Annotated in this window: 51 protein-coding genes, 2 tRNA genes and 1 pseudogene (2 of these 54 running past the window's edge); 30 read left to right on the top strand and 24 right to left on the bottom strand. The window is 61.3% G+C overall.

Features of this window, described 5'->3' with window-relative positions; genetic code table 11:
* The 4 genes from QZ650_RS09680 to QZ650_RS09665 all read right to left on the bottom strand — a co-directional run.
* Window positions 1–905 carry the 5' portion of a methyl-coenzyme M reductase glutamine C-methyltransferase gene (locus QZ650_RS09680; RefSeq protein ID WP_292518825.1) on the bottom strand. 406 nt of this gene lie to the left of the window's left edge, so the window shows 905 of its 1311 coding nt (coding positions 1–905); its start codon is at window positions 903–905; its stop codon lies beyond the left edge, outside the window.
* A gap of 47 nt (window positions 906–952) precedes the next feature.
* Complete coding sequence (locus QZ650_RS09675) at window positions 953–1648, bottom strand: hypothetical protein (protein ID WP_292522498.1); 696 nt, start codon at window positions 1646–1648, stop codon at window positions 953–955.
* 91 nt (window positions 1649–1739) lie between these two features.
* The gene (locus QZ650_RS09670; protein ID WP_292518821.1) at window positions 1740–2822 is read right to left on the bottom strand and encodes an ABC transporter permease; all 1083 of its coding nucleotides are present in this window, start codon (window positions 2820–2822) and stop codon (window positions 1740–1742) included.
* On the bottom strand, window positions 2819–4624 hold the full coding sequence (locus QZ650_RS09665) for an ABC transporter permease (protein ID WP_292518819.1): 1806 nt from the start codon (window positions 4622–4624) through the stop codon (window positions 2819–2821). Before QZ650_RS09665 ends, QZ650_RS09670 begins: the two co-directional genes overlap by 4 nt.
* An 82-nt stretch (window positions 4625–4706) precedes the next feature.
* On the opposite strand from QZ650_RS09665, the gene QZ650_RS09660 reads away from it, so the two are divergent.
* Both QZ650_RS09660 and QZ650_RS09655 read left to right on the top strand, forming a co-directional pair.
* Window positions 4707–5594 (top strand): ABC transporter ATP-binding protein, encoded by an 888-nt coding sequence (locus QZ650_RS09660; RefSeq protein WP_292518817.1) that lies wholly within the window; start codon window positions 4707–4709, stop codon window positions 5592–5594.
* A 403-nt stretch (window positions 5595–5997) separates the two neighbouring features.
* Window positions 5998–6297, top strand: coding sequence for a PAS domain-containing protein (locus QZ650_RS09655; RefSeq protein WP_292522497.1), 300 nt, complete (start codon window positions 5998–6000; stop codon window positions 6295–6297).
* A gap of 189 nt (window positions 6298–6486) precedes the next feature.
* Here QZ650_RS09655 and QZ650_RS09650 read toward each other — a convergent pair whose 3' ends face one another.
* Complete coding sequence (locus tag QZ650_RS09650) at window positions 6487–9525, bottom strand: PAS domain-containing protein (RefSeq protein WP_292518813.1); 3039 nt, start codon at window positions 9523–9525, stop codon at window positions 6487–6489.
* 345 nt (window positions 9526–9870) lie between these two features.
* On the opposite strand from QZ650_RS09650, the gene QZ650_RS09645 reads away from it, so the two are divergent.
* The 3 genes from QZ650_RS09645 (at window position 9871) to QZ650_RS09635 (ending at window position 12607) form a co-directional block, all read left to right on the top strand.
* Complete coding sequence (locus QZ650_RS09645; protein WP_292518811.1) at window positions 9871–11724, top strand: PAS domain-containing methyl-accepting chemotaxis protein; 1854 nt, start codon at window positions 9871–9873, stop codon at window positions 11722–11724.
* Window positions 11725–11732: 8 nt separating this feature from the next.
* Window positions 11733–12224 (top strand): chemotaxis protein CheW, encoded by a 492-nt coding sequence (locus QZ650_RS09640; protein ID WP_292518809.1) that lies wholly within the window; start codon window positions 11733–11735, stop codon window positions 12222–12224.
* A 257-nt stretch (window positions 12225–12481) separates the two neighbouring features.
* On the top strand, window positions 12482–12607 hold the full coding sequence (locus tag QZ650_RS09635; protein ID WP_292518808.1) for a hypothetical protein: 126 nt from the start codon (window positions 12482–12484) through the stop codon (window positions 12605–12607).
* Here the strand turns inward: QZ650_RS09635 and QZ650_RS09630 are convergent.
* A tRNA-Lys gene (locus tag QZ650_RS09630) sits at window positions 12599–12672 on the bottom strand. The two genes, QZ650_RS09635 and QZ650_RS09630, sit on opposite strands and share 9 nt — an antisense overlap.
* A gap of 113 nt (window positions 12673–12785) precedes the next feature.
* On the opposite strand from QZ650_RS09630, the gene QZ650_RS09625 reads away from it, so the two are divergent.
* The 3 genes from QZ650_RS09625 to QZ650_RS09615 are packed head-to-tail and all read left to right on the top strand — an operon-like array spanning window position 12786 to window position 16496.
* Window positions 12786–14246 (top strand): DHH family phosphoesterase, encoded by a 1461-nt coding sequence (locus tag QZ650_RS09625; protein ID WP_292518806.1) that lies wholly within the window; start codon window positions 12786–12788, stop codon window positions 14244–14246.
* Window positions 14243–14863 carry a 6-hydroxymethylpterin diphosphokinase MptE-like protein gene (locus QZ650_RS09620; protein WP_292518804.1) on the top strand — a complete coding sequence of 207 codons (621 nt, stop codon included), beginning with the start codon at window positions 14243–14245 and terminating at the stop codon, window positions 14861–14863. The genes QZ650_RS09625 and QZ650_RS09620 overlap by 4 nt, the downstream gene beginning before the upstream one ends.
* Entirely contained in the window at window positions 14853–16496 is a 1644-nt protein-coding gene (locus QZ650_RS09615) for a radical SAM protein (RefSeq protein WP_292518802.1), read from the top strand. The genes QZ650_RS09620 and QZ650_RS09615 overlap by 11 nt, the downstream gene beginning before the upstream one ends.
* A 412-nt stretch (window positions 16497–16908) precedes the next feature.
* Here the strand turns inward: QZ650_RS09615 and QZ650_RS09610 are convergent, their stop codons facing one another.
* Window positions 16909–18045, bottom strand: coding sequence for a CBS domain-containing protein (locus QZ650_RS09610; RefSeq protein ID WP_292518800.1), 1137 nt, complete (start codon window positions 18043–18045; stop codon window positions 16909–16911).
* A 52-nt stretch (window positions 18046–18097) separates the two neighbouring features.
* On the opposite strand from QZ650_RS09610, the gene QZ650_RS09605 reads away from it, so the two are divergent.
* Window positions 18098–18361 carry a PRC-barrel domain-containing protein gene (locus tag QZ650_RS09605; RefSeq protein ID WP_292518798.1) on the top strand — a complete coding sequence of 88 codons (264 nt, stop codon included), beginning with the start codon at window positions 18098–18100 and terminating at the stop codon, window positions 18359–18361.
* Window positions 18362–18403: 42 nt separating this feature from the next.
* Window positions 18404–19138: a tRNA(His) guanylyltransferase Thg1 family protein gene (locus QZ650_RS09600; RefSeq protein ID WP_292518795.1), complete on the top strand. Its 735-nt coding sequence runs from the start codon at window positions 18404–18406 to the stop codon at window positions 19136–19138.
* On the opposite strand, the gene ileS is transcribed toward QZ650_RS09600, so the two are convergent.
* The gene (gene ileS / locus QZ650_RS09595) at window positions 19121–22300 is read right to left on the bottom strand and encodes an isoleucine--tRNA ligase (protein ID WP_292518793.1); all 3180 of its coding nucleotides are present in this window, start codon (window positions 22298–22300) and stop codon (window positions 19121–19123) included. The genes QZ650_RS09600 and ileS overlap by 18 nt on opposite strands.
* A 241-nt stretch (window positions 22301–22541) precedes the next feature.
* Between ileS and QZ650_RS09590 the strand changes: the two are divergent.
* Window positions 22542–23175: pseudogene (locus tag QZ650_RS09590) on the top strand (TIGR00725 family protein).
* On the opposite strand, the gene QZ650_RS09585 reads toward QZ650_RS09590, so the two are convergent.
* Genes QZ650_RS09585 through QZ650_RS09575 form a run of 3 tightly spaced genes read right to left on the bottom strand, consistent with a single transcriptional unit; the run spans window position 23114 to window position 26399 of the window.
* Window positions 23114–25024 carry a molybdopterin biosynthesis protein gene (locus QZ650_RS09585; protein WP_292518791.1) on the bottom strand — a complete coding sequence of 637 codons (1911 nt, stop codon included), beginning with the start codon at window positions 25022–25024 and terminating at the stop codon, window positions 23114–23116. The pseudogene QZ650_RS09590 and the gene QZ650_RS09585 overlap by 62 nt on opposite strands.
* Window positions 25018–26220 carry a gephyrin-like molybdotransferase Glp gene (glp, locus tag QZ650_RS09580; protein ID WP_292518789.1) on the bottom strand — a complete coding sequence of 401 codons (1203 nt, stop codon included), beginning with the start codon at window positions 26218–26220 and terminating at the stop codon, window positions 25018–25020. The genes QZ650_RS09585 and glp overlap by 7 nt, the downstream gene beginning before the upstream one ends.
* The gene (locus tag QZ650_RS09575; protein WP_292518787.1) at window positions 26217–26399 is read right to left on the bottom strand and encodes a hypothetical protein; all 183 of its coding nucleotides are present in this window, start codon (window positions 26397–26399) and stop codon (window positions 26217–26219) included. The genes glp and QZ650_RS09575 overlap by 4 nt, the downstream gene beginning before the upstream one ends.
* Before the next feature lie 69 nt (window positions 26400–26468).
* On the opposite strand from QZ650_RS09575, the gene QZ650_RS09570 reads away from it, so the two are divergent.
* From QZ650_RS09570 to QZ650_RS09510, 13 genes are all read left to right on the top strand, one after another.
* Window positions 26469–27806, top strand: coding sequence for a D-aminoacyl-tRNA deacylase (locus QZ650_RS09570; RefSeq protein WP_292522496.1), 1338 nt, complete (start codon window positions 26469–26471; stop codon window positions 27804–27806).
* A complete protein-coding gene (ftsZ, locus tag QZ650_RS09565; RefSeq protein WP_292518783.1) occupies window positions 27803–28900 on the top strand; it encodes a cell division protein FtsZ in 1098 nt (365 codons plus the stop codon). The genes QZ650_RS09570 and ftsZ overlap by 4 nt, the downstream gene beginning before the upstream one ends.
* A gap of 6 nt (window positions 28901–28906) precedes the next feature.
* Entirely contained in the window at window positions 28907–29116 is a 210-nt protein-coding gene (locus QZ650_RS09560; protein ID WP_292518781.1) for a protein translocase SEC61 complex subunit gamma, read from the top strand.
* 5 nt (window positions 29117–29121) lie between these two features.
* A complete protein-coding gene (locus QZ650_RS09555; RefSeq protein ID WP_292519340.1) occupies window positions 29122–29595 on the top strand; it encodes a transcription elongation factor Spt5 in 474 nt (157 codons plus the stop codon).
* A gap of 201 nt (window positions 29596–29796) precedes the next feature.
* A complete protein-coding gene (locus QZ650_RS09550; protein WP_292518779.1) occupies window positions 29797–30273 on the top strand; it encodes a 50S ribosomal protein L11 in 477 nt (158 codons plus the stop codon).
* Between the two features lie 51 nt (window positions 30274–30324).
* The gene (locus QZ650_RS09545) at window positions 30325–30966 is read left to right on the top strand and encodes a 50S ribosomal protein L1 (protein ID WP_292518777.1); all 642 of its coding nucleotides are present in this window, start codon (window positions 30325–30327) and stop codon (window positions 30964–30966) included.
* Complete coding sequence (locus tag QZ650_RS09540) at window positions 30966–31994, top strand: 50S ribosomal protein L10 (RefSeq protein ID WP_292518775.1); 1029 nt, start codon at window positions 30966–30968, stop codon at window positions 31992–31994. Before QZ650_RS09545 ends, QZ650_RS09540 begins: the two co-directional genes overlap by 1 nt.
* A 30-nt stretch (window positions 31995–32024) precedes the next feature.
* Complete coding sequence (gene rpl12p / locus QZ650_RS09535; protein ID WP_011843258.1) at window positions 32025–32342, top strand: 50S ribosomal protein P1; 318 nt, start codon at window positions 32025–32027, stop codon at window positions 32340–32342.
* Between the two features lie 250 nt (window positions 32343–32592).
* Window positions 32593–33267 (top strand): carboxypeptidase regulatory-like domain-containing protein, encoded by a 675-nt coding sequence (locus QZ650_RS09530; protein WP_292518772.1) that lies wholly within the window; start codon window positions 32593–32595, stop codon window positions 33265–33267.
* Between the two features lie 125 nt (window positions 33268–33392).
* Window positions 33393–34550, top strand: a complete 1158-nt coding sequence (locus QZ650_RS09525; RefSeq protein WP_292518770.1) for a hypothetical protein — start codon at window positions 33393–33395, stop codon at window positions 34548–34550.
* Window positions 34551–35203: 653 nt separating this feature from the next.
* The gene (locus QZ650_RS09520) at window positions 35204–36556 is read left to right on the top strand and encodes a hypothetical protein (RefSeq protein ID WP_292518768.1); all 1353 of its coding nucleotides are present in this window, start codon (window positions 35204–35206) and stop codon (window positions 36554–36556) included.
* Window positions 36525–37097: a hypothetical protein gene (locus QZ650_RS09515; protein ID WP_292518766.1), complete on the top strand. Its 573-nt coding sequence runs from the start codon at window positions 36525–36527 to the stop codon at window positions 37095–37097. Before QZ650_RS09520 ends, QZ650_RS09515 begins: the two co-directional genes overlap by 32 nt.
* A 179-nt stretch (window positions 37098–37276) precedes the next feature.
* Window positions 37277–38287, top strand: a complete 1011-nt coding sequence (locus tag QZ650_RS09510) for a cytochrome c biogenesis protein CcdA (RefSeq protein WP_292518764.1) — start codon at window positions 37277–37279, stop codon at window positions 38285–38287.
* A gap of 704 nt (window positions 38288–38991) precedes the next feature.
* On the opposite strand, the gene QZ650_RS09505 is transcribed toward QZ650_RS09510, so the two are convergent.
* The 3 genes from QZ650_RS09505 to hypF form a co-directional block, all read right to left on the bottom strand.
* A complete protein-coding gene (locus tag QZ650_RS09505) occupies window positions 38992–39759 on the bottom strand; it encodes a DNA-binding protein (protein ID WP_292518762.1) in 768 nt (255 codons plus the stop codon).
* Window positions 39760–39857: 98 nt separating this feature from the next.
* Window positions 39858–40331: a PPC domain-containing protein gene (locus QZ650_RS09500; protein ID WP_292518760.1), complete on the bottom strand. Its 474-nt coding sequence runs from the start codon at window positions 40329–40331 to the stop codon at window positions 39858–39860.
* Between the two features lie 290 nt (window positions 40332–40621).
* The gene (gene hypF / locus QZ650_RS09495; protein WP_292518756.1) at window positions 40622–42829 is read right to left on the bottom strand and encodes a carbamoyltransferase HypF; all 2208 of its coding nucleotides are present in this window, start codon (window positions 42827–42829) and stop codon (window positions 40622–40624) included.
* 57 nt (window positions 42830–42886) lie between these two features.
* Here hypF and QZ650_RS09490 point away from each other — a divergent pair, with 57 nt between their 5' ends.
* From QZ650_RS09490 to QZ650_RS09480, 3 genes are read left to right on the top strand one after another with little or no spacing between them, the layout of a single operon-like run.
* Entirely contained in the window at window positions 42887–43399 is a 513-nt protein-coding gene (locus QZ650_RS09490; RefSeq protein WP_292518755.1) for an ArsR family transcriptional regulator, read from the top strand.
* The gene (locus QZ650_RS09485; protein WP_292518753.1) at window positions 43383–44192 is read left to right on the top strand and encodes a winged helix-turn-helix transcriptional regulator; all 810 of its coding nucleotides are present in this window, start codon (window positions 43383–43385) and stop codon (window positions 44190–44192) included. The genes QZ650_RS09490 and QZ650_RS09485 overlap by 17 nt, the downstream gene beginning before the upstream one ends.
* Window positions 44189–46201 carry a DEAD/DEAH box helicase gene (locus tag QZ650_RS09480; RefSeq protein ID WP_292518751.1) on the top strand — a complete coding sequence of 671 codons (2013 nt, stop codon included), beginning with the start codon at window positions 44189–44191 and terminating at the stop codon, window positions 46199–46201. Before QZ650_RS09485 ends, QZ650_RS09480 begins: the two co-directional genes overlap by 4 nt.
* A gap of 35 nt (window positions 46202–46236) precedes the next feature.
* On the opposite strand, the gene QZ650_RS09475 is transcribed toward QZ650_RS09480, so the two are convergent.
* The 9 genes from QZ650_RS09475 to QZ650_RS09435 form a co-directional block, all read right to left on the bottom strand.
* A complete protein-coding gene (locus QZ650_RS09475) occupies window positions 46237–47430 on the bottom strand; it encodes an MFS transporter (RefSeq protein ID WP_292518749.1) in 1194 nt (397 codons plus the stop codon).
* 118 nt (window positions 47431–47548) lie between these two features.
* Entirely contained in the window at window positions 47549–48385 is an 837-nt protein-coding gene (locus QZ650_RS09470) for a hypothetical protein (RefSeq protein WP_292518747.1), read from the bottom strand.
* The gene (locus QZ650_RS09465; RefSeq protein ID WP_292518745.1) at window positions 48382–49230 is read right to left on the bottom strand and encodes a polymer-forming cytoskeletal protein; all 849 of its coding nucleotides are present in this window, start codon (window positions 49228–49230) and stop codon (window positions 48382–48384) included. The genes QZ650_RS09470 and QZ650_RS09465 overlap by 4 nt, the downstream gene beginning before the upstream one ends.
* 16 nt (window positions 49231–49246) lie before the next feature.
* Window positions 49247–50482 (bottom strand): 2,3-bisphosphoglycerate-independent phosphoglycerate mutase, encoded by a 1236-nt coding sequence (locus QZ650_RS09460; RefSeq protein ID WP_292518743.1) that lies wholly within the window; start codon window positions 50480–50482, stop codon window positions 49247–49249.
* Window positions 50483–50541: 59 nt separating this feature from the next.
* A complete protein-coding gene (locus QZ650_RS09455; RefSeq protein WP_292518741.1) occupies window positions 50542–50994 on the bottom strand; it encodes a hypothetical protein in 453 nt (150 codons plus the stop codon).
* 114 nt (window positions 50995–51108) lie between these two features.
* The gene (locus QZ650_RS09450; protein ID WP_292518739.1) at window positions 51109–51702 is read right to left on the bottom strand and encodes a 30S ribosomal protein S3ae; all 594 of its coding nucleotides are present in this window, start codon (window positions 51700–51702) and stop codon (window positions 51109–51111) included.
* Between the two features lie 18 nt (window positions 51703–51720).
* Window positions 51721–51993 carry a KEOPS complex subunit Pcc1 gene (locus tag QZ650_RS09445; protein WP_292518736.1) on the bottom strand — a complete coding sequence of 91 codons (273 nt, stop codon included), beginning with the start codon at window positions 51991–51993 and terminating at the stop codon, window positions 51721–51723.
* The gene (locus tag QZ650_RS09440; protein WP_292518734.1) at window positions 51990–53207 is read right to left on the bottom strand and encodes a DHHA1 domain-containing protein; all 1218 of its coding nucleotides are present in this window, start codon (window positions 53205–53207) and stop codon (window positions 51990–51992) included. The genes QZ650_RS09445 and QZ650_RS09440 overlap by 4 nt, the downstream gene beginning before the upstream one ends.
* A gap of 6 nt (window positions 53208–53213) precedes the next feature.
* A complete protein-coding gene (locus tag QZ650_RS09435; RefSeq protein ID WP_292518732.1) occupies window positions 53214–53672 on the bottom strand; it encodes a 30S ribosomal protein S15 in 459 nt (152 codons plus the stop codon).
* Window positions 53673–53918: 246 nt separating this feature from the next.
* Here QZ650_RS09435 and QZ650_RS09430 point away from each other — a divergent pair, with 246 nt between their 5' ends.
* Both QZ650_RS09430 and QZ650_RS09425 read left to right on the top strand, forming a co-directional pair.
* Window positions 53919–56168, top strand: coding sequence for a PAS domain S-box protein (locus tag QZ650_RS09430; RefSeq protein ID WP_292518730.1), 2250 nt, complete (start codon window positions 53919–53921; stop codon window positions 56166–56168).
* Between the two features lie 45 nt (window positions 56169–56213).
* A tRNA-Gly gene (locus QZ650_RS09425) sits at window positions 56214–56284 on the top strand.
* A gap of 40 nt (window positions 56285–56324) precedes the next feature.
* On the opposite strand, the gene QZ650_RS09420 is transcribed toward QZ650_RS09425, so the two are convergent.
* Window positions 56325–57128, bottom strand: coding sequence for a V4R domain-containing protein (locus QZ650_RS09420; protein WP_292518729.1), 804 nt, complete (start codon window positions 57126–57128; stop codon window positions 56325–56327).
* 83 nt (window positions 57129–57211) lie between these two features.
* Between QZ650_RS09420 and QZ650_RS09415 the strand changes: the two genes are divergently transcribed.
* Window positions 57212–57671: the beginning of an FprA family A-type flavoprotein gene (locus tag QZ650_RS09415; protein WP_292518727.1), read on the top strand. 755 nt of this gene lie beyond the right edge of the window; the window shows 460 of its 1215 coding nt (coding positions 1–460); its start codon is at window positions 57212–57214; its stop codon lies beyond the right edge, outside the window.

Raw genomic sequence — 57671 nt, 5'->3', positions numbered from 1 at the left:
CGGCACCGTTCCACCGCCTCCTTGACCTGTCGGACGGTCGCGCCTTTGCCCATCTGCCGGAGCACCCGATCGCTCCCCGACTCGATTCCGAAAAAGACCCACCCGATGGTGTACTGCCGGATGGCGTCCAGGATCTCGTCGGTGATGCAGTCGACGCGGATGTCCGGGGAGGAGACGTTCTTTGGCCCCATCACCTCCGCCATTCCCCGGAGAAGGCCGATGAAGGCCTCTGGGTCCATCTTTCCGTCCTGTGAACCGTAGAGCGACCCGGTTCCGCCGGAGACCGAGAGCCTTGTGGCCCCGTGTGCCGAAAAAGCCTTCACCTCCTCGATGATGCTCGCAAGCGTCCTGCTCCGGACCTTCCTCCCGAAGAACCGGGGCACCTGGCAGAAGGTGCATCCCCCGATGCACCCCCGGTGGGTCTCGATGTAGGCGCTCGCACCCCGGACACTCTGGCTCCCGATATCCTCCGGGATCAGGGGAATCGGCCGATCGATCGGCGCCGGGGGAGCGGGTGGGGTCACGACCGATCGAGCGCCGTCGAGGTAGGCGATGCCGGGGAGGGTCTCCGAGACACCCTCCTCGACGAGACGGACCACCGTCTCCTCGCCCTCGCCGACGACCACCGCATCGGGGGCGAGCTCCCCGAGCACGATCTCCGGCGCGGCCGAGACCGGTCCCCCGACGTAGACCGTCCCGCCCCGCTCGCGGTGGGTCCTGACCAGATCCCTGATCGCAGGGTCGAGGAGATGCTGGGTCGAGAAGAGGCTCGCGAGCAGGATTGAACCGGGTGGGGCATCGGGCGTCCGGGTGAGGGTGACCTTATGTCCCGCATCACGGAGGACGCCGCCGATCAGCATGGCGCCGTAGGTGTAGATGCCCGGGGAGAAGATCGTGATATCCATGATACAGTATCTGCAACGCAGTATACAAATGGTGAGGCTCTGTCTGGTCAGAGCAGCGTCGGCTGCTTGAACCGCCGGGCTTCGGCGACCGTGTGGACGCCCCGGTCTCTCGCGGCGATCAGCCTGTCCTGGAGCCGCATGATGTCTGCGATGAGGGACTGCGGGTTCTGCTCCAGTCCCTCCACGACAACGGCGCGGGCCTCCCGGAGCCTGCCTGCCCTGCGGAGCAGGTCCACGAGGAGCGCCTCATCCCCCCCTGGCTGTGAGGTCAGGCGTTCACCCTGCTCCCACGCCCGCCGCAGGAGGTCGGCGGCACGCGTTCTGCAGATCCGGGCGGGCACGTCATCGCCTTCGTCGTCGCAGATCCAGGCAGCGTGGAGGGACGCCCACGCGGCCTGGGCGGGAATGCCGAGTTCCTCCTGGATGATCGACCAGCAGAGGAAGGTGTTCGCAATCCTGGGGAATTTGCGGGAGTCCAGCTGCCAGCGGTAACGGGGGAGTTTCACCACGTCGGCCGCCCCCCTCCGGGCTTTGCCCGGGTCGGGGGCGCAGTAGCCGCAGGACGGGCACCGTTTCACCCATGCGTAGATGGTGGATCGCAGGGGCTCGGCGGGACGGGTGTCGAGGTCCCGCGACCCAACACTGCTGGCGGCCTCGGGGATGGTGAACCGGCAGGACTCACCGCAGACTGCACAGGTGGTATTGAGGTAGCGGAGGTGGGTCATCGATGGGCAGAATTGCATAACTGGCGATATATAATTTATCCCGCATGGATCTCGGCACCACGATGGCTCTGCCCGAAGCCCTGCCGGTCCAGTCGGGGTTGTCTCCCGCTCACCGGGCTTGCGGGGCGGCTTCTCCGATCCGCCGTGCGTAGGCCGTCGTTATCCATCCGAGGAGTGCCGCCGCGCCCGCGACCAGCACGAGGATCAACCAGTGGGTGGGACCGGCGGTATCCACCGCGAGCCTTACCATGAGGTTTAAGGGGTTGTAGGGGACGGCCATGACAAAGAGGAAGACCACCACGAGGGCCGTCGAGAAGACGAACTGGGCGCTTGTCCGCTCGCGGTAATGGAGCGCGACGAGGGTTGCAAGAAGGATGAGGAAGAGCCCACCGGCCGAGATGTGGAGGAGGATTGCGGCAGGGTTCTCGACCGCGATGCCGTTGAACCCGAGGAGGAGGAGCCAGGCTCCGGCCTGGACCGGGACCAGGACCCCGCAGGTAGCGATCTTCCCCCAGATCATCTCGGTGTACGTGATCGGGGTCGAGATGAGCGTCTCAAGGGTCTGGCGCTGGTACTCCTCGGTGATGAGATCGATGATCAGGGCAGCCGAGACGATCGCCGGGAGGAGGACGAGCAGGGGGATGAGGAGACCGTAGACGAACTCAAAGAAGTTCTCGCCGCCGCCGGACTCGGGGAAGTTCAGCCCGACGGGGAAGGCAACCATTCGGTCGGCCCGGACCTCCCGGAGTTCCTTCTCGTAACTCTGGAAGACCTCTTTTAACTTCACGTTGATGACGCTCGACTGCAGGTCGTTCTGGATGAGGTAGAGCGTGACCGTGACCGGCCCTTCGGCGTCCGGCGGCGTATCCGGGACATGGACCACCGCCGCAATCTGCCGATCCTTAAGCGCCGCAAGCGCCGCGGGGAGGTCCATCCGGTGAAGGACGAGGTCGTCCCGTTTCGCGAACTCGTCGATGAGGGCTGATTCCGCCCCGGTGTAGCCGATGCCGTAGGTGACCGTGGAGTAACCCTCGATTGCCTCGGGATCGTACATGGCGGTGAGCCCCACCATCAAGAATGAGGAGAACATCGCGATGAAGACCTGCAGGAGAATGGCAAAGACGATCGTCTTCTCCGATGAGAGCCCCATGAACTCTTTCTTTGCGATGATGCCGACATGGCGGGCGTTCACAGCAGCCCCCCCGTGAGGAAGTAGAGGTTGTAGAGGCTATGCACCACACTCGCCGCGACGAGGCCGGGCACATAGGCGCGCCGTCCCCAGAAGAGGAGGAAGCCCCCGGTGATCAGCACTCCCGCAATGTGGAGGAGGAGCGGCATCCAGAGCACCTGGAGAGAGAGGAAGAGGACGCTCCCGAAGATCGACTCGGTGATCTGGGCGAGCGTGGCAAAGAGGAGGAGTTTCTCCCCCGCAAGGAACCCGAGGCCGATGGCGATCGCTCCAAGGATCAGGTTCTTTGGCGTCAGGAACCCCGGGCGCTCCCGCGCTACCGCGTAGATCCCGATTGACTTCGCAAACTCCTCGATGAACGCCGCCGAGACGGTCAGGAGGACGAGAGAGAGCGGCATCGGGATGTTGAAGAAGAGGACGAGTGTCATCATCTGCGCCATGAAGACGAAGGGTATCGTGAAGGCGGCAAGGAGGAAGAGTGAGATATGCGGGTGGTCGCGGGCGATCCCGCCGGAGATGAAGTCCGCGAACCTCGATGTGAGGGGTTTTTCTGAAAAAAGGCGTTCCTCGCGGAAGTTAATGGTGCCGACGTAGAAGAGGATGGCGCTTGTCGCAAAGAAGAGCGCCGTCGAGTAGATGTATTCCATGGCGGTGAACCCTTCGCCCTGGATATCGAGGACGACGAGTGTGAGGGGGGAGATGATGCTTATCACGTGCGTGTTTGCAAAGACCGTCGGGAAGAAGAGGTACGATGTGGCGAGGGTCGAGAAGAATATCGAGACGAACGAGAGTTCCTTGAAACTCCTGGCGGCCATGCCGATGATCAGGGCGTTTGCGAGGAAGAAGAGGATGACCGGGATGAGCGGGAGGAGGATGGTGAGCGGTGCCCCGACAAAGAGCGTGATCGCGGCAGAAATGAGGAGCATGATCCCGAGGTAGGGGAGGGCTTTACCGATGATGATCGCGCTCGGCCGGATGGGGGTGGAGAGGAGGGCCTCTCCCGCCCTTCCCACCCGCTCGTTCATCACGCTCATCATGAAGAACTGGGAGGTGAAGTAGAGGGGGAATATGAAGACGAAGACCAGGATGAGTGCGTCGTACGGGAGCGGCGGCGAGAGTTCCGCTGGTGTCCGGAGCCCGTCCGTTGCAGAGCCGGCCGAGAGGATACCGGTGTAGCGGTTGAGCGGGTGATCGCTCCCCGCCTCGCGGAGGTGCTCTCTGAGTTCGTCCTCGGAGACCGGCGTGGCGGATGACGGGGGGGTCGCGGCCTCGACCGGGCTGGAGGGGGCCGGGGGTTCCCGGGCATCTGCCGGGGCACCGACCTGCTGCCCGCTCTGGGTCGCGAGGAAGTCAATCTCGCTCTTTACATACTCCTGATCGATCCAGAGCGGGTAGCCTGCGAAGAGATCGGGCTCCCCGGCGGCCACGTAGGAGACGTAGGCGGCGTAGTCCCGCTCGAGCGCTTTTAAGGCGGCCCTTCCCTTATCCGTGTCTGCGGCGTAGACCTCGCCCTGCAGGATGATGACGTCATACGCGGCCCGGTTCTCCAGGAGAGCCGGACCATTGTCAAGGTAGATGGTAAAACGGCTGTCCGGGGCGACGACCCGGGCGACATCGGAGTCGTCGATACCGATGCGGTAGATGCCGTCCTGCATATGGACGCCGCTCTGGGCCGCAAATGCCGTAACCAGAACCAGGAGGATGAGCAGCCCTGCCGCGAGAGGGAGGACGTTTCTCCCCATCGTGGTCATCGACCTGTTCATCTCCCAGACGGCGATCGTCCGGATGGAGGAGGCAAGACTCATGTTTATCCCACAAGGCGTTAGAGAATCATATCTCTGTGCAGCAACATATTAGTAGGCATCGGATACATAAGGGGGATACGAAATGATCACGGCCCGCTCCCTTGTCAAACAGTACGGCGACTTCCCTGCCCTCGACGGGGTCACGTTCGATCTCGACGACGCGCGGATACTCGGGGTGATCGGGCACAACGGCGCCGGAAAAACGACGCTCTTAAAGATCATGGCCGGTCTTATCTCCCCGACGGCAGGAAGCCTCGTCATCGACGGGATCGATGTCGCCAGAAGGCCGCTCGACCTGAAGCAGAACCTGGGCTATCTCCCCGAAGAGTCGCGGCTCTACGAGACGATGACCACGGATACGTACCTGACGTTCTTCGGCGAGATCTATGGCCTCCCGAGAGCCGTCATCCGGACGCGGCGCGACGACCTCCTCGCGGAACTTGCGCTCGAGCCGGATGGGAAGAAGATCGGGGAACTCTCGAAGGGGATGAAGCGGAAGGTGGCGATTGCACGATCCCTGATGCACGATCCCGGGCTGCTCATATACGACGAACCCACCTCCGGCCTCGACCCCATGACGTCGCGGTCGGTGCTCGACTATGTCAAAGGTCTCCGCAACCGGGGGAAGACCGTGATCTTCTCGGCCCACAACCTCTTTCAGGTGGAGGAGGCCTGCGACCTCGTGCTGATCCTCCGCCGGGGCAGAGTGGTGGCGAAAGGCACCATGCCGGAACTCAGGGAGATCTTCGGCTCGATCACCTACCAGATCTTCTTCCGGGCGTCCGACCCGGCGGCGTTCGCGACATCGGTCGACTACGCCGCCTGCGAAGGCCGGTACCTCGCCGAGGCACGCTCCATCGAGGAGTTGAACCGGACGACCGCGGCGCTTGCGGCCGACGGCGCGACGATCGAGCGGATTGAGTCGCACTACCCGACGCTCGAAGAGATGCTTTTGAAGATCGGGCGGTGACCGGGGCTGGTTCGGGATACACATCTTTTATTCTCCGTATTTCCCGGACGGTCCGGATCGGTCCCTGAACCCGGCACTTCCGGGTGATCCTTTACCGGGCAAAGGTGCCCGGCAGATCGGAGACTTAAAACGTGTCCGGCCGAAGACTGATCCTTTGTGGCCCGGTTGGTGTCTTTCCGGCATATCGTTCGGGACCGGCCGACACGGGGTGCTAGGGTGGCAGTACGCACGATGAGGAGTCGGTGAGATCGGGCCTTCGTCTGCTCCCGTAACTTGATGGATGTGAGGTATGTTGGGTCAAGAACCATTTACCCCGGCGAAGGAGGGCTGCAACGCGATCTCCCCGCATACCCGGGGACCTGAATCGGATCGAGAGATGGAGAGGGCGCCCTGCCGGGGTTCCATGCTTGTTGTCGCCTGGAGCCCGGAGATGAGTATCCGGGCGGTGAATACGGCGTTTGCCCTGATGACGGGCCGCAGGAAGGATTGCACGGAGTCGATGAGTCTCCGTGACATTGAGTCCCTGGATCGGACCGCCGGGAAGATTGCGGATGTAGTCCGGTCAAGGCGGACCGTCGTTGAGAAAGTCACTCTCGACCTCCCGCAGGGAGCCCGCACCATGACCCGCCTCAGCGCCCCCATCATGGACGAAAACGGGAATGTCGTTGAGATATTGACTGTTTACCAGGATGTCATCCCGTAGGGGGCATCTGTGTGCAAGCCGTGCAGGGGAGGTCGGGGGCTGCACCACCCGTACGCCCTGCTCGCGAACATTCATGCAACTGCCGGCCATTCTCCCGGGAAGGGCCGGAACGCGAATCCGGTCACTTTCTTCCTCTTTGCACCAGCACCGGGCGTGTTAACAGTCGTTCGTATCGAGGTCGGCAGTATGTTAGAGTACCCCAGAGAGCGTGCTCGTGAAACTCCTCTCCCTCTTCAGGATCTCCTCGCCCCGTCTCTGCTCGGTGATATCCCGTATCGACTCGATGGCGCCGGCGATCTTCCCCTGGCCGTCATAGAGCGGGGCGGCCTTCACCCACCACAGCCGTGGCGGATTGAAGCTGTTGGGCGACAGCACGGTCTCTGCGGTGATATCGTTCTCTTCGGCATATGTGACGGAGCGATACCGGTTCCGGAGCGTCTCCTCGGGGTTTAATACCTTGTCCACAAGCATCGGTATCCTCTCCCCGTAGAACGGAAGCGCATACTCGTGCCCTCCTTTGCCGAGCATCTCCTCTGCGGGGATCCCGGTCAATGCCTCCATCGCCAGGTTCCATATCGTAACGGCTCCCTTCCGGTCGATCGCGAACATGGCGTCGGGCAGGTGCCGGGCGATCCCGGCCAGCATGTCGTGGGACTCCCGGAGCGCTCCCTCGGCCAGAACCCGGTCGGTAACATCGAGCATCTGGAGCAGGTAGCCCTCCGGCGACCCGCCTTCCGGCGGCCCGAGCGGGCTGATGACACCGCTGATGTGGATGGACCCGGTCCGGGCCGTCGGAAGAAGATCCCGCTTGCGAATCAGGTCGAAGTCGACGCGGCACTCGAACGAGGCCCCGGCCCCATCGGGTAACTGCGCGTCGCCGTTCTCGGTCTCCCGGTAGATCTGCAGGAGGTTGGTCCCCCGGAGATCGCCGGCACGGGCGATCCCGAAGAGTTCGAGACAGGCCCGGTTGGCGTGGAGCGGCAGCCCGGCGGGATCGCAGATCGCTATCCCTATGGGGGACTCCTCAAAGACGCTCCGGAACCGCTCTGCGTTCTTACGCGAGGTCTCCTCAGCCCGCATCCGTGCCGTGACGTCACGGGCGATACCCATGACGTACCGGCAGGTGCCGTCCTCTGCCCTGACCGGGATGAGCCGCGTATCGTACCAGACCTCGCCGCCGGGCAACTGCAGCCGGCTTATGTTGTCTTTGATCACACCGGTAGCGGCGACCGACGCGACGTTCCGGCGATATTCCGCGCCCGGGTCACCCGGGAAGAGATCGGAAACTTCTCTTCCGATGATCTCTTCCGAAGTGCGGTGCAGCATCCGCACTCCCAGCGAGTTGACGTAGAGCACGTGTCCCTCCTGGTCGAGCAGGAAGGTGACGTCAGGCAGCGATTCGGTCAGCGTCCTGTATCGCCTCTCGGTCTCGCTGTGCATCTTCTCCCTCTCCCTCTGCCCGGTGATGTCGGAAAAGACGACGACGGCCTGGAACGGTTCTTCCTCGCCGGGCCGGAACCGGGGGACGGCAAGGATGTCGAGCCAGCGGCGTCTCTTCTCCCGGGGGTTGAAGACGTTGAGGATACTCCTCTCGGGTATACCGGCTGTCAGGGCTCTGATGTGCGGGAACCGGTCTTCCGGGCACTCCGAGCCGTCCTTATCGATAACCCGCTCGCGGAATTCACTGCAGGTTCTCCCCCGCATCTCCGAAGATGCATGGCCGAGTATGCGTTCGGCGGCGGGGTTGGCGTCGATGACTCTGCCGTCAGCTCCGAGATAGACGACGCCCTCGGTCAGTATATCAAGAAGATCCCGGGTGCGCAACCGGGCCTCCCGCGTGGCAGCCGCTGCCTCTTCTCTTCCGGTCACGTCGCAGAGGTGCAGAACGAACCCGGAAGGAGCGCCGTCTTCTCCGGGTATCGGCGACGCCGCACCCTCCAGGTAGATCCTCTCCGTGCCCCCCGACGTACCCCTGTCGAAACACGGGTTCTGCTTCCACGAGGACGGGACAGTAAACCTGACAACTTCTCCCTTCTGCAGGCGCGATAAGGTCTCGGAGGGGATATCCAGGTTTGCAGAGAGGCTCCGTCCTTCGATGTCCTTCCTGTTCTGGATACCGAGGATGCCAAGGAACATCCTGTTCATGCGGACCAGAGTGCCGTTCATATCGCAGAACGCTATTCCCAGGGGGGACTCCTCGAAGATCGCCCTGAATCGCTCCTCGCTCTCCCTGAGCGCGGCGGTTCGCTTGTTCAACTGCTCTTCGAGACGCAGTTGATCTCGACGCAGGGAATCCTCGATCATCCTGCATTCGTGGATAGCAAAACAAAGGAACTGGTACTCGAAAACCCTGCCGTCGGCGTTGCAGAGAGCCCGCCCCTTCCACCGGTACCACCGAACGCCTTCAGCCGGCACAACCAGTTCGCAGTCGATCGTTGCGGTCGGGCTATTCGGCGTGAGGCTCCGGACAAACTCTCTCCATGCTGCACCGCCGCCTGCGGTATAGGGAGGGCGAAATGGACGCCCGGCATTCTCCTCCCGGGTCTTTCCCGAGATCCGGCAGTAGACTTCGTTGGTCCACCTGACGTACCCGTCCGGAGAGACACGGACGATGCCTTCGGTCTGGTCCTCCCTGAGGGCCTCCTCGCGGAGTGCCTCGAGTGGATGCGCTTCCTCCGGGCTTTTCTCCACCGGGAACTTCTCAATGACGAGTGAGACCGCCGGCCGTCCTGACTCGAGCACGGCGGGGATCAGGGAGATGCGGCAGGTCGCTCCTCCGGCAACCGGCAGGTGCCAGAGGAAGGTTCCCTCTTCCCCCCGGAGCGCTCTCCTGAGCAGGGAAATGAGCTCGTCGGAGGGGTCGCGGCCGGGAAACATGACATAGATTGGCTTACCGATGAGAGTCTCCGGTGTTGTCCCGATGAGGGCCGTGAGCGTACCGGAAACCTCCAGGATCTCCAGGTTGTGGTCGATGACGATAAGGTTCGATGAGCAGAACCGGCGGATGGCTGCGACCGGGATGCGCCGGGTCGGGAGATAGATCCTTGCCGCGCCGACCCGGCGTATGTCGACCGACCCCTGGCGTTGGAGGATTCCCAGGTACTTCGAGACGGTGTTCCTGTTCAGCGATGTCAGGGCCGCGAGGTCGGTAATACTCAGCCCTTCAGGGTGCTCCTTAAGGATGTAGAGAACCTCTGATGTGTTGCTATCTGTGAAATTGTTGACCATAGGGCAGATTCTCTGGTACCTTCTTGGATTTAGAAACCCTTACAAATAAATTTTTCCAGGCTGCCCGGCGAATTTGCATGGCATATGGTCAATTTTAAATAGATTTACTGGGCCAAATCAGCATTAACGGCGAAAACGAGGTGATGCGATCCCCTGTGGGGATCAGAACTCTGCTGACGGCGGAGAAGAGGGCCTGCCACGCACCGTGATGGAGATCCTCGACCGTGGTTTCCGTTCAATCCGGTCGGCTCATGTGACGCCTCTGGTTTGCGGCAAAATCAGTTCAGCGTCCCCGGCTCTGGTAGAGTTCACAGCATGCTTACGGAGTCATGCAGGAGGTAGACTATGATATCAGGCGAACAGGAATCGAGCAACGAGCTCTCCACCCCGGTGGAGGGGAGTCGACAGCAGACAGAGACCATCTTTCAGGAAAACCCGATGCCCACCGTTATCTGGGACCGGAACCTCCGTATCAGCGCGGTAAACAAGGCGTTCCTGAAATTTACCGGTTACGATAGAGCAAAAGTCGAGTCCATGACCCTCAGGGACTTCAACTATATCGGCAACCGGTCCGGCGAGGATGTGGCGGATGTCTTCAGGACAAAGCAGGCGACCTCGGGGGAGGTGACGGTTACCCTTCCGACCGGGACTCACTCCTTTGTCCGTTACAACGTCCCGATCCCGGATGAAGCCGGCAACGTCGAGGGCGTGATGGCCGTATACGAGGATATCACCGAGCAGAAAGAGCAGATGGAAGAGATGCGGGTGCTTCACCAGCAGTCCGACGCGATCGTCCAGGAGAACCCGATGCCGATCCTCATCTGGAACGCCGACCTGACCGTAAGCGCTGTCAACAAGGCGTTCCGGCAGTTGAGCGGCTATTCCGAGGAGCAGTGCGCCCGCCTCACCGTCCGGGATTTCAGGTACCTGCAGCAGTCGGGGAACAGCGTTGCGGACACGGTGCGGAGCCGCAAAGACAGCAAGGGCGAAGCCACCATCGAGTTTCCGGTCGGTGCGCGTATCCTCGAGCGCTATAACATCCCCCTGCTTGATAAGAGCGGGGACGTTGCGAGAGTACTCACGGTCTATAACGACATCACGGAGAAGCGGACCGCTGACGAGCGGCTCAAGAAGAGCATCGACGAACTCGCCGGAAGCCTCCACGCTCTCGCTGCCGGCGACCTGATGAAACCTGCGGTCACCTATCCGGACGATCCGCTCAGTGGGCTCAAGAAGAGCCTGAATGAGACGATCGCAGCCTTAACGGATTTTTTCCGGCATATCCTCGACCAGGCGGATGCCCTCGAGCACGCCATCGTCGATGTCGGGAAGGGGGCCGACGAGATCGCCCGGGCCTCCCAGCAGGTGGCGAACACCGCGCAGAACTCTTCGGACGGGGCGAAAGAGCAGATCAAGCGGCTCGACCAGGTCACCAAGAAGGTCGGCGACCTCTCGGCGAGCGTCGAGGAGATTGCAAGCACCGCGCAGGAGGTCCGGGATCGCGCCCTGAACGTCGCGAAGGCCGGTGAGGCCGCCACCGGGCTCGGCAACGAAGCAGGCGCGAAGATGCAGGCGGTGCAGCGGATCTCCGAGCAGGCCGTCGCGGAGATCACGGACCTGAACGCGAAGATGCAGGACATCAGCCACATCGTGAAGCTCATCACCGATATCGCGAACCAGACCAACCTCCTTGCCCTGAACGCCGCGATCGAGGCCGCCCGGGCCGGGGAGCACGGCCGCGGGTTTGCGGTCGTCGCGGGCGAGGTCCGGAACCTCGCCGGGGAGTCGAAGAGCGCGACCCGGCAGATCGAGGAGGTGATCGGCGGGGTGACTGCAAGCAGCGGGAAGACCGCCGAGGCGATGCGGGGTGCCCACATCGAGATCCTCAGCGGGATCGAGAGCGTGAACAAGACTCTCACGGCCCTCAACAAGATGGTTGCCGATGTCAACGCCTCCGTCAGCGGCATCGCCGACATCTCTCGTGCGACCGAGAGCCAGGCCGACGAGACGACGGCGGTCACGAAGAGCGTCGAGGAGGTCTTCGCCCTGGTCCAGGAGAGCGAGAGAGGCACGGAGAGCCTCGCTGCGCTCGCCGAGGAGTCGTCCGCCTCGACCGAGGAGGTCGCGAGCGCCGCAAACGAGATCCAGCGGATGGCCCACCAGCTCCGCGAGAGGGTCGCGGTGTTCCGGTTCGAGTGAGGCCGAGCATGATCGACGTCGTCGAGTTCGGGCTGGGACGGGAGTTGTACGCGATGGACATCCAGCTCGCCCGGGAGATCGTGGAGATGATGCCCATCACCCACATCCCCCGGGCGCAGGACTATATCGCCGGGATCATGAACCTCCGGGGCGAGATCACCACGGTCATCGACCTGAAACGGTTGATCCAGATCCCGGGAACATCGGGAGACAACCAGAAGATCATCGTTCTGGTTGCCGAGGCGACCGGGGGGTCGAACCTCGGCATCATCGTGGACGACGTTCACAGCGTCATCCAGGTGGCCGAGGAGGATATCGAGTTGATGGACGAGGGGATCTCTTCCGGGGTCCACGCCTTCGTCAAGGGGATCATCAAACTCGCAAAGGACGAGGACGACCGGAAGCAGGTCGATGGGAAGGCCCGACAGGCCTCCGGGCTCATTCTCTGGATCGATATCAAGAAGATCCTCGACGACCTCGTCCAGAGGGGTCAGGCATAGTCACCCCGGCGCGTCCGCAGAATGCGGCGTGCCCCAATCTTCTCTTTTCGACACTGCCGCCCCGCCTGCATCGGGGCGGTGCGGAACCGGGAAGTCCCGGCAATCTCTTCCCCGCACAACGCCCGTGTGGGTTTTCCGCCGGAGCAGGGTTTATATATATGCGGCATATATGTGCCTCCGGAACCCCGTTCCCATCGCAATGAGCGGCCTCCTGTCAGACAGAATGGCATGGGAGGAGAACGACGGGGGTTGACCCGATGGCCGTGCGCCCCGCCTGCAATGGAGGGTTCGTGCTCTGCAAGGAGATCGAGGATCGGACGGTCGTCACCGGAGAATCGATACATGCAAACGATGAAGAAGAAATGAATGTTCGACGGGCCTGAAGGGATTTGAACCCTTGGCCTACGGATTAAGAGTCCGTCGCTCTGCCGAACTAAGCTACAGGCCCACGCATCTGACCTAGAAGTATAGTGCGGGAATGGGTATAAACCTTACGGCCCTGTCCCGAAAATCACTGGAATGGAATCCCTTAATACCATGAGAAGTTACACCATTGTACGCATGCCTGAGGCGGTTCAGAACGTTTCAAAGGAACGTATCAAATATATCATTCTTGGCTGCGGGAGCACCGGCTATAACGTCGCGGAGGAACTTGAGCAGGAGAACGAAGACCTCATCATCGTCGATAAGGACGAGAAGCGGGTCGAGGATCTTCGGGATCAGAAATACGAAGCGCTTGTTGGCGACATCCGGGATCCAAACCTTATGGACGGTCTGCCGGTCCCGGAGGTCGCGTTTATCCTCGCAAATGACCGGGAAGCCAATCTGACCGCGCTCAAGACCATCAAGAACCGCTACCCGGCGACATATGTCATTGCGCGCGCCACCGACCCTGTCAGCGTCGATCTCCTCCAGCAGGAGGGCGCCGATATCGTCCTCTACCCGCAGGAGGTGGTGGCCCGGACCGCCATCCACCACATCCGGAAACTCCACTCCTCACGGCTCGCCCTGCGGCTCTATGATATGCTTGCCTCCTGGGAGGGGACGCTCTGCATCGTCACCCACTTAAACCCCGATCCCGACTCGATCTCGAGTGCCATGGCGCTCTCGATGATTGCCCGGCATGCGAGCCACAACAAACTCAACTGCCGCATCGTCTATGAAGGGGATATAGGGCACCAGGAGAACCGGGCGTTCATTAACCTCCTCGATATCAAACTGGAGCGGCTCACCCCCCAGATCCTCGATGAGTGCAACTACATTGCCCTGGTCGACTCCTCCGGGCCCGGCGTGAACAACGAACTCCCCAAGACCACCCGGGTCAATATCATCATCGATCACCACAAAAACGGCGAACATCCTACCACGATCGCCGACTTCATCGATATCAGGCCGGGGGTCGGTGCCACGGCGAGCATCCTGACGCAGTACCTGATGGAACTCGATATCCCGGTGAGCAAAACGGTCGCGACCGCGCTTCTCTACGGTATCAGGGCAGATACAAGGGATTTCAAGAGAAACGTCACCCCCCAGGACCTCAACTACGCAGCCTTCCTCCTCCCCCTGACCGACTCGGACCTCCTCGACAAGATCACCTCCCCCTCCATATCCCAGGAGACCGTCGATATCATCGGGAGCGCCATCCGGAACCGGCGGATCAAGAGCGGGTATCTCTTCTCCAACGTCGGTTATATCAGGAACCGTGACGCCCTCCCCCAGGCGGCTGATATGCTGATCCACCTTGAGGGTGTGAATACGGCGCTGGTCTACGGCATCAGCGACCAGAACATCATCATATCAGCCCGGAACAAGGATATCAGGCTCCACCTCGGCAACGTGATGGCCGAGGCCTTCGGCCCTATCGGTGAGGCAGGCGGGCACGCCACGATGGCGGCCGCCATGATCCCGCTCAGTTACTTCTCGATGGTGAAGGAGAAGGAAGGTCTGCTTGCTCTGATCATCGACCCGATCCTGAAACGGTTCTCCAGCATTGTCGGCCTTGATAACGAGGACCAGCAATGAGGTTTTCAGACTGGGAACCTCACTATACCGCAATTCTTGAGTATTTCGGGTTCGAGCGCGAGGCTGATGAGGAGGCGGCCCGGCTACTCGGGAGTCTCGCGGACCGGGACGATCTCGGACTGCTTGAAGCCCTTATCCGGGGAAGAATGGTGACGGTCTGCGGGAACGCTCCCTCTCTCCCGGATGAAGTCGACCGGATCGAGGGGACGGTGCTCGCCGCCGATGCGGCCGCCGGGGTGCTCGTGGACCACGGCATTCGGCCGGATGCCGTCTTCACCGACCTTGACGGGGCGACCGATCTCTTCATCGACCTCTCACGCCAGGGGACGGTGATGATCGTGCACGCTCACGGCGACAATATCCCGCTTCTCCGCCACTGGATCCCGCGCCTTCCGGGCCCGCTCGTCGCCACCACCCAGGCGGCCCCCCTTGCCCATGTCCACAACTTCGGCGGGTTCACCGACGGTGACCGGGCGGTCTTTGCCGCCGACGAACTCGGTGCGGCAGGGATCCGGATCATCGGGTTCGATCTCTCCGACCGGGACGTCGACCCGGTCAAGCGGGGAAAACTTTACTGGGCAGGAGAACTGCTCCGCCTGATCGGGTATGACCTCTAGCGCCCTCATCATCGACGGTTACGTCGACGAGCCTGCATGCCTCGGTGTTGCGCCCTACATCTCTCCCTACGTGAGAGAGGTCGCCGGCGTCCTCGCCAATCATGGTTACGCTCCCTGTTACGTCACCATCGACCAGGTCCGGGCCGACCCGGCTCTCGCCACAGGATCCGGCCGGGGCGATCTCGTGGTGATGATCGCGGGACTGACCGTGCCCGGTGCCTATATCGGGGGAAAACCCGCGACCCTGACGGAGGTCCAGCAGCTCGGAACCCTGCTGCGGAAACCGACCACTGCGATCGGCGGGCCGATCGCTTTCGGCTACGCTCCCGGGGGCGGGAGGAAAGCGATCCGGCAGGCGATTGGTGGGTTTGACGTCACGCTCTCGGGCTCGCCGGCGGTCGCACTGGATTCCTGGCTCTCGGGCGGGGAGCCTGCCGGTGCGGGCGATTACTCCCTGACCGATCCCTGGTCGGTGGCAGGCGCCGGGATCATCAGAGAGCACCCGGCGTTCCCGTATGTTATGTGCGAACTCGAGACCGCCACCGGGTGCTCGCGGGCGACGGTCGGCGGCTGCTCCTTCTGCACCGAGCCCTTTTACGGTCTGCCGCACTACCGGAGCATCGAGGGGATCGCGGAGGAGGTGGCGGCGCTCCATGCGGCAGGTGCCCGCCATTTCAGGCTCGGCCGGCAGCCGGACCTCCTCGCCTACCAGAGCCCCGGCGGGGAGTTCCCGGTCCCGCGCCCGGAGGTGCTTGATGACCTCTTCTCCACGATCCGGCGTATGGCCCCTGACCTGGCAACCCTGCACATCGACAACATCAACCCGGGCACCATCGCCCGGCACGAGGATGCGGCGCGGGCGGCGCTCGAGGCGATCGTTGCCGGGCACACCCCGGGAGACATCGCGGCCTTCGGGATGGAGACCGCCGATCCGGCGGTGGTTGCGGCAAACAACCTCAAGGCGATGCCGGACGATGTCTTCCGCGCGATCGAGATCGTGAACGATGTCGGGGGAAAGCGGACGGGTGGCATACCCGAGCTTCTGCCGGGCTTAAACTTCATTGTCGGTCTTGCCGGGGAGAAGCCGGCGACGTTCGATGCGAACGAGGCGTTCCTCCAGCGGATCCTCGACGCCGGGCTCCTGGTACGGCGGGTGAACATCCGGCAGCTGATGCCGTTTGAGGGGACGGCGGCCTATGGAGAGAACACCCTCGGGAAGCACGACGCCCGGTTCCGGGCCTTCAAGGAGTGGACCCGGACCCACTTCGACGAACCGATGCTCCGCCGGGTCTTTCCGGCCGGGACCGTCCTTCGGGATGTCGTCATCGAGGTTCCCGGCAAACCGTCCTTCGGGCGGCAGATGGGTTCTTACCCAATCCTCGTCGGGATTCCCCTCCCCCTCCCGGCAAAGACCGTCCTCGACGCCGTCGTGGTGGACTGGGGGATGCGGTCGGTGACGGCCCTCCCCTGCCCTGTGGAGGTCAACACCCTGCCGGTCGCGGCGCTCCGGTGGATCCCTGGCGTCGGGAAGAAGAGGGCCGCAACCATCGCCGCCCGCCGGCCTTTTAGGAGCCTTGAGGAGTTCCGGGAGGTCGTGGGGGAGACGGGGATTGAGGGTGTGATGAGGTTTTAGGGCGGGGATGCCCTGTGCTGGCTGTTGCTTCTTTTGAGATTCACGCTTGTGCCCCGTGGCGCTGAACTCCGGCAGTCCCGTCTGATGCTCGTGAGAATAGGTTCAACTGATACTGGAGATCTCGATCCTAGGTATCCGCAGCCTTGTGGATCTTAAGGCCCGGCTGCGAGGATTTGTTCAGGGTTATGAATACCGGAGTAGCCTACTCGATGGAAAAGCCCGGTACACTGGACCGTGGGGATATCGCCATGGGGGGAGGGGATCGGGGAGGGGGTCTCCCCCTCCCCATAAGGGAGCACCCGTTAACCTCTTCTCATAAGCCCCACCCCGCCCGGCCTCCGGCCTCCTCAGTCGAAGACCTTCGGTCTTCTAACGCTTCCTTCGGTCGGCGAGTTGCTCTCCCCCCTCCTGATTACTCCTCTTCCCGCAGTTCCATCACCCGGAGCACATCGGTCCTGGTCACAATCCCGACCAGGGCATCATTCGCGACCACCGGAATTCTCCCGATATCCATGCCCGATATGATCCGGAGCGCGTCGATGAGCGGCGCCGACGGCGGGAGGGTGGCCGGGTTCCGGGTCATGACGTCCCGCACCTGCATCGCCTCGCGGTCGTGCGGAGAGATCTTGTGGACGTCGGCGAGCGCGATGATCCCGACGAGTGAGCCCCGTTCCACCACGGGAAAGCCGAGGTGCTTCGTCTCGTACATCATCTCCACCACCCGCGGCAGGGGCATCGTCTGTTCTACGGTGGTGACCGGGCTGCTCATTGCATCCGCCACCGTGACATCCTGCAGCAGTATGTTGTAGCGCAGGTACGTGGCCTCCTGGTTCGCCCCGATGTAGATGAAGAAGGCGATGATGATCAGGATGGGGTTTAAGAGCAGGAGCCCGACGATCCCGAAGAGGACGGCAAACGCCTTTCCAACGTCTGCGGCGATCCGGGTCGCCCGGGCGAGCGGCATCCTCCGTGCAAGCCAAGCCCGCAGCACGCGCCCCCCGTCCATGGGGAACGCCGGAAGGAGGTTGAACCCGAAGAGCAGGACGTTCAAGAGCCCGAGATAGCCGAAGGTGAAGACCAGGACGCCGGCGATGCCCGGGTCGGCGATGACAGCGTCAAAGACATAGACCAGAGCGCTGGAGATCACGCCGACCGCGAGGCTCGTGAGCGGGCCCGCGAGCGCCATCGGGAGTTCCACCTTCGGGTCCGGCATCGTCTCCTCCATCTGGGAGACGCCGCCGAGGATGAGGAGCGTGATGCTGTGGATCTCGATCCCCCTTGCTCTCGCGATGAGGGAATGGGCCAGCTCGTGGATGAAGACGCCGACAAAGAGGCCGAGCGAGACGACGATCCCGAGGATGTAGGGATTGAACCCCTCCGCAATCAGCGTCACGTCGATCGGAACACCGAAGAGGACTGCGATCAACTCGGTCGTGAGCAGGATCTGGCTCCCGATGATCCAGGCAAAGAGGGGGATCACGAGAAGGAAACTCCAGTGCAGTTTGACCGGGATCCCGGCCAGGTTTCCGATCTGTAGCGACGCTTCCATGAAAAGGAGTATCTTTTTATCATTTATAGTAATATACCTTCAGAGGATACCGATGAGAACACAGGTCACAGAACTGTTCGGACTGCGCGTCTATACCGATAGAGCCATCTTTGTCGGAAATGTCGACGATGTCGTGATCGATGTGGACCAGAAAAAGATCGACTCCCTTGCGGTCGGTGAACTCAACCCCGAGATCGGCGAGGTAAAAGGGTATGCAGGGCTGCAGATACCTTTCCGCATCATAAAGAGCATCGGGGATATCGTCATCGTCCGCCACATCCCCGGGATCTTCAGGTCGCCGGCAAAAGAAGAGTGACCGTGATATCCGGCCTTGTCCGGGCTCCTTTGCTGATAAAATATGGATATCAAAGACCGTGAGATCTTCTCGAACCTCACCATCTTCCCCCCCGTTTTTGTCAGACTCGACGGCCGGGCCTTTCACCGTCTGGCCCGGACGCTCGATCTCAAGAGACCGTTCGATCCCGCCTTCTCTGCGAGCATGCGGTCGGTCTGCCGCCACCTCCTCACCGAAAGCGGCCTATCTCCCACGTTCGCCTACACCTTCTCCGACGAGATCAGTCTCTACTTCAAGACGCTGCCGTTCTCCGGGAGGGTGGAGAAGATCGACTCCGTGACGGCCGCGATTGCGGCAAGCAAACTCACGATCGAGTTCGGGTGCGCCGAACCGCTTGCGTTCGATGCCCGGATCATCCCGGCAACCGGGGAGTTTGCGGTTGAGTATCTTGTCTCACGGCAGAACGAGGCGTGGCGGAACCACATCAACGCCTACTGCCAGAACGCGCTTGTCAAGGAAGGGATGACGTCGCGGGAGGCCGCCGCGGCGCTCCGCGGTATGCAGTCCGAGGCGATGCACGAGATGATGTTCGAGCGGGGTGTCAACCTGGCGGCAACCCCTGCCTGGCAGCGGCGGGGGACGCTCCTCTACCGGGAAGAGTGCATAAAAGAGGGGTATAACCCCATGACCGGGAAGACCGTGCAGGCCGTGCGGGCCTGCATCCGGGAACCGGAGGAGACCCCCCTCTTCTCGACGGCTGAGGGGGCTGCCCTGATCCGGTCACTCACCGGCGCGTGAGATGCCCATCTGCATCTGCACGCCTTCCACGTCCCAGTCCTTCGCGAGCGCAAAGGTCTCCGCGGGCTTCTTCCCGTCAGCGCGCCGGATGGTGAGGGCTGCCGCCCGGACCTCGCCGGCGATCTCCTTCTCCCACTCATCTTCCCCGATGAGCGAGGCTACCCGCTCATCGGCGACGTCCACGGCCGCGACGATGAAGTCGTTGACGTTCAGGTCCAGCTGGCGGCGCATCTCCTGGATCCGCCGGATCACCTCGCGGGCGTAGCCCTCAGCCTCGAGGGACGGCGTGAGGGTGACGTCCACGTAGACCGTTGCGTCCTTCATGGGGGCGGCAAAGACCCCCTCCGGGAGGGCTTCGGCGAAGGTGACGTGGCGCGCGGCAATCTCGTACCCATCGAGTTCGGCCTTTCCGTCCCGCTCGATCGCGGCCTTCAGTGCGGTGCCGTCCGCTCCCTCTATCAGGGCCTTGACCTTCGGCCCCTCCTTACCGAACTCCGGGCCGATCGCCCGCATCACCGGCTCAGCCTGCCAGAGGATCCGGTCCCACGTCCCGGTAACGACACTGACCGTCCGGGCGTTCGCCCGGGTCAGGGCAAGGTCGTTTAAGTCCTCAAGAGCCGTCTTCACGCCAGCACTCTCGGTGACGACCACGGTCTCTCCGACCGGCCAGCGCAGTTTTCTCTTTCCGGCCTGCCGGGCGGTGGCGACCGCGTCGTCAAACGCCCGGATGACTTCCATGTCGGCTTCGAGATCCTGATCGATCAGGAGGTCGTCTGCCTCCGGCCAGTCGAGCATATGGACGCTCTCCGGGTCACCTGCAAGGCGGAGGTTTCCGTAGATCTTCTCGGTGACGTGGGGGGTAAACGGCGCAAGGAGCGCTATTAAGCGGCGCAGGACGTAGTAGGAGGTTTCGTAGGCGTACCGCTTCTCCGGCGAGTCTTCTTCAAGCCACATCCTCGGCCGGACGAGCTGCACGTACCAGCGGGAGAGATCTTCGAGGATGAAGGTCGCGAGCGCCCGCGTCACCTTATGGAGATGATACTCCTGCAGGTCTTCGGCCGTCGTCCGGGCAAGTGAGTTCACCCGGGAGATGATCCAGCGGTCCTCCTGCGGCATATCGGCGATATGCGCCCGGACGAACGAGTCGTCCCACCGCCCGTCGTCTCCGGCCGCGGGCGTAAACGAGTCGAGGACCATGTACGGGAGCGGGAACCGGTAGACGTTCCAGAGGATGTTGAGCGTCCGGTGGATGGTCTTGACGCTCTCCCAGTTGAACTTCAGGTCGTCCCAGGGGGCGTTCGCCCAGAGGACGTAGAACCGGAGGACGTCGACACCGAACTGGTTCATCACCTCCTCAGGCGTCACGACGTTTCCGAGGCTCTTGCTCATCTTGCGCCCTTCGGCGTCGAGAGCAAACCCGTGCATCAGGACGCTCTTGTAGGGCGCGCGGCCGAACGCCACGGTGCTCGCCCCGAGCTGGGAGTAGAACCAGCCACGGGTCTGGTCCTGCCCTTCGGTGATGAAGTCCGCCGGCCAGTAGCGGTCGAAGGCCTCGCGCTCCCGGGGGAACCCGAGGGTCGCCCAGGACGCGACGGCCGAGTCGAACCAGACGTCGAAGATGTCGGCCACCCGGCGCATCTCCCCGCCGCAGGAGCACGGAATGGTGACGGTGTCGACGTAAGGGCGGTGGGGATCGACGATCTTCGTCCCCGACCGTTCCTCGAGTTCCGCGACGGTGCCGACGACGGTATATCTGTCACACTTTTCACAGTGCCAGATGGGGATGGGGATGCCCCAGTAGCGCTGCCGGGAGATGCACCAGTCGCGCGACTCCTTGACGAAGTCATGGAACCGGGCGCTCCCCGCCCACTCGGGGTACCACTTCACCTTCGCGATCTCCTCAAGCATCGGTTCGCGGATCTCGGTGGCCTTCAGGAACCACTGCGCCGTTGCCCGGTAGATGATAGGGGTCTTGCACCGCCAGCAGTGGCCGTAGCGGTGGGTGATCGTCCGCCGGGCGAGGAGATATTCGCCGAGCGCTTCGATGACGAAGTCGTTTGCGTCCCGGACGTACATATCCGCAAACGTCCCGGCCGCCGGGGTGAAGCACCCGCCGGCATCGACCGGGCAGAATGTCTCAAGCCCCTCCCGGATGCCGACCAGGTAGTCGTCCCACCCGTGCCCGGGGGCGATGTGGACGAGACCGGTATTCTCGAGCGTGACGTAATCGGCCGCGACGACCCGGTGCCGGATCTCCGCCTGGCGCGGCACCTGGCCCGCAAGCGGCGATGCATACTCCGTTCCGACAAGGTCGCTCCCGCTGACCTTCTCAAGGACCGTATAGTCCTGGTAACGCCCCATCTTCAGGACGGGCTCGACGAGGTCTTCGGCGATCCAGAGGATCTCCTCGCTTTCATCCTTCTTCGCCCGCACCCGTGCGTAGGTGAAGGTGGCGTTGACCGCCACCGCCACGTTTGCCGGAAGCGTCCAGGGTGTCGTCGTCCAGATCACCAGGTACTCGTTCTCCCGCCCGACGACGGGGAACTTGACGAAGATGGAAGGGTCGGTCTCATCCCAGTACTCCACTTCTGAATCGGCGATCGCCGTCTCGCACCGGGGACACCAGTTCACGACCCGGTGGCCGCGCTCGAGCAGACCGCGTTCGTCCGCCCGCTGGACCGCCCACCACGCGGACTCGATGTAGCCCGGATCAATGGTCTGGTAGGGGTTGTCGAAGTCGAGCCAGACACCGAGCTTCCGGAACTGGTCGCTCATGATCTCCATGTGCGTCACGGCAAACGTCCGGCACTGCTCGATGAACGCGGCGATGCCGTACTCCTCGATATCCTTCTTGGAGGTGAACCCGAGCTGGTGCTCGACTTTCACCTCGATGGGGAGGCCGTGCATGTCGTAGCCGGCCCGCTCGATGATGTTGCTGCCCCGCATCCGGTGGTAGCGGAGGATGGCGTCTTTTATGATCTTGTTCCAGGCGGTGCCGAGATGGATGTGGCCGGTGGTGTAGGGCGGCCCGTCGACGAAAAAGAACGCTTTTCCATCCTTTCGCAGCGCCTGGACGCGTGCATAGGTATTCTCCCGCTTCCAGTGATCCTGGACTTCCGTCTCAAGTTCCCGCGGGTTATAACTGCTGGTGACCTCTTTCACCTTGTATCCCTCATATTCAGCACTCTGGTGTACCGTTTGTTGTTGGGGGACAAAGCATTTTGTACGACTGACGGAAGGGTGCGGCGGATGACATCCGAGGTTTGAGGCACTGTCTGGTTCCGAGCAGGAGCGAGAGCGCCGGCAGGTGCAACTTGCGACATCCGGGAGAAGACGGTCAAGCAGGGAAAACCTTCCGGGAGACTGGTTAACCGAAGCTGGGGGTTACGTGTCTGCGTATGTGATGTGGACAGGGGAGGGGGGATGCTCCCCCCTCAAAGGCCTTCGGCCTTCTCGTGCTCCGTTCTCCCGGAACATCGCACCTCGCACGGTCCAGCGTATCGGGATTTTCTCCACCCCGCCCAATCCCCCGGGCCCTTTATCTCTCGAAACCCCGCCCTCTCCCATGCAGATCGCAGTCATCGGGCGGGGGGACTGCTCCGGGGAAGAATACAGGACAGCAGAAACCCTTGGCCGGCTCATCGCTGAATCGGGCGGGACCGTCTGTTGCGGCGGCCTCGGTGGGGTGATGGAGGCCGTCTCGCGGGGCGCAAAAGGGGGCCGGCGGTATGACTGTTGGCATCCTCCCGGACACCGGGGACGGTAACCCTTACCTCGACGTGGTCATCCGCACTGGCATGGGGCATGCGCGAAATGTCATCCTCGTCCAGTCGGCCGACGCGGTCATCGCCGTCGGGGGAGGCTACGGCACGCTCTCGGAGATTGCTGTCGCGCTCAAGACCGGAAGACCGGTCTATGGCCTCCTGACCTGGAAGATAGAAGGGGTGAGGGCCTGCGCCGGACCCGAAGAGGCCGTCAGTCTCGCAACCAGCGCAGGACACCCGTCTCGTCCGTCTCGTAGCCGCCGAGACCCTTGAGGATCTCTTTGAACGCCTCTGAGGAGACGGTCTCGACGAGGGCCGCGATCCGGAGGTCGTCAAGCATCTCGCGGTGCATCACGAGCTCGTAGCGTTCCGTCGCCACCGGGACGAACGCAAGACCGAGCGCCTTTGCCGCGCTGTATACCCCCATTCCCGCATCCGCCTCTCCGGTCTTGACCGCGAGCGCCACTGCAAGGTGCGTCGTCGCCTCGCGCCCGTAGCCGGGGATGAGGGCCGGGTCGATGCCCCGCATTGCCAGGTGGTGGTCAAGGAGCATCCGGGTCCCCGACCCCTTCTGCCGGTTGATGAACGTCCGGCCGGGCAGATCCTCGAATGAGAGCCCGTCGCGGGAGATGACCCCCTGCTGCCGTTCCGCCACGCAGAGAAGGGCGAGATCCGCGCCGGGCATATACCGCTCCAGGTAGTGGGTGTTGTAGGTGCCGTCGGGGGCGAGGAGGTGCATCGGGGCTGCATGGCACTCCTGCTTTTTGAGGGCGATCACCCCGCCCATGCTCCCGACATGGGTGGAGTGGATATCGACGCCGTGCGGCCGCACAAGGTCGGCAAGGTGGTCGAGGGCCGGGTCGTGGCTGCCGGTGACGAGGACCGCCTCCTCTGCCTCCGTGCGGGGGACGGTGAGCAGGACGCTCATTGTCTCCCCGGCCTCGGCGCCCTCCTTCTGTGCCGGGATCTGCAGGTAGCCGTTCGCCCGGACCATGCTCATCTGGACCCCCGCGCCTCGTGACTGCGGCACCGCCACCCAGTGTTCACCGATCCTTCCCACCGAGAGGAGGACAAACTCGTCGGTCCCGATATCGGAGTGAAGGCTTGTGGTGAGCCGGGCGTCGACCCGCTCGGGCCGGGTGGCGGGGAGACCGTAGCGGGCGATAAACGGCAGGACGAGCTCGCGCAGCACCGTCGCCGCGGCAAGGGGATAGCCGGGGAGACCGATCACCGGTTTTCCCTCGATCCTGCCGATGATCACCGGCTTTCCGGGCTTGATGGCGACGCCGTGTGCCAGGACCTCCCCGAGATCCCGGATGATCTCGGCGGTGTAGTCGCGGGTCCCGGCGGACGACCCCGCCGAGACGAGGAGGATATCGTTCTCGGCGACACCGCGCCGGACGGCGTCCCGGATAAGATCGTAGTCGTCCGGGACGATAGGATAGCGGTGCGCTTCCACACCCGCCTCAGCGAGGACGGCCGCGGCCATCAGGGTGTTGCTCTCCACCACCTTCCCCGGCGGCGGCATCTCACCGGCCGGCACCAGTTCGCTCCCGGTTGGGATCAGGCCTGCCCGGATGTTCTTGACCGCGATCTCCGTGACCCCGTAGTTTGCGAGCGCTCCTACATCATGCGGCCGTACCCGGTGACCGCTCGGGAGGATCATCTCCGACTCACCGATGTCCTCCCCGACCGGGCGGACATGCTGCCAGGGGCTGACCGATTTTCGGATAGTGTAGGTCTCGCCGTCGCGATGTTTTATAGGAGCGCAGCGGGAGGAGTCGTCAGACTTCGACTCGACCCAGACGTCCTCGATCATCACCACCGCATCGTAGTCGGGTGGGATGATGTTTCCCGTATTGACCCTCGCCGCATCCGGGAGGGTCACCGGGCGCTGCTCGCTTGCGCCGAGGGTATCGGCGCTTCTCACCGCGATCCCGTCCATCGCAGAGATGTGGATGGCGGGGACCGAGAACCGGGCGAATATGGGTTCAGCAGTGATCCTGCCGACCACGGCGGTCGTCACCGGAACGCGGACGATCCCGGGTACCGGCGAAAAGGAGCGTTCGACGAGCGCCCGCGCCTCCGCAAGGGATATCACCGAGAGGTAACGCTTCACCACAGGATCACCTCCACTTCCTTGCCCACCTCGAACCCCTCGCTCGATGCCGGGATCCGTACCAGGCCTTCGCTCTGCACCAGGGTGTTGAGGAGTCCCGACTTCCCGAAGACCGGCGTCGCCTCCCCGTCTCTCACGCTGACCCGGACGTAATCCTCCCGGCCGCGGGTAGAAGGAATGTTCTGCGTCAGTCGTGCGCGGGCGGTCTGCCGCAAAACGGTCGTCCCGCGCATCGCCGCGAGCAGGTGGTCGACGACGGCGACGAGCACGACAAAGGCCGAGGCCGGGTGACCGGGGAGCCCGATGACCGGTTTTCCCCGCGCGGTGCCGATGATGGTGGGTTTACCGGGCGCGATCGCGATCCCGTGCACCAGCACCTCACCGAGCTCCATGATGACCGCCGCGGTGTTGTCCCGTTCGTCCTTCGAGGAGCCCCCCGATACCAGGACCACGTCGCACCTCTCAAGCGCCGACGAGACCGCCCGCCTCAAAACCGCCCGGTCGTCTCTGACGATCCCGAAGTAAACTGGATGGCAGCCCCGCCCCGTCACAAAGGCCCCGGCGAGGTAGGAGTTTGCGTCCCGCACTTCGCCCGGCCGCGGGGTCTCGACGACGGGGACGAGCTCGTTGCCTGTGGATATGATCCCGACCTTTGGGACCTTCGTGACGCAGACCCGGTCGGCACCGACCGCCGCGGCGACGCCGATCTCCCGGGGCGAGAGAACGCGGCCCCGTTCAAGTGCCACCTTCCCGGCCTGAAAGTCCTCGCCGCAGAAGACCACGTTCTCACCGGGTGCCACGGAGCGATGAATCAGGATGTCGTCCCCGATCTGCTCGGCATGCTCGATCATCACGACTGCGTCCGCGCCTCCGGGGAGAGCGCCGCCGGTGGGGACGTACCGGCACGAGCCCGGGGAGATCCTCCCGGCATCTGCGCTCCCCATCCCGATCCGGCCCCGGCACTGGAGCATTGCCGGGATGGCCTCGGAAGCCCCGGTGGTCTCGGCCGCCGCGACCGCGTAGCCATCGACCGTCGAACGGTCAAACCCCGGGATGTCGATATCGGCAACGACGTCCCGCGCAAGGACCCGGTAGAGGGCATCTTCGAGCGGAACCTCCTCGCACCCTGGCGGGGGTGCGAGTCTCCGCACCGTCTCCACAGCCTCGCTGACGGGTACGACCGATAGAAAGAGGCTCATCTGAAGCAGCCCAGCTGGCAGCCCCGTATCTTTATTCGCGGTTCGCGCTGGTTGCAGTAGCGGGCGATATCCATCCGGGGTATGCCGCACTTCTCGGCGATCTCGAAGGCCTGCGGGCAGGTGATCTCGTTTGTTATACCATACGCCTCGAATGCTTTCCGTATCTTCTCTTCGTCCATAGTACTCACATGGTTTGCCTGTAGAGTGATAGGATTTACTATTGCGCCAGTCAAGCAGTACCATTTAGCATGCCGCCGACCCACGTATATCCGATGCGGATCGTGCTGATTAACTCAAAACAGGATATCGCAGGGGTAAATATCCGCAACCACCTCCTGGCTCTGCTCTCCGGGAGCAATTCATGGCCGCTCGCGGAGGATCATACGCTGACGTTCCACGAGGTCGACGGACGGCTGATCTACCAGGACCGGATCGACCGGGAGGTCGATGCCGACCTCATCATCTTCATCTCCCGGCACTCGAGCGTGCAGCCGACGCCCGCCCTGACCGTGCATGTGACCGGCAACTACGGGTCTGCCGACCTCGGCGGCGAGCCGGGGGAGCTCGCGCCGGCAGCCCCTAGATGGATGCACGCGGTCCTCGGCAACCTCGCCGCCCGGGCCCCGGAGGGCTACCGTGCCTCCTACGAGGTAACGCATCACGGTCCGACGGCGCTTTCGACACCGTCGTTCTTTGTCGAGATCGGGTCCACTGCTGCCGAGTGGGCCGATCCGGCAGCCGGGAGAGCGGTGGCGGAGAGCATCCTCTCGGCGGCACCGACCGAGACGATCAACCTCATCGGGTTTGGTGGGACCCACTACGCGGTGCGGCAGACCGGGATCGCTCTCTCCTCCCGGGGCGCCTTCGGCCACATCGTGCCGACACGGCAGACCGGTACTATCAGCCCCGACAGCCTCCGGCGGATGCGGGAGGCAAGCCGCGCCGTTGCCGCCTACATCGACAGGAAATCGCTTCCCGCCGACGAGGCCGGGCGGATCGAGAAGCTGCTCGACGACGCCGGGATGCTCCTCCTCTCCGAATCGGAGGTCGTTGAGGCCTCGCGCCTCGAATGGGCCACCTACCTCCGGGTACGGGCTCTTGCCGAAGAGATCGCCCCCGGATCACGCATACGTATCCACGGCCTTGCCGGCCTGGGAAACCCCGTTCCTGTGCCGGTAGTCACCGATCTGGTCGAAGAAACGGTAAAATCTGATAAAGTCAGGTTTTTAGAATCTCTTGATAAATTGCCAGTGGTTCATCTCTCGAAAGGTTCGAAAGAGGTGCTATCGACCTTTATCGGCTTTGAGGACGGGTCCTCTCAACTCGCAAGTGATATAACTACCCTGTGCGTAAAACTCTTACTTATCTGTGAAGACGCTGCTATCGACGGTGATCACCTCATCCTCCGGAAGGTGCGGTTTGATCCCGAAAAAGCGCGCAGACACGGGGTCCCGAGAGGGCCGCTCTATGCCATCCTTGCCGGCGGGAGAGCGGTTGAGATCGAGGGGCGGAAGATCACACCCGATGCAGTGCAGACAACCAGCGTGAAACGGATACATATCCCGGGATTGGAGAGGTATACATGAAGTCCATCGTAGAAGAGGCACTTTCACGGGCACGAGAGGAGCAGCGGTTTGCTGAGCCCACTGAGGTCGACAAAGAGCTTGAGGATGTCCTCATGGAGCTCCGGACTGAGATTGCAGTCGTCGGGTGCGGGGGCGGCGGTTCGAACACGGTCACCCGGATGGCGGAGGAAGGCATCAACGGGGCGCGGCTGATCGCTCTTAACACCGATGCTCAGCACCTTATTCGGACCCGGGCTGAGACACGTATCCTGATCGGGAGGCAGAGGACCCGCGGTCTTGGTGCAGGCTCGATTCCGCAGGTCGGTGAAGAGGCGGCCCTTGAGAACGAGGACGACATCAAGCATGCTGTCGAGGGATGCGATATGGTCTTTATCACCACCGGGCTTGGTGGCGGCACCGGCACCGGCTCAGCACCCGTCGTCGCGAAGTCCGCCCGGGAGGAGGGTGCCCTGACCATCGCCGTGGTCACCCTGCCGTTCACGGCCGAAGGCGCCATTCGCGCCCAGAATGCCGAGGCAGGCCTCGAACGGCTCCGTGAAGTGGCCGATACCGTCATCGTCGTCCCGAACGATCGCCTGCTCGAGGTCGTGCCCCGTCTCCCGCTCCATGCCGCCTTCAAGGTATCAGACGAGGTGCTGATGCGGGCGGTCAAGGGCATCACCGAACTGATCACGATGCCCGGGCTCGTCAACCTGGACTTCGCCGATGTCCGGACCGTCATGGAGCGCGGAGGCGTCGCGATGATCGGGATGGGCGAGAGTGACAGTGAGGACAAAGCCGCCGACTCGGTCAAGAAGGCGCTGCGCTCCCCGCTGCTCGATGTCGATATCTCCGGGGCGAGCGCGGCGCTCGTCAATGTTGTCGGCGGGCCGGATATGACCATGTATGAGGCTGAGGCCGTCATCCAGGAGGTCTATGACCGCATCGATCCCGATGCCCGCATCATCTGGGGTGCCCAGGTCGATCCCGAGATGCAGGGCAGAATGCGGACCTTACTTGTCGTTACCGGTGTCCGGTCACCACAAATATATGGGAGAAACGAAAAGAGTATGCCACGCATGATGAAACAATTTGAGATCGACTTTCTGAAGTGAGCCGGTATGATGGATTATAAAGAGAAGTTTGACGAAGTAAAGTCGTTCAAGATCGAAGAGGAGCTCTTCAAGAAGTACTGGCGCGTGCTGAAACTGGCGCGAACGCCGACCCGCGACGAATTCTCCAAGATTGCGATCGTGGCGGCTGCCGGGATCATGCTCATCGGCCTTGTCGGCTTTATCATATACGAGATCCTGCTGGTAATGCCCAAATGATGGATATGGCTGAGAGCGCAAACAGGGTATATGCAATAAAGACGACCGCAAAGCAGGAACGGACGGTAGCCGATAACATCGAGAAGGTGACGAGGGAACAAAAAGACATCCATGTCATGGCTGTCATGGTCCCCGAGGAACTGAAAGGCTACGTCCTTGTGGAGAGTCCTGACTCGATCGCCCGAATAGAACAGCTGGTGGAACTGATCCCCCATGCGCGCGCGGTGGTGCAGGGTTCGACCGCGCTTTCTGAGGTAGAACATTTCCTGGTCCCGAAACCGGTGGTCAGCGGCATCACCGAGGGCACCATCGTCGAGATCATCGCCGGCCCGTTCAAGGGCGAGAAAGCGGTCGTAAAACGGATCGATTCCGGGAAGGAAGAGATCACGGTCGAGTTGTACGAGAGTATGGTCCCCATTCCGATCACGGTACGCGGCGATTCCGTCCGCGTTGTGGAACGGTCGGACGAGACTGGTTAAATACCCCTCCATTCCTCTTTTTCCCACCCTGACAGGGAGCGTTATGCCGCTGGCGTCGTAATTCCTTTTGCCTGGCGCACCGGTTTGCCCCGATCCCGGGGTTCAGGGGGAGAACCGCCCGACACTATATTTAAATCCTCTCACGTTGACCTTGGATAACCCAGGCAACTATTCCCCTGAGGAATAAGCTGGTGAATTTGTATGGCAGAAACGGTCGAGGTATTGGTACCCGGCGGCAAGGCAACTGCAGGTCCGCCTCTCGGGCCCGCACTCGGACCTCTCGGTATCAACGTGAAGGCTGTCGTCGACGAGATCAACAAAAAGACAGCTGACTTCAACGGCATGCAGGTGCCGGTGACGGTCACAGTCGACGAGAAGCGGAACTTCACGATTGAGGTGGGCATTCCGCCCACGACGGCGCTCGTTATGAAAGAGGCCGGTATCACCAAGGGTTCCGCAGAGCCGGGTACTCAGGTGGCAGGGAACCTGCCGCTGGAGGCCGCTGTCCGTATCGCCCGTATGAAACTTGATGGCATGCTCTCGTACGACGTCAAATCAGCGGTCAAAGAGGTCGTTGGAACGTGCGTGAGTGTCGGCGTCACCGTTGAGGGTATGAGCCCCCGCGAGATGATCCAGGCCATCAACGACGGTGCATACGACAGCGTACTCGTCGCATAGATGTCAGACAACCATAGAAGATCGTGAGGTCGTGTACTATGGAGGCAAAGGATGGTTGATAAAACCAGTATACAGGAAGCCGTGAATGCGGCACTGGAGAAGGCTCCGGAACGGAAGTTCAAGGAGAGCGTGGATATCACCGTCAACCTCAGGAACATTGACATGTCCCAGCCCAAGAATCGTATCGATGAGACGATTCTCCTCCCGAACGGTTTTGACAACGTCAAGATCGCCGTTCTCGGGAAGGGCGACATCACCACGCAGGCAAAAGAGGTGAATGTGGACCTTATCATCGGACCTGAGGAGATCGAGCGGCTCGGGGGAGAACCCCGGGAAGCGCGTAAGATGGCGGAAGAGTACCAGTTCTTCCTTGCTGAGACGGCAATGATGCCTCTCGTCGGCCGGTACCTTGGTGTCAGGCTTGGTCCGCGTGGACGGATGCCGATGCCGGTTCCGCAGGGGATGGACATCAGGCCCATCGTCCAGCGTCTGAGAAGTTCCGTGAAGATCCGGACGAAGGATAAGAAGGTCTTCCACGCGAAGGTCGGGTCGGCCGGCATGGAGCCCGCTGAGATCGCCGAGAATATCGATGCGGTTCTCAGAAGGGTCGAGTCCGTCCTGGAGAGCGGGACAATGAATATCCACTCGGTCTATGTGAAGACGACCATGGGCCCGGCAGTGAGGGTGATCTGATGGCACTCTATACGCACCACCTGCCCCGGTGGAAGAAGGAAGAGGTCGAGGCGATCAAGCGCGGTATCGAGGGGCACACGCTCGTCGGTGTTGTGGACATGTATGGCATTCCTGCCTCGCAGGTCCAGCAGATCCGGCGGAACCTTCGCGGCACGGCGACGGTGAAGATGGCCCGGAACACGCTGATCGAGCACGCCTTAAACGAGCTCGGCGGCAGTGTCGCGGCCTTAAACGAGCACGCCGAGGGTCAGAGCGCCCTGATCTTCACGAACGAAAACCCCTTCAAACTCTTCAAGCTGCTTGAGAAGACGAAGACCAAGATGGCGGCGAAGCCCGGTGAGACTGCTCCGGAGGATATCGTCGTCCCGAAGGGTCCGACCACCTTCAAGCCCGGCCCGATTGTCGGCGAGCTTCAGCAGGTGGGCATTCCCGCAGCCATTGAGGGCGGAAAGGTCAAGATCCGTGAGACCAAGACGGTCGTGAAGAGTGGCGAGGTCATCAATAAGAAGGTTGCCGATGCGCTCGTGAAGCTCGGTATCAAGCCGATGGATGTCGGTCTCATCCTCCAGGCTGCCTACTACCGCAACACCGTCTTCACGCCGGACTTGCTTGCAATCGATGAGGAAGCCTACGCGAACAACATCGTGCTCGCTGCCCAGCAGGCGTTCAACCTCTCGGTCAATGCCGTCATCCCGACCAGGCTTACCGTCAGCGCCATCATCAGCAAGGCGGTCCAGGAAGCCCGGAACGTGGGCGTCGAGGCGAGCATCTACGAGAAGGATATCGTCGACCTGATCATCGGGCGGGCACAGCGCGAGATGCTGGCTGTTGCGCTCGCGGCACAGGGCCAGGGCTTTGAGCTCGATGAGGCGACCCTGAAGGCGGCAACGGCTGCGACCGCTGCGGCACCCGCGCCAGCAGCTCCGGCGGCAGCCGAGGCAAAGCCCGAGGAAGAAGAGGCGGAAGAGGAGAAGAAGGAAGAGGAGGAAGAGAGTGGCATGGCCGGTCTCGGCGCCCTCTTCGGCTAACTATAATTTCAACAACTGAGGTGAATCAACATGGAGTATATCTACGCTGCACTGCTCCTGCACAACGCAGGCAAAGACGTAACTGAAGAGAATGTGACTGCTGTCCTGAACGCGGCCGGTGTCGAGGTCCAGGACGCCCGCGTGAAGGCCCTTGTCGCCGCACTCGAGGACGTGAACATCGAGGAGGCCATCAGCAAGGCCGCCGTCGCGCCCGTCGCCGCTGCACCCGCGGCAGCCGCTGCCCCTGCAGCCGCCGCTCCCGCAGCCGAGGAAGAGGCTGAGGAAGAAGGGAAGAAGGAAGAGGAAGAAGAGAGCGGCATGGCCGGTCTCGGTGCCCTCTTCGGCTAAATTTTTCTTTTCTTTCGTGGATATTTACAGTACGGTTGCGCACATCGCTGGGACGGCTCGCCCCGCTTTTAAAGATCGCTGACTGATACGTCGCCACGGTGGCCATAAACTATAACCATCGAAACGTTGACGTCCCCGTACGGATGCTTAATTTGGATGGGGTCGGTCATGCGCATAGCTTTGATTGTTGCCGCAATGGTGATCATTGCGTTTCCTACAGTATGTTCAGGTCTTCAAACCTGAAAGTCCGGTGCCCGACGGCGAGACGATAAATCTCACCATCACCTCCCCGAAAGAGGGTGATGAAGTCTGGATCGACGTCGTTCCGCCTCACGTTGCGGTTATCGGCGAAACCGATGCCCCTTCCGGTATACGGAGCGTGATCGTGCAAAGCGAAATAGGGGAGGTTTCGTGTGGGAGCGGGACGAAGTTTGCATGTTCTGTACCGGTTTCTGTGGGGAAGAACAGAATCACGGTCATAGCGACCGATAACCTCGGAAACCGAGCGGAAAAATCTCTGAACGTGACCGTCCGCATCGGCATCCCGCCGCCGCCAGCGATCACCGTTTCGGGCAGGGTAACAGACCTCAAAGGCAATCCGATTCACAACGTATCCGTGCGATTTGAATCAGTATTCTGGCTGGATGGCGGCAAAGACTTCTCGGAGACGAACACGACCGGAAGAGACGGCAGGTATCTGATCGAAAACGCACTTGGGAGCAGGCAGACCGTCAGCGTTCAGAAAGAGGGCTATCTCACCCTCCAGCGCGAGATTATCTTCGAAGACGTGACGAACGAACTCGACCTGAAACTGGAACCCTCTGGCCGGGCAACTCTGGGATTCGATCTGCAGATAGGTATCATCGGAGTATTGGGAGCATTATTGGTCTTTCTGGAGGTCCGTCGGAGAAAGGAAGGGTGGTAAAGTACGTGACTGGCTGAATAGATCAGAGGACGGCTAAAACTCCTTTTTTTATTAGGCTCGTAAGACCATGAAAAGGACAAAATGTTCGAAAGGATGAAATACGCGGTACAGGGAATGATAAAAAAGTGAGCACAAAACCCACTGCATCCAGAGAGATTGGCATCTTGGTGATCGGGTTCTGTGTTCTGCTGGTCTTTACGGCAGGGTGCCTTATGCCTCCTGACGAGATCGGCCGCGATATCCTGGTCTTCAAGGTCGATGCTGAGGGTACAGAACAATGGCAGACGGTCATCGATACCGGGGGAGATGATATTGCCAGGACCATAACCCAGACTGCAGACGGGGGATATCTTATCGGTGGGGAGGTCTGGCCCTGGCGCGGTGGTCGATCTTATGGAGTTTTCAAACTCAACAGCAACGGTACCGTCGACTGGAATGTCATCGGAGAGGGAGCTTCGGCTTCTGTTGTCGAGACAGCAATAGGCACCATCGTAGCGGTCAGCGGTTCCAGCACCGAAAGTTCCAGAACCCCGCTCTTTGACCTGACAGGGAACCTCCTGAAGAGCGAAGTACAGAGTGCGGAGGCTGGCATCTTGGAGTCGGTCGCCGGGACTACCGACGGCGGGGTTGTCGTCGTCGGAACTTTCGGAGGAGATCTCCCGGTACTCAAGAAAGATCGGAACCTGACGGAAGAGTGGAGGAAGATCTACAGACCGACGACCGGGAGGGCCTCTGAGGATATCATCGTCCAGACATCCGACGGGGGTTACCTGGTGGGTAGTCGGATCTCTCTTCCGGACAGAGGCGGCTTTGACGTGTGGATACTCCGACTGAATGCCACAGGCGATTTACTCTGGGATACGACACTCGGCACGCCGCCACTCTACCACGACGTGCACTTCATGAGCGAAGGTCCAGAAAGCAAAAGTACTGTCATCTACAGCAACATAATGCTGGGACCGCTGGAGGAGGTTGTCCTTGATCCGGGTGGGAATGTGCTCGAGAAGAGAGCGCTCAATGCGTCGGTTCCGATCATCAAAACGACCGGTGGAGGATATGTATACGCCCCTGTTACGTGGTATTGCGAACCTCGGCTTTTGATCTTCTCCGACTGGGTAGGCGTCCCCCACGTCGTGAAGCTCGATCCCGGCGGACTCCAGGAGTGGGACATTGAACTGAACGTCACCTTCGCGATAGGCAGGGCGGTCTCGGTCATCCAGACCACCGACGGCGGGTATGCCCTCTTGGCGGACAGATATAACATCCCTACGGAGCCCCAGTAGCTGGCTTTTTGTGATGGGGGATCTGGAGGGTATGCGAAACATTACCATTAGTCCCCTCCACAATCCTCTCCTCTTTCCGGTGGCCATTCTCATCCATGCCGGTTCTCCCCCATGACAGTAAAATCTTCCAAGAAGTCCTAGGAATGAGATCGGGGAGAGATGGAGATGGGCTCCTCGGGATGACCGGTCGGCGGAGCTCTGCGAGGGGAGCCATGCTTGCGGATCTCGATCCGGAGATATCGCATTTGCACGGGAGAAATATCAGGAAAATGGGATGATAGTTCTCGTTCCTTGCCGGAGCGCACGTCTGTCATCAGGATCGGATTACGGATATTGCAGTCGTTTTTTCGAGTAAGCGTAAAACTATGTCTCCTTTTCATCGGCAATTGCGCCCATCACCCGGGTGAATTCCCTCATTTTTGCAAACGACCGACTGACATGTCGCCGCTATGGCCGTAATCTATAATTATCGGAACGTTGATGTTCCCATGCGGATGCTCAAAATAGCGTTCGCACCATGGTGGAGGTTCACCCGCCCTTGCACGGATAGGATGAACCCTCCACGGCCCGAAGGCTAGGGAGATATTTGTATTTCACATATTTATGGATTTTCTCCTTTGCCTCCGGGGATGTTACAGGAGAAAGTCACATGAATGGAAAAAATTGGAATGCGAGCATTTTCCGTACTCTTTGCTGTACTGTTGATAAGTATTGCGATGGTGCCGGTGGTGAGTGCAAGTAATGGGAGATATGCGGGTCCAACCGACATTGATGAGGGACCAATCCTCATTGTTGGTGTCGATGTGCCCGCGCCGGAACCGATACCGTTAGAGATACTGCTAAAAGCAGAATCTATGGAGATGGAGCACGATGACAGAGTGATTATCCAAGATACGGTAAGCTATCTGAGCTCTTGGAATGAAGAGTTGAAGTGGGGCTTATCTGAAGAGGAAGTCAAGAAATATTCCCAAATTCTTGAAGAACAGGTGTTGGTCAATTACTATGATGTAGACAATCGTTACTATCTAATACCGAACTTGGACAAATTTGGAGAGGAGTTGGGGCTTGTTTTAGGACTTAATGCTGATGAAGTGGATCGATACGTCAGAGCGCACAGAGAGCAAATTGCGAGAATTATTCAGGACGGCCATCTCGGTATCGCAGGAGCTTCTGCGCTTGATAGCCGTATAGATAGCTCTACAGGTAGCTCTCTCTATGTCAGCCCTTCATCGTATGTCAGCCCTTCATCGCAATCAGCACCCCACGCGACTGGAAAAGCCTACTATTTATATATATTCGTGGACTTCACGACCCCGGTCTCAGGCTTTCAGGGAACCTGGATCCAATCGAATCGGAATGCTGCATTGAGCGGCTTAAGCTCCGCGACAACGGCAATTCGCAACCAAGCGCCTGCGGCCGCTAACCTTGTCAACGACGGCGGTTTCTTGACCGTAACTGTTTCTGGACAGAATCAGGGCGATCATTCCAGCTCCTGGGGCCCGAATGGATGGATGGTAACAGCAGCAAGAAACCTCGGCTACACTGGTACGGGCTACGCTGCTACTGAGCAAATGGCAAGATCGATTAAAAGCTGGGCTGGAGCAGATCAGGTCGTGATTGTCTACCTAACGCATGACAATCAGGGCTGTTATGCAACAGGCACTAGCACGGGTTACGCAGACATGGCCGTGATTTCATACTGGTATCCAGGATTGCCTAACACTCCGCTTACCCAAACGCCATCTGGCGTTTATGCGCACGAGATATACCACCTCTATGGCGCCCTTGATGAATATAGTGGTAGTTCATTCTGTGGACAGTACAGCGATCTTGCCGTCAGCCCGATGCACGACAAATATACGAATCAACATCATGAGGGTTGCAGTCCGTTAAACATGTTCATTATGAGGAACTCTGTTCTTAACGCTGGTCCGAGCCCATCAACTAAGAACTTCATTGGTTGGGGTGATTGGAATGGAAATGGGATTCTCGACCCGTTCAAATAGCCGTGAGGTTGATCCTCAACCAATTTTTGGGATTGGATCGGCTATGCGCATAGCTTTGATTGTTGCCGTACTGATTGTTGCCGTACTGATGATCATTGCGTTTCCTGCAATAAACCCGGTACCCGGCGATGAGGAGATAAATCTCATCATCACCTTCCCGAAAGAGGGTGATGAAGTCTGGATCGACGTCGTTCCGCCTCACGTTACGGTTCATGGCGAGGTCGATGCCCCTTCCGGTATACGGAGCGTGGTCATCCAGAGCGAAATAGGGGAGGTTTCGTGTGGGAACGGGATGGAGTTCGCATGCCCTGTACCGGTTTCTTCGGGGAAGAACAAAATCACGGTCATAGCGACCGATAACCTCGGAAACCAAGCGGAAAAATCTCTGAACGTGACCATTCGCAGTGGACCACCTCCACCGCTGCTGATCATAGTCTTGGGCTATCTGATCGAAAATGCACTTGGGTACATAATAGGTATCATCGGAGTATTGGGAGTATTATTGATCTTTCTGAAGTTCCGTCGGAGAAAGAGAAGGTGATATTGTGCTTTTTCCATGCAGGATACGAAACTACCATCAGTTGCTTCCCCCTCTTGTCATAGCGGAGAGCATAAGCTTGGTAATCGACGGATTGGGAACCGAATGAATGTATAGACATGGAAACACAGATCTGAGAGTACTTTCCAGCATACTGATCTCAGGCAAATGGCCTTGATATCATGGCTCACTGGTTAATGAATGTAATAGTTGCCGTCACGGTTGTGGTAGGTCTCATTGGTCTGATCCCCTGTGCCAGTGCATCTGCTATTCACATCGAATATTTTCATGCACCTGGATGTCCCCCATGTAAACAGACCGATTCTATTATCGTCGGCTTTGAGAAAACCTATGATGATGTTCTGATTGCTGAACGGATCGACGTCAATACACCGGATGGATGGGATCGGTGGCTCCAATATGACTTTACCAATGTGCCGGCCGTGGTCGTGAACGGCACTATTAAAATTCCCAAAGAGGAGATCACCGAGGAGAGCATCAGGGCGGCGATCGAGATATCGTTATCCGGAGCCGAATCGGAAACGGACTCGCCGCCGATAAACTGGAACATCTCATTTGCCTATTCTCTAGGTCTTTTCTCCGGCTTTTCACCCTGTCTGATGGCGATACTCGGGTTCATACTGGTGTATACCACCGGATCGGGCAATGGCTTGAGAAGCAGCCTCCTTAACTCCATGATATTCGGCCTGGGGCTGGTCGCCGCGTACATCGTCATGGGGTGCTGCTTCCTGTTGGTGGGGATGTCGCTCGGCGGCTTCGGCCCGTACCTCGCCGTCGCGGCGGGACTGATCACGGTACTCACCGGGTTGAACCTGCTTGGGTTGATACAGCTCCCGCTCTCTGCAGACGGTTATATCCGATCCGCTATACAACGGCACTCGACCACCCTTGTCGGCTTGTTCGTCCTGGGCATGATATTCTCGATTGTCAAGGCCCCGTGTGCTGCACCGATGATTCTCGTCCTGCTGAGCAAAATCTTGATCGAGGGGTCCGTGCAGGATCTATCGCTTCTGCTCGTTTTTGGGGCGGGGGTGCTCACGCCGTTCGTCGGTGTCGGAGTCCTCGGGGGATACGGTTCGTCAAGCAGAATCAGAGAATATCGGGATGTCATTAAAGCCGCCAGCGGAATTATTCTGATTGGATTTGGGTTCTGGATCATTTTCTGGGGGTAAACGGCCATCTTATCTACAATTGACGCACACCCTCGCCCATAGAACGATTTCACTACACCAAATGGAGAACGATTCAAATGAAAAATCGAGCCGGGCAGGGGGAGCAGTACTCGGGGTACTATTGGCAATCGCCTGGATTGTTCTTCTGTGGTTCGTTGAACGTACTTTTTTCCCTCACCTAGACGGTATTCAAAATCCGGTCGTTAACTGGCTTTATATTGGCCCCATGATGTTTTTGTCTCCTTTGGGAACTACCTGATGTATCAGCGGGAATTAGGTGGTTTCGAAGTCATTCGTGGTGTAATTGGGGGCTTAAAAGATCTCTCCTGGGTATTCTGATCTGGCTCCCTGTTACAGTGGTATTATTTCCCTGCAGTGGGATGGTCCTTGGCAACTAAGCCCGATAGGGGTCTCCTTACCATGCTCGTTATTTACATTTTGTGGGAGAGAAGCGCAGTGCGGAAACGCTCTCCTGCATACGCAGGGCAGGACAATTCACGTTAAGGTATTGGAAATGCGAGCTCACTCCTATACCCGGATTTTCTTATCTCATCGATGGGTGGGATGAAGGTGAAAACCACGACTTTTCTTGGGATGGGTTCGTGATAAGCGGTACTGCGAGTGGTTTCCTCTCATGCGAGATCGGATCTCGATGACGGAGCGTGACGGCCGCAAGACAGGTATACGGACCCGCGCGCTGGAATTTAGCCCGACGAGATCTCGCGACCCATTTCGGCGGGATAACTCTCCGTGCCGGGATGGCCGGGGAGGCGGAGAGCTTCCGGATGCCTGTCGAAGAACTCCCGGGCAGCTTCGGAGAGCCGGTAGCGGACGAACCGTCCATCCCTCTCCGTGACGACGATCCCGTCTCCCTTGAACTCCCGCATCCTATCCGAGGCTATCCGACCGGAGATTCCAAGCCGTTCCGAGAGATCGTTCCGGTCCACCTCCATGGATTCGAGGAGACGCCCGAGCATCACCTGGGAAATTTCCTCCCGTAGGACGATCTGGATGCGCTGTTCAAACGCGGTGTGCCTCTGGTTCCTTGCGAAGTGCCCGTAGCGGCCCCGGTGACAGACGGTGGCCACCTTTCCTTCCCTGGCGAGCATGGCGAGGTGATACCGGAGCCGACTTCGCGAGACACCCGTAAGCTCGTTGAGTTCCCCGGTCTCGATGCCCGGATAGGCGGCGATCTGCCGGTAGAGGTCACGCCGGAGGTCGTCGTCGAGAATTGTGCGCTGTGTCACCCGTCGGTAGCCGAACGTTAGGAAGAGAAAGTAAACAAATTCGCCGGGGAAGAAGCACACGGGGAAGAATGTGAGCATGACATAGGGTAGCACCGCCCAGAGCGGCAAGTCCCAGAGTATGTTCTTCTCGAAGTCATACCTCTCGCCAGTGAGGTCGTGTACCTCGCTGGAGTACTTCCCCGGTTCGATCTCGTAACCGGCGGTTACCGTGGCCCGGGAGTGCAAGCTTTGCGAGGACCACAGCGACGAAAAGAAGGGAGAAGATCCGACTCCACCGCATCATACTGAATGATCGCCGGAAGAAGTGTTCAACGTTTTGCTATTCACCACCAGACGAACGTGTAGCCCTGGGTCCCGGTCACGCGGTCGCCGTAGACCTCGAAGTACCACGTTCCGGGGTGCAACGCACCGGAGGAGTGCTTTATGTTCAAGCATATCCTCCCGTTCACGGTGCCGTCGGCCGAGTCGTAGTACGGCCCGAGCGTGGCGATCGGCGTGAAAATCGTCAGACGAAGCGAGTTGGACGGATTGCCCCAGTTCAGATCGACGGTGCGCTCCGTCGTGCCTACGGGAACGTTGAACGAGTACAAGTCCGACCCGCCCTGTTTGATGCTGCCGGCGTTCATCGGCATGACGATGCCGCCGACGTTCGTCGACGTGAGCAGTAGTCTCTCCTTGAACGTCGTCTCCCCGGGGGTCACGACGTAGTTGCCGTTCTCTATCTCCTGTGCTCCGACGGCCGGGGTCAGCAGCGCCACGACCACCATGATAATTGTTGCGATTCCAATCAGTCTCATAGCGTATCGTTGAGGAATTTCGAGAATTACTATATCTCTTTTACGGCCACCGCGACGTACTAATCATGCAACCCGTACTCTAATCGCATCTCCCCTGCAGGAGGCGTGGAGGCCGGAACCGTCTCCTTCGGGGGCAAAACGTCGCGATCGGCGCCGCCTCCCGGGATGTGCGCAATCGGCGGACCGTCCCCACCCGTCCGACGCCGTGATGGCGGAGGAGCCTGATGCCGATGGTCGAAGGGAGTTCCTCCACCAGTACCCATCGTCCGGGGCAGCCGAACCCGCCCTCCTTACTCCTCCACACTCCCCCCGTACACCACCTGCCCGAAGCTGATGCACCCGTCCCCGAGGGGATACTCCCGGTTAATAACGAACTCGAGCCCGGCGGCACGGACCGCCTCCCGGATCGTCTCCCGGATCGCCTTGTTGTACGCCACCCCGCCCGAGAGCGCTACCCGGGGGATCCCCCGCTCTTCTGCCGCCCGGACGGCCATCGCGGCGACGCCACGGGCGAGGTTGTGCTGGAGCGATGCGGCGAGATCTTCGGCCCGCTCCCCGGCTGCGGCCCGCCGGAAGGCCTCCGCGAGGAGGGAACGGGTCGAGAGGACCTCGCAATCACCGTCGCGGAGAAACTCGAGATCCCAGGCCGAGGCCTTCCCGGCATGCGCCGCCGACTCGAGTTTCATCGCCGGCTCGCCGTCGTAGGTCCGCTCCCGGCAGATCCCGAGGAGGGCTGCGGCGGCATCCAGCACCCTCCCCGTGCTCGAGGTCGCGGCGACGTTTAAGCCCCGCTCCACCTGCCGGACGAGGACCGCAAGTTCGATATCGCTCCACCCTCGCGATGCAAGGAGATCCCGGACTTCGGCGGTGGGGAGGATGCCGTAGAGCATCCGTTCCGGGAACCGGGTGGCGAGGTCGCCGCCCGGCATCGGGACGACCTCGAGGTGGGCGACCCGGTCGAGGTGGGGCACCTTCCCCGCAAATACCTCGCCACCCCAGATCGTTGCGTCATCGCCGTAACCCACCCCGTCGATAGCGATCCCGACGCACTCCTCCCGGGTCGCGGCGGCGATGTGTGCCCGGTGGTGCTGGACGGCGAGGAGCTCCGCCCCGGTCGCTTCGGCAACCTCCCTCGCGTAGCGGGTCGAGAGGAACTGCGGGTGGAGGTCGTGGACGATCCGGTCATAGCGTGCGCCGGTGAGGGTGCCGAGCCTCTCCGTCGTCTCCTGCAGGTAGGCGAGCGTCTGGGGGTTCCTGACGTTTCCGACATGCGGGGAGGTGATGCAGAAGCCGTTCTTGTAGATGGAGATGTTCGCGTTCAGTTCCGGGCCGACGCCGAGGATGCACCCTTTGCCGAGATCGATCGCCTCCCGCTTCGGGGCGAGACCACGGGAGAGCCGGATGATGTAGCCGTCCCGGACGACTGAGTCGTCGCACCGGTTGACGATCCGGCGGTCGTGAGTGAGGATATAATCCACCTGCCCGGGAAGTCGCTCGAGAGCGGTTGCGAGATCGGTGGTCATCGGGTAGCCCGGCAGGTTCGCGCTCGTCATGATGAGGAGCGGGTGGGCGAGTTCTGCAAAGAGGAGGTGGTGCAGCCCGGTGTAGGGGAGCATGCACCCGATGGTGTGGAGGTTTGAGATCCCCGGGAGGGAAGCGGGGTCCCGCTTATCGAGCACGACGATCGGCCGTTCCCGGGAGTTGAGGATCGCCCGCTCTTCGCCAGAGACGACCGCGATCCGCTCCACCTCCGCAGGGGTCGCCATCACCGCGAGCGGCTGTTCCGTCCGGCCCAGGCGGCGCTTCAACTCAGGGGCCGCCTCTTCGGTGCAGGCGATATGGAATCCACCAATCCCACGGATCGCGACTATCGAGCCGGCATCGAGGAGCGCCGCCGTTTCCCGGATGGGATCTGCCGCTACCGGCGTTCCATCGGTCCTGAGAAGGGCGAGACGCGGCCCGCAGGCCGCACAGGCGATCGTCTGCGCATGATGGCGCCGGCACGACGGGTCGGTGTACTCGCTCTCGCAGGCGGCGCAGGCCGGGAACTCCGTCATCGACGTCCGCTCCCGGTCGTAAGGGGTAGTATTGATGATGCTGTATCGTGGGCCGCAGTTGACGCAGGATGTGGCCCAGTAGCCCTCATATCGCCCACCCGGTGTGAGAATGTCGGCGATGCAGTCGTCACATATGGCAACATCCGTCGGGATGAACCCCGAGAGGCTTCCGGAACCACTCTCAAGGATGTTGAACGTATCGGGTGGGTTGCCATGCAAATTCCGGACATCTACGGAATCTATGTGAGATAACGGTGTTCCTCTGGAAACAGCCGCCAGGAACTCCTCAAAACGGTCCCCAAATGCATTGATCTCCACTTCGCTCCCGAGGTTTTTGACGGTCCCGGTGATTCCGAATTCCCGGGCCTTTGCATAGACAAAGGGGCGAAATCCGACCCCCTGGACGATGCCCCGGATGATAATGGTGCCACGTGTACGCATTGAAATTTCAGCAAAAATTTATGGAGTTATACAACGATATAACAATAGGGTATCGCATTGACGGGACATATTAAAATTCTTAATGATCCAGTTGAACTGGTTCCTCTTCTTATAACGTTCAATAATGCCGATTATAAAAAGATCTACGAGCTCTTAAACAAAGCCTGGCTTACCGAGGAGGAACTGGGAGCATACGTCGAGACCTCGGTGGCGACCGAGTGTCTCTCCATCCTCAAGAAGGGAAACCTGATCGAAGAGCAGTGGCGGATGCCCAAGCCCGGAGAGAAACCGACGAAGGAATACCGGACAACATACAGCAAATTCCGGGCCAGTTTTCAGTGTTCCATGGGCGATATCGGGGACCTGCTGCACATTGCCATCTCAAACGACGAGGGCCTCCGTACGATCGTTGACTCGGTCGAACAGGAGATTGCAGCGGGCACCACCTCGATCGGCGATATATCCCGGAAATACGGCGTCAGTCCGACCTTCATCAAGGGGCTGGCAAAACGGATCCCCGGTCTCGACGTGAAAGGGCAGGGAATGGTGTTGCTTGACCGACCTCACTGACGATCCCCTTTATGTCATCCTGCGCAGCAAACGGGAGGCTACCCGGTTCCAGATCCTCGTAGAGATCGCCGAACACCAGCCTGCCATCCGCCAGCAGGAGATCGCCGGGAAACTCGGCGTGACACCCCAGGCTGTCTCCGAGTACATCCGGGAGATGGTGGACGAAGGACTGGTCACCGCTCACGGCCGCGGCCGGTATGAGGTGACAAAGGGCGGGATCGAGTGGGTTCTGCGGCACGCCGAGGCGCTTGAATCCTATGCCCGCCATGTCAACCGGGACATCATCCAGCAGGTGGCGGTCTGGACGGCTATCGCCCGTGACGAGATCCAGAAGGGGGATACCGTCGGCGTCTTCATGCAGGATGGATGGCTGTATGCGACGAAAGAGGAGCAGAGCGCAACAGGCAGGGCGACCATGGACGCAGGGCCCGGGGAGGATCTCGGTGTTGCCCAGTTGAACGGGATCATCGAGCACGCTGAAGGGCTTATCCATGTCTGCAAGGTGCCGCGGGTCGAGCGGGGCGGCTCAAGGCAGGTCAGCATCGATCTTCTCCGGGAGGCTATCCAGAATGTCGAGATGGTGGGCGCCGTCGGCCTCGAATCTTACGTGGCCCTCAAAAAGGCGAATATCGAACCGGATATGTTCTTCGGCTCCCGGGAGGGCGTCATCGAGGCGGCGTTCCATGGTCGGGAGTGCGCAATACTTATCGTTGATGAGGAGTTTACCGATTTTCTCAAGCGACTGGAGACGGTGGGGCTCACCTACACGATCCACGACCTGATCGCACCATGAAGGTTATCGTCCAGCCCCAGAAAGGCACATACAAGCTGTTGTTTGTTGAAGGCGGCCGTGTCGAGGGCTCGGGTTTTGTCGACCTGACTGCGACCCCGAAGGGCCGGCGGCCCAAGAACTTCAAGATGCGCAGGCGGGGCAAGCAACTCAAGCCCACCCCGACCCGGGATCTCATCACGCTGCTGCGCCGGTCTTCCGTCCTCCTTGCGGCGAAGAGCCCGGAGTTTGAGTCGTTCCTTGCGGACCTCCAGATCTCGTCATCAAGGATCAACATCTGCCGGTTCTGCCAGCTCGAGGACCGGTTTGTTCCCGTCGATAAGACTACCGGTGTCCGCTACGGCGGAGAGTGGATCTGCATGGACTGCGCGAAGCGCGAGATGCGCCGGGAGCTCGGCTACCTGGGCAAGTTCGGTGGTTCGGTGCTCGTGCATCTTGAGAAACTCCTCGTCCAGGTCCGGGATCTCGACCGGGTGCTGGCGTCGGTGGGGCCCGATCATCCCGACCGGACGCGGACACTCTTTGACCGGCTTGAGGCACACGAGGTCCAGAAGACGGCTCATATCACCGATCTGCCGCTGCCTCCCGCGTTTGCGAAGGCTGCCGGGGTCGAGTACCTGATGCCCGTCCAGCAGCTCGCCGTCCAGGACGGGCTTTTGGAGGGGCAGCACCTCCTCGTCGTCTCCGCCACCGCGAGCGGCAAGACCTTCATCGGGGAGATGGCCGGGATGAAGAACTTCCTCGAAGGCCGGGGGAGGGTGCTCTTCCTGGTTCCGCTGGTCGCGCTCGCGAACCAGAAGTACCAGCGGTTCCGTGACCGCTACGGCCACCTTGTCCGGGTCACCCTGCAGACCGGGGTGAGCCGCCTCAACCTCCCCGAGACCCGTCCGGCGGGGGACCGGGACGTCAACGCTCCAGTCGTGGTGGGGACCTACGAGGGGATCGACCATGCTCTCCGGACCGGGCGAACGCTCAAGGATATCGGGACCGTCGTCATCGACGAGGTCCAGATGCTCGAGGACCCCGAGCGTGGTCACCGCCTCGACGGGCTGATCGCCCGGCTCAAGCACGTCGCTCCCGACGCCCAGTTCCTCTACCTCTCGGCCACGATCGGGATGCCGGGGCTGCTTGCGGAGAAACTCAGGGCAAACCTGGTCCGCTACGCAGACCGGCCGGTCCCGCTCGAGCGGCATCTCATCTTCGTTGAGCGGTCCAAAAAGATCGGGTTCATCAAGCAGATGGTCGCCGAGGAGTACAAGGTGCGGTCGTCGAAGGGCTATCGGGGCCAGACGATCGTCTTCACGAACTCCCGGGCCCGCTGCCACGTCATCGCCGACGCGCTCGGGAAGAAGGCCGCCCCCTATCACGCGGGGCTGACCTCCCAGGAGCGCCGGGACGTGGAGCGGCGGTTCGCGAACGGCGAGATTGCCGCCGTCGTGACCACGGCGGCGCTTGCGGCCGGCGTCGATTTCCCGGCGTCCCAGGTGATCTTCGACGCCCTCGCGATGGGCATCCAGTGGCTCAGTGTCCAGGAGTTCCACCAGATGATGGGCCGGGCAGGCCGGCCGGACTTCCACGACCTCGGCCGTGTGGTCATCATGGCGGAGCCCGGCGGGTCCTACTCCCGGACGTCCGGGAAAACCGAGGAAGAGGTCGCCGTCGGCCTCCTGCGGGGCGAGATGGAGGAGGTGGCTCCCGAGTACGACATGGAGCAGAGCACGGAGGAGTTCGTCGCGAACGCTATTGTCTCTAACGGCGACGAGCAGCAGGTCATCCGTATGACTCACTCGATGGTCGGGACGCTGGAGCCCGCCCTGCCGACGCTCCTCGACTACGGGCTGGTCCGGCGGCGGGCGGGGCGTATCGAACTCACCGATATGGCCCGGGTGATGGCCGAGCACTTCATCGGCGCCGAGCGCCTGATCGAGATCAAGGATCTCGTCCGGCGGATGGACGACGCGGCCGAGGTCGTCGCGGAACTCGAGTGCGCCGAGGAGAAGGAGCAGTCGTAGGGTTTTATTGGAGAGGGTGGTCCCTCCCGGGCCATCTATCCAGACTCCGGTATATCTCTGCCGGCGTCATGACGGGCGTTCCTCTGCATCATCACCGCAAAGACCGCGGTCGCCAGAAGGCTTATCGCCCCACCCACATAGAAGACGGCGTCAATGCCGATATAGTCCATGAAAACACCCCCGATCAGTGGAGCGACGATCATACCTATCCCGAAGGTCGTGTTATAGGCGCCCATTGAGGTTCCCATCCCGATGGACCGGCCTGCATCGACCGTCAGGGCCATGATCGACGGCTGCTGGATGGCGCCACCGACGCCGATGATGGAGGTGATCACGAGCAGTGGCCAGAACGACCCGGAGAGAGGGATTACCGCAAGCGCCACCGCCGCTATCGCAGACCCTATCACGATCAGGGCAACCTTGTTCCCGGTGTCGGTGAGCCTCCCGACCGGCACCTGGAGGAACGCCATCAGGAAGGTGTTCACGGAGAGGATGATCCCCACTTCAGTCGGGCTGATCGCGATGAATGGTCCAAAGACCGGGATGAAGACCATCATGCCTCCGCGACCGAGGGCGCTGATGAGGGTGAATATCAGAACCCCTCGCATGACTGGCAATCTGAAGATCTCCCGCATCGGGATGGGTTGTCCGTCCGGGAGGGTGAGCATGCCCGGTTTCGCCTCCGGGAGGGAGATGGCGACGAGGAGCGTGGCAAACGCCGAGAGCGCGGCCATGACGTAGAAGACCGATGGCATCCCGAACGCGTCGTTTAAGAACCCGCCAAGCAGCGGCCCCATCCCGAGACCGAGGAACATCGATATGGAAAAGTTCCCCATCTGGCTCCCCTCCTTTCCCTTCTCCGAGAGGTCTGCGATGTAGGCCATGGCTATCGGGACGACCATCGCGGACGCAACCCCGTGCGCGAAGCGGACGACCGTGAGGGAGTAAACATCGCCGGCGATGAGGTAGGTGAGCGAGAGGGCCGCGTAGGCAAACATGCCGATGAGGATGATCCACTTCCTCCCCCGCCGGTCCGATATCCGCCCGATGATGGGCATGAAGACCGACCGGGAGAGCGCGAAGGCTGAGAAGATGATACCGAGCCAGATGCCGGTCGCACCCAGGTTTTCCGCGTATATGGGGAGGAGAGGGCTGACGACACCAAGCCCGAGCATGGTGGCGAAGACCGAGATAAATAAGACGTTATAAATCCGTTTGGCTGTATTCATGGAGATTACACCTGAGAGCAATGCCGCAGGGCCCCGGTCTGCGGCTGATGCTTCACAATTGCGGGAAAAAATGTTGGCGGTACTCCGCCTTATATATTAGCCCGGTCGCCGGCCGGGATCAGGCCCGCCGTGCGACACAGTACCACCGGTCGTAGATGGGATCGCGCTGGTTCTCGAAGACCTCGGCATCCCACCCCTCTCCGGCGCACCAGCCTTCAACCAGGCCCGCCTCGGCCTCGGTGCCGAGGGTGATCAGCGCTTCATCGGTGAGATTGAGGAGATCGGTGATGATCGGCCTCCAGAGGTCGGTGTTGTAGGAGTAGATCTCCCCGGCCATGAACGCGGCCCCGAGTGGCACCGGCGCGATGTAGCGGGAAGCCTCGCGTGCGTCGATGCACATGGTGTCTTCTGCGACGAGACGCCCCTTCGAGAGGCCGAGTGCGAGGAGTCCGGGGTCGTTGTCGTAGGCAAGCGCCCGTACTCCGCCCGCCCGGAGAGCCGCGGTGCCGACGCCCGACCCGCAGCAACAGTCGAGACAGAGGGTTCCCGCACGGTCGCCCCAGACCTCCCTGACGAGATCGCGAATCATCCCCTCCCGGTCGGGACGCAGGTCTTCGAGGGCGGGGAGGACGGTTGCCTGGAGTTCCATACTGTAATACTCGCGGACCGCCGAGAGCCAGACCTCCCGGCTCTCCTGGTAGAGATCGCCGCCGACGGCTTCAAAGCACTCGATGGCGGCAAGCGTCGGATCCCGAAAGAGGAACGATGCGGCCTGCCAGCCCCCGTCACCGTGCAGCGCGAGTGCGAGCGGCTCCTCATCATCGTCCACCAGGAGACGGGCTTCGTCCGCTACGGCCTGGAAGAGCAGGGCCGTACAGGAATCTTCTGTCAGTTCCGCAAACGACGGTTCAACCAGCCGGCACCCGTCGACCTCAAGGATATCTGCAACCTTCATGCTGCTCGCCTCTCTATTTTGAGCCCCCCGGGCGCCCGGATGACCCCGTCCACACGAGCGTCCTCGTGCAGGGTGAGGCTCCGGCAGGAGACGTTCCCGAGGATATGCACCTCCTGCTCGATCGCCACGTCGCCGTCGCTCTGGACGTCGCCGTGAATGACTGAACCTCTCGCGACGCTCGCGCCTTCCCGTGCATGCAGGCTCCCGAATATCGTCGTCTCCTCCCTGACCGCGATCGAGCCGGCACGGATGTTCCCGTGCAGCCGGCACCCCGACCCGACGGCCATCCTCTCCGGGACCGAGAAGGTCTGCATGTTGAGGACGGCGCCGGCCGGGATCATCAACGGGGTGGCGCCGGGTCTCTCCTCATCGCCGAAGAGTTTCTGGAGGACGGAATCCAGTTCGTCCTCCTTCTCGATCCCGAGGACGGCCACCAGGTACATCACGATGTATATGATGACCGGCATCGGGTTCCTGATCGAGATCCAGCCTTTCGCCTCAAACCCGCGCTCGATCTGGACATTGTCCCCGATATCGAGGTCTCCTCCGACGACCAGTTTCCCCTGGATCTTCACGCCCTCGCCGAGGTAGGCGTCCTCCTCCACGACGACATCGCCGCTGACCTCACACCAGTTGTCTATCCGGACATCGCTGGTAGCAATGATATTGCCGTTGATCTTGCAGAACTCACATATCACGACGTCGTTGCCCGAAAGACCGTAATCGATCCGGCATCTCTCACCGATGACGATATCCTGCCCGGTCTTGAGCGTCCTCTCCTGGAGTTCGGTGCGATCTGGAAGGGCACAGGCCCTGATCCAGTCGTGGTCTTCCGTCGATTCCATTTACCTGGTATAATCTTCATGCGCCATACTTATGACTCTTGTTAATTAGATCCAGGGCAATCGGCATGAGATCGCCGCCGCGAATACGGTGGAGACCGCCCTCGGCACACGAAATTTCATCGAACCGGACGTTCCGGTCCACCCTGACTCCGGGACCCCGGATGACGACCGGCACCGGATCGGCGCTGTGATCCTTGATTGAGCAGGGGGTGCTGTGATCGGCACAGACGACGATCAGGGTGTTGGATAGATCGAGCAGCGGTTCGAGCGCCGTGTCGATAACCTCGATGAAGTCTCGTTTCTGGATCCCCTTTCCGTCGTGGCCGGCCTCGTCTGCGCCCTTGATGTTCATCAGGACGAAGTCCTTCCGGTCAAGTTCTCCGAGTGCCGCCCGTACCTTGGCGTTGAGATCGGAATCGACCGACCCGGTTGTCCCCGGCACCGGGATATGCTCGAGCCCCACGACCTTCCCGATCCCGGATATGAGCGTGGCAGCGGAGATGACGCTCCCGGAAAGGCTGTAGCGCTCCTCAAATTGAGGGAATTTGCCCATTTTCCCGGCCCCCCGGATCAGGAGGAGATTTCCCGGCGGGAGCCCCTCTTCCATCCGCCGGACGTTTATCGGGTGTTCGTAGAGGATCTTTGCGGACTGGCGGATGAACTCGTTGCAGGCAGCAGCCGTCTTTGCATCCGCCGGATCGTCGGTGCAGGGCCGGATGGGGAGCGGTCTTGCCCCCTCTTTCTTCGGGTCGTTCGAGGAGATCTTATCCCCGAGGCCTTCTCCCACAAGAGCGAGGGCCGCCCGGTGGCCGGCGCCTGACTCGAACCTGAACTCGAGGCCGAGAGGTGAGAGGTCCACACCTTCCCGGATCGCCTCCGCGAGCGGCGCGGTCCCGGAGATCCGGCCGGCCCGGCGGTCGGTGACGAGACCGTCAGCGTCGACCGTGGCGAAGTTGCACCGAAAGCCGATCATCCCGGCGGTCATGTGGATCCCGGTCCCCTCAGCCTCGAGTGGGCCCCGGCCGGTGTAGTACTCCTGCGGGGGATAGCCAAGCAGGGCGAGGTGGGAGGTATCGGAACCCGGACGGATCCCCGGGGAAACGGAGTCCATGATGCCGCATATGCCCTCGGCCGCGATCCGATCGAGGACCGGGGTTTTTGCGGCCGCGAGTGGGGTCAATCCGTTCAGCGCTTCACAGGGACGGTCGGATATCCCGTCCAGAACCAGGAATAGCACCTTGTCAGCAATCATCGAGAACAGGTGAGATCGCGAACCTGATTACTCTTCCCGGTGTGCAGGAAAGAGGCTGCTCACCGGGCTGTATCGGCCACTCTCTGCAACGCCAGGCACCGCTCCGCCTGGCGGAGCGCCTCCTTCGCGAGGGCGTCCCCGCGCCGGTAGCACTCCTCCTCGCAGCCGATCATGATGAGGATATTCGTCGCCTTGATCATTTCGACCGAGAGGCATCGGATCTCCACCGCGAGGTCGTCGCCGACGACCGCCTCCACGTCGCATACGGCATCGTAGATATGGTGCGAGTGTCGGTCCAGCAGCGCGTTCGCGGTGAGAACTCCAGTCCCGCCGCCTTCCGTGCTCCGGAGATCGGTCCACTCCCGGTGGAACTCGACGAGCATCCTCCTGATGATTCCCCGGGCGATCTTCTGCTGCTTTTGTGGGGGCGCCTGGTTCGGCACAACCTGTTTTGCCTCTCCTATCTCTGCATGCCGCTCTTTGACCGTCACCATCTTCACCTCCTGGCGCATTCCGGCGGTGGTATATCCGGTCGTAGGTGATATACCCTTCGTGCCGTCACCGTCTGCGGTATGGCGAGATGAGGTAAGACGGGGAAAAATGTAAAATTGAGGGAGCAACCGGCCTTATACGGTCGCTATCTGCTCCAGTTTGGACTTGGTGATCTCGACCCGGCGGATCGGGTAGATCTCCTTTGCGACCTTGAAGACGTCCCGGGCCATGTCGCCGGAGACGATATCCTTGACCAGGGTCTCAAAGTCGTTTTCCGCTGCCTTTGCGGCGAGAGCCTGCGAGATTGCCTGCCGCACGGCGTGGACCTGGCTCTGCTCGGCCCTCGAGAGGGTGAGGCAGACGACCGTCACCCGCAGGAGTTTACCGTCCTTGCTGACGATCGGGTGGACGGTGTCGATGCGGGATGCCCGCCGCTTGACCATCGACCGGAGGTAGTCCCGGGTCACTTCGTGCCCGACAAACTCCGTGTACGCGGCGTCGCCGGCCACGTTGTTGATCTTGAACTTCATCTTGATGTGGGACTTTGAGTAGTCCTGCACAACTTCGCCGAGCGTCGCGGTCATAACCCGGCCGACCATGTTCGCGGGGTCGGCCGAGATGGTATCGCCGATCTCAACTTTGCCGAAGGCGTCGGGTACGAAGACACGGTACCACTTCTTGGCCTTCCAGCCTTCCACCCTTCTTCCAACCTGTTTCTTCCTTGCCATGGTATCACTTCTTTCTGGTTATCTCTTTTTCAGCCCTGATGAGGCTACATCACTCCGGATCTGCCGTTGTTTTGAAGCGCAGGTGCATACCTCCTCCGCTATCGCCAGGTTCATGAGGTAGTCGTCCACCGAGGCGATGATCGACCGGAGTCTGGTCCCGTCGATCTCGGCCCGCACCCCACCCTCGATTGGGTTGGTCCTGATCAGGGTGAGGTTGTCGGGTTCGAGTGCCGCCGCCACACAGCCGGGATGGTTGTGCGGGGTCTCGATCGTGCCCTCGATCCGGATCATGCGGGCACCGCCTCCTGGAGTTCCTGCCTGAACCGGTCCACCTGGTCGGCGCCGATCCGGGCTCCGGCCCTCCGGTGATGCCCGCCACCCTGGCCGCCGCATGCCTCCGCGGCCCTCCGCATCAGCGCCTCGAGATCGAGGTCGATCCCCGGAGGGCAGCGTGCCGATATAAAATACTGGTCCCCTCTCTCTCCGATGACAAAGACGGGGCCGTCCTGGACGAAATCGTTTGCGAGTGCATCCGCGACGTCGCTGGTTACCGTCCCGTCATCCACCGCAAAGAGGGCGACGCGCTCGTCGAGGCGGCGCACGCCCCGGATGCCGGTGATGACCGCCTGCCGGTAGCGGGCGGTGATCTCCCAGGCTTCCTGGAGCGCGTGGGTGGAGCGGAGGCAGAGTGATGCACCGAGATCACCGCATCCTGCCTTGCCGCAGGCGTCGACAACGGCGGCGAGGTTTAAGGCCTCGTCGATCACCTCCCGCCCGAGGCTGTAGGTGGTTCCCCAGATCCCGCAGAGTGCGGGGAGGGACGCCTTCGGGGCGGTCGCAAGGACGATGCGCGAGAGGAGAGCCTCCGTATCCAGATCGTCCTCGTCGGTGACCGCTGCCACGAGCGTCCTTGCCGTCTCGGGATCGCCCGAGAACCCGGTGAGATAGGGGTTGACGGCGAGGGCGAGTTGCTCCACAAGGCCCCTCCCCGCGAGACGGAGGCCGCGGCGAGGTGTGATGAACCCGTTCGCGATGCCTTCGCTCACGATCTCCCGGTTCGGCCCTTCGAGATCCTGGCCGTCACCGAGGATGCCGAGGAGCGCAAGCCCTGCGAGGTCGCGGTTGTCCCCCATACGCTGTGCGACGAGGTAGGCCGCACCGGCCGCTGAGAGGTTCCGGTCGCCGTCGATTCCCTCGAGGCGCGGGTTGACGTGGTGGTCGCCTTTGAAGTGGGGCAGGTGGTGGTCCACCACCATCACGTCGCCGGAAAGATCCGGAAGTGATGATCCAAAGTCGCAGAGAAGCACGCTGCTGTCGTCGGGGACGTCTGCTGTGGTGATGCCTGAGCGGATCCTCAGCCGGAACTGCATGCCCTCGCGGAACATGGCGTGGCAGAGGATGGATGCAGCGGCTATGCCGTCTGCATCGTGGTGCGCGAGCACCTCCACAAACTCCTGCGTGAGCAGGTGGTCGGCGAGACCTGCAGCAGCGGCGTCAAGCGACATGGGTCCTCAGCGGGAGAGCAGGATCTCCGCGGTCTCCGGTTTGTAGGTCCAGCCTTTCGGCAGCCGTCCGGACCCGACGTAGTACTTGACCAATCTGCGCACCTTGGACTCGGCGATCTGGAGCTGGCGGGCGTTGTGCACGTCCTTCTTGTTCTCCGCCAGGTGCTTCCTCATCCCGAGAGCCTTCTGCATCAGATTCCGGAGATCTTCGGGAATCTCTGCTTCAAGGCCCTTCTCGCGGAGGATCTCGGTTACGCGCTTGCCGGTGGCAAGCTTGACGTCAGGAACAGCATACCTGTCCCGCAACGCAAGGCCAATCTGGCTGGTTGACATGCCGTCTTTGCGGAGATCGACAATGATCTTCTCGATCTCCGTTACGTTCGTGTTGGACCACTCGGGTGCTTCCTTCCGGTAGGGTCGGACGGAACTGCTGGTTCCGCGACGCCGAGCGTACATTCTTGCCATTCATACACCTCCGTTAAGTATGCTATGTTAAGTCCAGAAAAGAGTCTTTTTACTGACTAATCTCTGTAATCCCAAGCCTTTGCAGGCAGTGCTTCCGGGAGCACGTCGGACTTACCATAGCCAGCACATGCAGTGCTGCAGTACCAGTCGCCGGAAGACGGCTTAAGGGTATCGGCTGCACGCACAGTTCAAGAGACGGTGCAACGCCTGGGGCTTTATCATGTTTTAGAGCGATTCCTATGTATAATGGGAGATTGCCAGGGCTGCCGTCCCGCGAATGCTTCTGCAAAGGCATATCTTCTCACCTGCGGGATCGTCGTCTCCACCCTGCTTGCATTTGGCATCACGGCATACTGCCTCTCCGCAGGAATATTTGTGGTCTGCTCCCACCTCTTCTATATCCCGATCGTTCTTGTGTCCTATCGCTATCCCGACCGGGGCATCGTCTTTGCCGGTCTGCTTGCCGCGGGCTACATCGCGGAGGTCCTCACCCTCTCCTCTGCCGGTGCACTCGAGGTTGCAAACGCCCTGCTCCGGGCTGTGTTATTCTTTGTCGTCGCGGCTGTCGTGTCACAACTCTCCGCCCGCCTGCAGGCACGGGAGAACCGGTACCGCGGGATATTCGAGACGTCCGGTGCGGGACTCTTCCTCTTCTCGCCTGCGACCGGGAAGATCGAGGAGATGAACCGGAGGTGCGCTGAGATGCTCGGGTATCCCGGGGACGCGATCCCGTCGGCGGGTGTGGCCTCGATCTGGCCCACGTATGCGGGAGTTCAGAAGGTGAAGAGGATTGAGAGCCTGGACTGCACCCTCACCGGACGGGACGGGGAACCCTGCCCGGTCCTTCTCTCGGCGAACCCGCTCACCGACCAGGACCTGGTCTGCGTGGCGATCACCGGGACGGCAGAGCAGAAGCGTGCGGAGAACCAGCTCCGGCGTTCGGAGGAGACCTACCGGGTCATCCTCAACACCGCGGACGTCGGGATCATTCTCACCGATCCGGGGAGAAGGATTGTGGAGACGAATACGGCCGCAGTCCGGCTCTTCGGCGGGGCCGGGCCGGAAGACCTGGTCGGGCGGAATCCTGAAGACCTGATTGCGGAGGGCTCCCGTGAGGTTGCCCGGGCCTACCGGGATCGGGTCCTCTCCGGTGAGACGCCTGCGCCGGCTGAGTGCATCTTTTGCAGGCTTGATGGCAGCGAGTGGCCTGCGGAGGTCTCGGCCACCCACCTCCCAAGGGATGGCGACGCTCCAGAGCGATTGGTCCTCTCCATCCGGGATGTCACCGAACGGCGTCGGGCGGAAAAAAGGATGCGTGAGGAGCACCGGTATCTCACGGTCGTCAACGAGGTCGTCGCCGCCGCGACCGCGTCCCGCAGGCTCGATGACCTCCTCCGGGTTTCGCTTGCAAAGACTGTTGCCCTGCTCGGGTTCGACATCGGGGCGTTCTACCTGATACCCCCCGGGAGCGATACGGCGATCCTCCGCGCGCGGGAAGGGGCTGACCTGCCCCTGCCGGCGACGGTGCCCCGGGACAGTTCCTTCTGGCGGGACTTCGTTTCGCCGGGCGAGGTGCGCTGCATTGAGGACTTCGAGGAGAGGTATCCCGGCTCCGGGGTCCGGGTTCTTGCCGTGGTATCCATCCCCGGCGATGATGGGCCGGTGGGGTGGATCGGGATCGGGAGCAGGACGGGGAAGACGGTTCCCCGGAGCGAGCGTGAGATTCTTCTCGGCATCGGGAATGAACTCGGCAATGCGGTCGTGAAGGGGATGCTCCAGGAGGATCTGGAGGAGGCGCTCACCTCTGCGAAGCGTTACCTTGAGGAGGCGACTGCGGCTGCCACTGAGGTCAACCTCTATGTCGATATCCTCACCCACGACATCAACAACGCGAACACTGCAGCGATGGGCTACCTGCAGATGTATCTCGAGTCCGCCGATTCGTCGGACGGAGCGGTTGTCCGGAAGTCGCTTGCGGCCGTCTACCAGAGCAGCGAGATCATCCGGAACGTCTCGACGATCCGCAGGCTCAAATCCGGCTCGGGGGACCTCGGCCCCGTGAGGCTCGGGCCGGCGATCCGGGAGGTCTGCAGGTATCACACGGATGCCCGCATCACCTGCGATGGAGCGGATGCAACGGTCCTTGCCGACGACCTCATCAGCGAGGTCTTTGCAAACCTCGTCGGCAATGCCAGGAAGTTCGGGGGGCCGGAGGTCGCGATCATCATCAGCGTCCGGGAGGAGGGCGATATGGTCGCGGTGACGGTTGCCGACAACGGCCCCGGGATTCCCGACGCCGCAAAACCGCGCATCTTCGAACGCTATCGGCGCGGGGAGACGAAGAAGAGCGGGAAGGGTCTCGGCCTCTACATCGCCCGGATGCTTGTGGAACGCTACGGGGGAAGTGTCCGGGTGGGCGATCGGGTCCCCGGCCACCCGGAGGAGGGGGCCGCGGTCACGTTCACCCTGCAGCGGTATCTCCCGGAGACGGCGTGAGCCGAATCTTTATCTCCTTGCGGGTCAACATGTAATGGTACCGATGCGATAGTAGTCTAGCGGTAGGACAGGGGCTTCCCAAGCCTCTAGCCCGGGTTCGATTCCCGGCTATCGCATCCGAACGCCGTTTTTTGTATCCCTGTTCTCTGTGAACCCTCACCGTTCCGATGGTTCGTCCTCCACGGCAATCTCAAACCGGCAGTGGTCAAACCCCATCGAGTAGCACCGGGTCTCGACCGCCGCCGTCGGCCGGCCGTAGTGGCGGGAGAAGAGCGCCCGGAGGATCCCTGTGTCAAACGCGCACGCGGGTTTTCCTGTTACGGGCAGGTCGGCGCACTCAAAGCAGTCGTAGACAAGGAGGACGAGCGGTTCCGTTTCCGCGACCTCGACCCGGCCGAGGCGATGCTCCTCCCAGAACCGTGCTATCTTCGCACAGAACTCTCCGGTCTCCGGGTCGGCAACCGCCGGGTAGAGTTCCTCGCCGATCCGCTCCCCGGCCCGGGTGAGGAGCGGGTCAATGAGAACCCCTTCCTGCATGAGCGAGACCCGGATTGTCCGGAAGGCCAGCCGGTAGAACGCGTTCGGGTCGCCGGACCCGGTCCGGTATGCCCCCGCGTAGGCGGCGAGGTCATCGACCACCCGTTCCTCCGGCGAGAGGCTCGCGACGAGGTCGCCGGTGAGGAAGAAGATCTTCTTCCGGGAGTCTTCCGGATCGGCCCGGGACCCGACCACACCTGCTGCCACGAGGTCCCGGAGGTGTACCGAGACCGTCGACTTGGCCCGTCCGGCGAGGACGACGATCTCCTCGAACGTGTACTCGCGTTCACGGAGTGCTGCAAGGATCGCCCGCCGGACCGGGCTTCCGACTGCCCGTGTCCCGCCCGGCGTCGAGTAGAGGTCTATCTCCCGGTCCGGCTTCAGCCGCCCGGTCCTGCCCCTGCCGGTGATCCCGTCTTCCATAGAATAAGATCGAAAGGAAGATATATCAAATGTTCGGATACAATAGAACGTTCGCAATACAACGAACTATTTGAGGGATGAAAATGATGGCCACACAACTCGCCCCCGGCGTCCACTGGGTCGGGGCTATCGACTGGAATCTCCGGGAGTACCACGGCTACACCCTCCCGGGAACGACGTATAACGCCTACCTCGTCCGGGGTGAGAAGACGGCGCTGATCGACGGCGCGTATGCCGGGTTTGAGAACGAGGTCCTTGGCAGAGTCGGAGCAGTCTGCGACCCCGGCGCGATAGACTACCTTGTCGTGAACCACATCGAGAAGGACCACTCCGGGACCCTGCCCGCGTTCGTCCGGCGGATGCCCGATCTCCCGATCTACTGCACGGAGAGGGCTCGCGCCGGCCTCGCCCGCCACTACGACACCAGCGGCTGGAACATCCGGGTCGTGAAGACCGGGGATACCCTCGACCTTGGCGGGAAGACGCTCACGTTCCTTGAGGCGCCGATGCTCCACTGGCCCGACTCAATGTTCACCTACCTCA

This window comes from Methanoculleus sp. (assembly GCF_020696975.1).
Lineage (GTDB): Archaea > Halobacteriota > Methanomicrobia > Methanomicrobiales > Methanoculleaceae > Methanoculleus.
This window is presented reverse-complemented; position numbering and strand designations above follow the sequence as displayed.

Bases quoted from the DNA above. Each gene is read 5' to 3' on its own strand.
- QZ650_RS09675 (WP_292522498.1), bottom strand. From the start codon at position 1,648: ATGCAATTCTGCCCATCGATGACCCACCTCCGCTACCTCAATACCACC.
- QZ650_RS09665 (WP_292518819.1), bottom strand. From the start codon at position 4,624: ATGAGTCTTGCCTCCTCCATCCGGACGATCGCCGTCTGGGAGATGAAC.
- QZ650_RS09660 (WP_292518817.1), top strand. From the start codon at position 4,707: ATGATCACGGCCCGCTCCCTTGTCAAACAGTACGGCGACTTCCCTGCC.
- QZ650_RS09655 (WP_292522497.1), top strand. From the start codon at position 5,998: ATGCTTGTTGTCGCCTGGAGCCCGGAGATGAGTATCCGGGCGGTGAAT.
- QZ650_RS09650 (WP_292518813.1), bottom strand. From the start codon at position 9,525: ATGGTCAACAATTTCACAGATAGCAACACATCAGAGGTTCTCTACATC.
- QZ650_RS09645 (WP_292518811.1), top strand. From the start codon at position 9,871: ATGATATCAGGCGAACAGGAATCGAGCAACGAGCTCTCCACCCCGGTG.
- QZ650_RS09640 (WP_292518809.1), top strand. From the start codon at position 11,733: ATGATCGACGTCGTCGAGTTCGGGCTGGGACGGGAGTTGTACGCGATG.
- QZ650_RS09635 (WP_292518808.1), top strand. From the start codon at position 12,482: ATGGCCGTGCGCCCCGCCTGCAATGGAGGGTTCGTGCTCTGCAAGGAG.
- QZ650_RS09625 (WP_292518806.1), top strand. From the start codon at position 12,786: ATGCCTGAGGCGGTTCAGAACGTTTCAAAGGAACGTATCAAATATATC.
- QZ650_RS09620 (WP_292518804.1), top strand. From the start codon at position 14,243: ATGAGGTTTTCAGACTGGGAACCTCACTATACCGCAATTCTTGAGTAT.
- QZ650_RS09615 (WP_292518802.1), top strand. From the start codon at position 14,853: ATGACCTCTAGCGCCCTCATCATCGACGGTTACGTCGACGAGCCTGCA.
- QZ650_RS09610 (WP_292518800.1), bottom strand. From the start codon at position 18,045: ATGGAAGCGTCGCTACAGATCGGAAACCTGGCCGGGATCCCGGTCAAA.
- QZ650_RS09605 (WP_292518798.1), top strand. From the start codon at position 18,098: ATGAGAACACAGGTCACAGAACTGTTCGGACTGCGCGTCTATACCGAT.
- QZ650_RS09600 (WP_292518795.1), top strand. From the start codon at position 18,404: ATGGATATCAAAGACCGTGAGATCTTCTCGAACCTCACCATCTTCCCC.
- glp (WP_292518789.1), bottom strand. From the start codon at position 26,220: ATGAGCCTCTTTCTATCGGTCGTACCCGTCAGCGAGGCTGTGGAGACG.
- QZ650_RS09575 (WP_292518787.1), bottom strand. From the start codon at position 26,399: ATGGACGAAGAGAAGATACGGAAAGCATTCGAGGCGTATGGTATAACA.
- QZ650_RS09570 (WP_292522496.1), top strand. From the start codon at position 26,469: ATGCCGCCGACCCACGTATATCCGATGCGGATCGTGCTGATTAACTCA.
- ftsZ (WP_292518783.1), top strand. From the start codon at position 27,803: ATGAAGTCCATCGTAGAAGAGGCACTTTCACGGGCACGAGAGGAGCAG.
- QZ650_RS09560 (WP_292518781.1), top strand. From the start codon at position 28,907: ATGATGGATTATAAAGAGAAGTTTGACGAAGTAAAGTCGTTCAAGATC.
- QZ650_RS09555 (WP_292519340.1), top strand. From the start codon at position 29,122: ATGGCTGAGAGCGCAAACAGGGTATATGCAATAAAGACGACCGCAAAG.
- QZ650_RS09550 (WP_292518779.1), top strand. From the start codon at position 29,797: ATGGCAGAAACGGTCGAGGTATTGGTACCCGGCGGCAAGGCAACTGCA.
- QZ650_RS09545 (WP_292518777.1), top strand. From the start codon at position 30,325: ATGGTTGATAAAACCAGTATACAGGAAGCCGTGAATGCGGCACTGGAG.
- QZ650_RS09540 (WP_292518775.1), top strand. From the start codon at position 30,966: ATGGCACTCTATACGCACCACCTGCCCCGGTGGAAGAAGGAAGAGGTC.
- rpl12p (WP_011843258.1), top strand. From the start codon at position 32,025: ATGGAGTATATCTACGCTGCACTGCTCCTGCACAACGCAGGCAAAGAC.
- QZ650_RS09520 (WP_292518768.1), top strand. From the start codon at position 35,204: ATGGAAAAAATTGGAATGCGAGCATTTTCCGTACTCTTTGCTGTACTG.
- QZ650_RS09515 (WP_292518766.1), top strand. From the start codon at position 36,525: ATGGAAATGGGATTCTCGACCCGTTCAAATAGCCGTGAGGTTGATCCT.
- QZ650_RS09510 (WP_292518764.1), top strand. From the start codon at position 37,277: ATGGCTCACTGGTTAATGAATGTAATAGTTGCCGTCACGGTTGTGGTA.
- QZ650_RS09500 (WP_292518760.1), bottom strand. From the start codon at position 40,331: ATGAGACTGATTGGAATCGCAACAATTATCATGGTGGTCGTGGCGCTG.
- hypF (WP_292518756.1), bottom strand. From the start codon at position 42,829: ATGCGTACACGTGGCACCATTATCATCCGGGGCATCGTCCAGGGGGTC.
- QZ650_RS09480 (WP_292518751.1), top strand. From the start codon at position 44,189: ATGAAGGTTATCGTCCAGCCCCAGAAAGGCACATACAAGCTGTTGTTT.
- QZ650_RS09475 (WP_292518749.1), bottom strand. From the start codon at position 47,430: ATGAATACAGCCAAACGGATTTATAACGTCTTATTTATCTCGGTCTTC.
- QZ650_RS09470 (WP_292518747.1), bottom strand. From the start codon at position 48,385: ATGAAGGTTGCAGATATCCTTGAGGTCGACGGGTGCCGGCTGGTTGAA.
- QZ650_RS09465 (WP_292518745.1), bottom strand. From the start codon at position 49,230: ATGGAATCGACGGAAGACCACGACTGGATCAGGGCCTGTGCCCTTCCA.
- QZ650_RS09460 (WP_292518743.1), bottom strand. From the start codon at position 50,482: ATGATTGCTGACAAGGTGCTATTCCTGGTTCTGGACGGGATATCCGAC.
- QZ650_RS09455 (WP_292518741.1), bottom strand. From the start codon at position 50,994: ATGCGCCAGGAGGTGAAGATGGTGACGGTCAAAGAGCGGCATGCAGAG.
- QZ650_RS09450 (WP_292518739.1), bottom strand. From the start codon at position 51,702: ATGGCAAGGAAGAAACAGGTTGGAAGAAGGGTGGAAGGCTGGAAGGCC.
- QZ650_RS09445 (WP_292518736.1), bottom strand. From the start codon at position 51,993: ATGATCCGGATCGAGGGCACGATCGAGACCCCGCACAACCATCCCGGC.
- QZ650_RS09440 (WP_292518734.1), bottom strand. From the start codon at position 53,207: ATGTCGCTTGACGCCGCTGCTGCAGGTCTCGCCGACCACCTGCTCACG.
- QZ650_RS09435 (WP_292518732.1), bottom strand. From the start codon at position 53,672: ATGGCAAGAATGTACGCTCGGCGTCGCGGAACCAGCAGTTCCGTCCGA.
- QZ650_RS09430 (WP_292518730.1), top strand. From the start codon at position 53,919: ATGGGAGATTGCCAGGGCTGCCGTCCCGCGAATGCTTCTGCAAAGGCA.
- QZ650_RS09420 (WP_292518729.1), bottom strand. From the start codon at position 57,128: ATGGAAGACGGGATCACCGGCAGGGGCAGGACCGGGCGGCTGAAGCCG.